Genomic DNA, 57,671 nt, shown 5'->3' on the forward strand with positions numbered 1-57,671 from the left:
GGAGTTCGGATTCTATCTGCTTCGGCTCGTGGGCAGGCGACTGCTCGAAAACGTAGATCAAGCCACGGGCGCAAAATAAATCGGTTCGCGTCGAACCGGTTTTAAAAGTCTAACCGGGGAACGGTTGCGTTTCCATGGCCAGTGATGCACTCTTTCTATCTTACCTCGTACTTGTGCGGGGCCAAATAGATCACCTAATTCAAGGGGGGAGAGTTATGGGGCTCTTTGACTATGCCGTGTCAGACCAGCTCCATACCGGCGCGGCAGATGGGGCACATGGCTACGTGTTCCTGGAAAACCTCTCTCCTTCCGACTGGAAAAAAATACTCGTGCATGCCGAAACCAAGCGTTTCGCAGCAGGTCAGGTGTTGATCCGAAACGGAGACGTGGACGATTCCTTTTACATCCTCTCGGAGGGAACGGTTGAAGTAATCCTTCCGGGCAAGGACGCGGCCTTTACCACAATCATAGAGGGCGCTGTATTCGGCGAAATGGCATTCTTCGACTGCCTGCCGCGCAGCGCCACCATTCGCGCCAAAACGGCAGGCACCGCCATCCGGCTTTCGCGCGACGGCTATACGCGGCTGAGTGGGTGGGAGCCCGCGCTCGCACGAACAATTGTGCTGGATCTTGGCAAGGTGCTCGCGCTCAGGCTGCGGGCGACCAATGCGCGTTTCCTCGTTTGAGCGGCGGGAAGGCGTTGTTGGCCCAGGCAGAAGCAAGCGAATTCACCCCTTACACCGAGGTTCCGACGCGCCTGCCGAAGGCGCTCTGGTGGGTATTGCGGATCGCGACCATGGCGGTCGTGCTGGGCACGGTGGCGGTCCTCTTCGTCAAGCCGCAGACCGGGCTCGACCTGTTCTGGAAGCTGCTGGTGCCGGTCCTTCCAATCGTCTTCGTGGTTGCTCCCGGATTCTGGAGGCAGGTTTGCCCGATGGCGCTGACAAACCAGATTCCCCGCATGGGCGGATTCGGGCTTGCGCGCACCCTTTCTGTGAAAATGAAGTCGGCTGCCTTTCTTGTTGCAGTGCTGATCTTCTTTGCCGCAGTTGTCATACGCCACGTTCTCTTCAACGCAAATGCGACTGCGCTCGCTGTATTGATTGTCGCGGCGCTCATCCTTCCCTTTCTGGGTGGACTGGTGTTCAAGGGGCGTAGTGGTTGGTGTGGAACCTTCTGTCCGCTCGCGCCGATCCAGAAGGCCTATGGGCAGGCCCCGTTGGTGATGGTCAGGAACGGCTATTGCCAGAGCTGCGTCGGCTGCCAGAAGAACTGCTATGATTTCAACCCGCGCGCCGCCATCCATGCCGATCTTGCCGATCCGGATCCGTGGTACGCTGGCCATCGCGCGCTTTTCGCTGCAGCACTTCCAGGGCTGATAGTCGGCTTCTTTACCGCCGCCAGCCCATTGGCTTCCGGATTTGGTTCTTACCTGCTCCACATGGCGTCGTCGATCGCGCTGGCGCTCGGTCTCTTCATGGCGCTGGCCAGCATCCTGCGCGTGTCGCGATACAAGCTGACATTGCTGTTCTCAACCGCCGCCTTCGTGCTGTTTTACTGGTTCGTTTCACCGTCGCTTGCCGAGGGAATCACGGAGTTCACAGGCCTGCCGTTTCCTGGCTATGTGGCCTATATCTTCTTCGCCATCGCCCTGGGTGTCGGCGTGCTGATGGTTCGGTCCGGATTGCGTAGCGAACGCCTCTACGAGCTGGCCAATGCGCCCGTCGCATCTGTCGTTGGCGTCAATGTGGGCGCATTGCGCGCTGCCGTTGAAACGGCGAGCGGCGCCGACCTTGTTGCCGACCGCGGTACCGGCATGAGCTTTGTGGCCGGGGCCGACCACTCTCTGCTGGAAGGGTTGGAGTCGGCCGGCGTCAAAATAGACTATGGCTGCCGTATGGGCATGTGTGGCGCTGACCCTATTGCCATTGTCGATGGCGAAGACAACCTCAGTGCACCGAGTGCGACCGAGCTTGAAACGCTCGAACGTCTGGGGCTCAAGGGACGCGCCCGCATGGCCTGTGTCTGCCGTGCGATGAAGGGGGGCGTGACCGTAGACACCTCGCTTGATCCGCGAAGCCTCCCCGAACCCGAGCCCGACGCTGCTCTCGTCGATCTCGGCGAGGAAACCGGCGTCCAGCGCGTCATCATCATCGGCAACGGGGCCGCCGGAATGTCGGCGGCGGACGAGGTTCGCAAGCTGTCGTCATCATGCTCCATCGAGATCGTCGCCCGCGAGCGGGAGGGGTTTTACAATCGAATGGCGATCGCCAGGCTGCTGCATGGCAGCACCGCGATGGGTGGTATCGGCCTGCAGGCGCCCGACTGGACCGAGAGGAAAAGCGTATCGGTACTGCTCAACACGACCGCCACCGCGATCGACAAAAGCGCACGACAGGTCATGCTGGGCACCGGTGAGACGCTCAATTACGACAAGCTCATCCTGGCGCAGGGAAGCAGCGCCGTCATGCCGCCTGTTCCCGGTCACGATCTTCCCGGCTGCTTCGTGTTGCGCGAGGCCGCCGACGCAATGAACATTCGCGCTTGGCGCCAAACCCATGAGTGCCACTCCGCAGTCGTGCTTGGCGGCGGGGTTCTGGGCATCGAGGCGGCAGATGCCCTACGCCAGCTCAATCTTTCCGTCAGCATCCTGCAGCGAGGGCCGCGGCTTATGGACCGTCAGCTCGATGAGCGCGGCAGCGAAATCCTCACCTCATATCTGAAAGAGTTGGGAGTAGCGGTCATCACCGACGCGAACGTCGCCGAAATCCGTGGCGACGGCCGTGTAAGCGGCGTTGTAATGGCCGACGGGCAGGTTATCGAGGCGGAAATCATTGTCGCCTGCGCCGGAATCCGGCCCAATGTGGACCTAGCGAAGGAAGCCGGCCTGGCGGTCGGCAGGGGCGTCAAGATCGACGGCGCAATGCGAACCTCGGACCCCGACATCTTCGCCGTTGGCGATCTGGCCGAACTGCCCGGATCGATCAGCGGCCTTTGGGCCGTGAGCACCACGCAGGGGCGGGTCGCAGCCGCTGCGATTTTCGGGTGCGAGATCGGCTATTCCGAACCCAATACCCTGGTGAGCCTGAAAATGGACGGGATCGATGTGAAGGGCTATGGGGCAATTGCCGCAGAAGGCCCAAATCAGGAAGCCATTGTCGCGCCATCGCAAGGCGAGAACGAACATCGGCTGCTGGTCGTCGAAGACGGCAAGATCGTCGGCGCCGTGTTCGTCGGACCTTCAGGCACGGGCAAGCACGTTACGGAACTGATCGACCAGCGCCCCGATCTTGGACCTGTGCTCGATGATTTGCGTCGCGGAGACTGGAGCGTGCTCGGCCGCGTGCTGGATTGATACCGATTAAGCGTTATAAAGGCCTTGTCACGGTAAGCATCGTTACCCGCACGAGACCGATGCGCACTCTTCGATCAAACGGCAGCCGCCGCTGACTGCCACGTAGCCATTGCCTCTCTGCGGAACTTTCGAAGTGTCTTGCGGGAGATGAGATGGCGTTGGACGTTGAAGGTATTGTATACGGCGGCGTGGGTTGAAAGAAATCTCTGTGCAGATCCAACCGACTTGAAGCGCTGCATTCGTCGCTCCCTCAACCTGACCGGCAGGAGTGAATTTTCCGCTCGGTTGTTGCTGCGCCAGACAGTGATGTGTTTCGCCTTCGCTGTCGACGGCGCGCCACAGGTACATGCGCTTGCCATTGATCAAGACGAAAACCTCGTCGAGATGCCAGCACGTATCGGGCGTTGGCCGTGCACGTCTGAGTTTGGCGGCGTAAACCTGCCCGAACTTCAAGGACCAGAGCCGGACGGTCTCATAGGAAATGTCAATGCCGCGCTCTGCGAGCAGATCCTCCACATCGCGGAAGCTCAGCGGAAATCGGAAGTACAGCCAGACGGCAAGTTGAATGATTTCGGGCGGAAACCGATGGCGGCGATAGCTGGGTTGTTTCATTCTTTCAGACTACCGTCTGTCAGGGGAAAGGGCAGCTAGTTTTTATGTGACAATGCCCATCATTATGTTCCGTAGCGCTCGTTATGCGATCCGGCGCTGCAGGCATTTTCTCCGACGTACTGGAGTGACTGAAACGGGGCCGGAGGCAGTCTGTCGGCTATGAGCCAATTGATGGCGATAGCAGACGTCAATAGGCTTTTGGGATTGCGATAACCGGGGCACCATAGGGCGTGCGTCCCGGGCGAAACATGAAGGGGGAAAATCAACGCGCCGCCGGAGTCGAGCCTGCGTTCTGTTGATAAATACGAGTTCCTACATCCGATCGTTTGCATGTTTCATGCACTAGTATAGGTTGCGGGCTGCCGCTATTGTAGCAGAACACCTTCAAGTAAAGCTTTAAACATGCACCAAGCTGCCCCGCCGAAAACTGTGCTTCAAACGATACTGGATTGGTCGCAACGGCGTCCGATGTGGCAGCGAGATGCACTGCGGCGTATTGTAACGGGCGGTACACTTGATGCTGCGGCCATCAACGAAGTTCTGGACCTCTGTAAGAAAGAGCACGGCGCGCCCGATATCTCCCTGACGGCCGCGGCGCTGGAAGCGGTCCACTTGCCGGCGAATCCCGGTAACGGCGCGACCATCGCCTTGGTCTCCCTTGGCGATGTCGTCGGCGTGAACCAATTGGCTCCGAAGCAGACCCTTGTGTTCGAGCAACAGGGCCTGACAGTTATTTACGGACCAAACGGAGCCGGCAAATCGGGATATGGGCGGGTGTTGAAGCGCGCCTGTAGGGCACGCAAGGCCGGTGAAATCATGCCCGACGCATTTTCCTTAGCGATCGGCGGCAAGGCCACGGCCAGTTTTACAATCTCGTAGGACGGTGTGCAGCAGCCTGTGCTGCCATGGGGGGACAACGCGAATCCTGATCCGGTGCTTTCCGCCGTCAGCGTATTCGACCGCGAATGCGGCGCCGTCCACATCCAGGACAAGACAGAGGTTGCCTTCCGGCCGTTCGGGCTCGACATTCCCGACGACCTCGCGGCGGTCTGCACGCAGATCAAGGTGCGGCTGCAGGCCGAAGAGACCCAGTTCAAGGCGCTCCGCGATCCCGTGTTCGACAAGCCTACTTGGCGGGCGACCACGGCGGTCGGGCGTATCATGTCCGGTCTCAAGCACAATACGAAGCTGGAGCCGCTGGCGACCCTCGCAGTCATGACCGATGCAGAACGGGCACGCCTCCAGCAACTCACCGAAGACCTCGCCAAAAATCCGGTCGAAGCGGCCGCCGAGCAGCTCCAGTTCGCCGATGGTATCGCGAGGATTCTGCGCTATTTCAAGAAGGTTGAGGAATGCTATTCCGACGACACCCTCAACACACTGAAATCGCTTGCAGACGATGCCAGAACCAAACGGGTTGCCGCGACGATCGCCGCAGGAAGCGCCTTCAAGGACGCCACCTTCCCCGGCGTTGGCGCGGAAGTATGGCGGGAGCTATGGGAGGCGGCGCGGCACTATTCGAAGCATGTTGAACGGCGGTTCCCGGCGGCGGAGGGTGAAAAATGCGTGCTGTGCCATCAGCCGCTGAGCGCCGAGGCCGGTGCGCGGCTGGGCGGCTTCGAGGGTTTCATCCGCGACGATACGGAAAAGCAGGCTGACGCGGCCGAAAAGGTCTACACGAAGACTTTCAAGGAGTTCCGAACGCGTCAACCGGATATTCGACTAATCGCGGACATACGGAGGCGAATTGCCATCCAGCACGCTGATTTGGCTGCCGACGTGCTGCGCTTTATGGCCACCGCCGATCTGCGCAGATTACAGTGTCTGCGAGATATCGAGCACAGCGGTGTTATGACCCTGTCGCCGATGTCGGCAATCCCGGAAACAGAGCTGCTGGCACTTGAAGGTGACACCCGCACCTATGCCGGTCAGTTGGAGGCGGCAGCCGACGTCGAAGGCCGCCAGATCCTGCAGGCCGAGCACGACGAGCTAGAAGACCGAGCTGCAGCTACCGCTCTTCACGAGGTCGCCACGAAAGAGGTCGAGCGGCTGGCAAAGCTCGAGCGCATTGCCAAGTGCCTGGCGCAGACCGCGACCACCACTATCACGAAACTTGGCAACGAACTTGCCGATGACATCATCACTCCCCGGATGCGTGACCGCTTCCAGAGAGAGATCGTGAGGCTTGCGGCGGAAAAGGTGCGTGTTGAGGTGGTGCGTTCCGGCGGCCAGTACGGCTCGCCAAACTACCAGATTCGTCTGTTCGCAAATCCCAAGACCAAGGTGCATCTGGTGCTGAGCGAAGGCGAGCAAACCTGCGTAGCACTGGCGGCTTTCCTGACCGAGCTCGCGACAGCCACACACAAGTCCGCACTCATCTTCGACGATCCTGTGACATCGCTCGACCACCGGTGGCGCAGGAAGGTCGCACAAAGACTCGTGGAAGAGGCGACGGAACGTCAGATCATTGTTTTCACCCACGACCTGGTGTTTGTGAACGACCTGAATGATAGCGCTCGCGGCCAAGGCATTCCCGCCAGGCTTGCAAACCTTTCACGCGGCCCGGAAGGTGCTGGTATCGTGGGGGATGGATTGCCGTGGGATCATGCTGGCGTCAAGGCGCGCTTGGACCGGCTTGAGAAAGACCAACGGGCTGCGAAGGCTCTTTATGATGCCAACGACGAGGACGGCTACCGCAGCTCCGCCGTCAGACTTTACGGTTTTCTGCGGGCCACGTGGGAGCGGGCGCTCGAGGAGATCGTTTTCGCGGGTGTGCTGATAAGGCACCGGGATTACATTGATACCAAGCATTTGAAGAAGGTCACCGCGCTGTTGGAGACGGATACGGAAGCGTTCCGAACAGCGTTTAAGAAATGCAGCGACATCATCGAAGCGCATGATCCGTCGCGCGTTCGTAATGAGGAGCCACCACCACCTTCGGAGATCTCGGACGATATTAAGGCCCTAAAGGACTGGGCCGACGCTCTTCGTATTCGGCAGAATGCCGTAGCATAATCATTCAGATATCGCCTGGATATCTTGCGGTTACCGACATGGCTCGCAAAATCGCGCTGGCGTGATTAAGCGTCAGGAATCACGGGAACGTCGTGCTTGAACCTGACGAGCGCCATCGCCGGCTCTTAGAAGGTCGCCGTCGGAATCCGCGAAGGGGTCGGCGTGATTTAACGCGAGTGCGCTTTATGAATTGTCGGCTAATGGGCAATTAAGATGTAAGGCTGAAAGGCCGGAGTCGGGGGCGCATTCCGGTCCGGCTTGTTTGGAGCCGGGAGCGGACTGGCAGCTTGTGGGAACGAAGCCGGTTAAACAGACATTCGCCTTTGACTGTCGACGTCGCGTCAGGCCGATTGCGGACTTCCATTCTCTTTGCGGCAAAGGTTCGCGGGTGTCCGAAGTGTCAGATGTTGTTTAGTCCGAGGTCGAGTACCCCATAGGATGCGGCGTTCTGGCAACCGAAACGCTATCGGCTGAGCGTCGCGTATGCCAAGGCCGCATTGAGAACCGGATAGCCGCAATAAACCACAATCAATTCCTGGATGCGCCAAGCTGCAAAGGTGAGAAGGACGCATTCCACTGCCGCTGCCAACCAATTCCCGATGTGGATTGGTGCGTCCCTCAGCTCTGGCGGTGGCTGGCCTTGCTCATCGTTAGACAGCCAGATTGCCGATACCGGCAAGAAGGTCTGACTAAACAGGACATCAAAGAAGAAAACCTGAAGATCCAATTGGTTCCCGTCTGCCATTGCATGGCCAGACGCGACGCAAGTGCAGGCAGAAGCAGAGCGGCGAATGCCTGCACACTCCAAATCATTGGACTGCTTGTGGCCTCAAACATGAAATGGGCAATCGGAACGACTGGCCCGAATGTGAGAGGCAATGCCGCCAGAGACGCAATTGCGATTGCGGGGCGCCGCCTCAAGAGGCTCACGTTTGTGGCAAACGCCAAGTGACGCGCCAGGAGGCCGACAAATCAGCAGAAACAATCAAAGCTCACCGAGCCACCTGAGCACGTCCATTGGGCTGGCATGATCGCAATTACTTGAACACGAAGTTACCCTGTTTGCGGAGATGCTTTTGGTTCTGCCTCAGAGGGATCCTGGGCCGACAAATCCGTGAGACCGGAGTATGTCCTGATATGCAGGTCGCGCTGCGGGAATGGTATCTCGATGCCGGCCTTGTCCAGTTCCCGGTAGACGCCCGCGAGCAGATCGGACCGGACAGTCAGCCCAAGCCCAACATTGGAAATGAAGCAGCGAAGCTCGAAATCAAGAGCGCTGTCGCCGAGACCCTTGAACAAGACTGCCGGCGCCGGTTCTCGTAGGACATCCGGATGTGCCAACATGATGTCGACAAATATCCCTTCCGCCTTCTCTATGTCGCTTCCGTACGCGATGCCGACAGGGACGATCACGCGCCCGGTGATCGTGCTCAGGGTCATGTTCTTTACCGTTCCGGTGATCAGATCCGTATTAGGCACGATGACATCGTCGCGATCGAAGGTTTCCAGCCGGGTAAAGCGCACGGCGATCTTGCGAACGATGCCGCTGTAGCCTGAAACCTCGATCCAGTCGCCTTCCTTGAAAGGGCGCTCTATCAGCAGGATGATGCCGCAGATGAAGTTCGAGACGACGGCCTGAAGACCGAAACCGAGCCCGACGGAGAGCGCGCCGAAGACGATGGCAAGGCTGGACAGATCGATGCCAGCGAAGCCAACGGCCAGCATGAACGACACCGTGGCTCCAAGATAGCCAATCCCGGTCCGCAATGCCGATTGCGCGCCGCTGTCGAGGTGGGTGCGCGGCAGCACTGCGGATCCGAGGAACCGTTGCAGCCAGCGCGACGCCACCAGTCCGACAAGAAGTGTGAAGGCGAAGACAAGCACCACGGTGGCTGACAATCGCGTTCCGCCGACAACCACCCCTTCGGTCATCAAACGCCAGAACTCGGAGATATCTGCCGGACGGGCACCCCAGATGAGGGCGATCACCGGCAGGGCGGCGATGCTCATCGTCAGTCCGATGGCAATGGACAGAAAACTCTGCCGCGTTTCGCCATATTGCCGTCCGGATACCCCCGCGGCCAGTCCCAGCACGGAAACAATCAGTCTGTCGATCACCAGCAGAATGCCGATGACGCCAAGCGACAGCGCACAGCCCGAAAGCACGAACCGCGCCAGCGCGGTAAAGCCGGAGAGCGCCAGCACCACAATGGCTATGGCCAACACCTGCAGTGTCCGCGCCAGCAACTGCACCAGCGCTGCTGTGTAACTTGGGTGCTCGAGGTTGTCGCTCCCAGTTTGCGCCTTGGTGGAACGTTGTGCCATCGAGCCGAATACCCACAGCAGGAACGCACCTGGCAGCAGCGCAAACACACTGGCCACGGCATGAGTGCCCGGAAGAAAGGTCATGTCCTTTTCGGATGCTTCAATGGCGAGTTCGACGACGAGAACCAAGCCGACGCCTATGACGATCCAGAAGCCCGTTCGGGCTTGATGATCCGGCAGTTTCATAAGCCGGCGCTCGGGCGCATCCGGAGCAAAGATGACGTAGCCAAGCCAGTAGCTGATGACCAGAAATGCCCCGACGGCCGGTACCACCCGGATCAGTGAGCGGGCGGCGGTGGAGGAAATGTCCAGCGTGCTGTAGGCCGAATAGGCGAGGATGCCTGCCAGCGAAGCAAGCACCAGCCGTGCAAGCACCGCCAGCAATCCCCAACCCGAGTGGGTTGTCTTGACGTCGACACGCTTGGCCTTGGCATTCATCGAGCGGAGAGTGACGGGCAGGATAATGAACACTACCGCGAGCGAAAGGACCAGCAGGAGGCCGGAAGCAATCAGGCGGATCTTGAGGGGGGTCGCCTTCGACGGGTTGGCAATGCTTGTTTCGAACTCGACCAGAACACGCCCTAGATAGTCCTGCATCTCAGCAAAGGCGCCGGCCCAGTTAAATGGGTTGAGCGGCGTGGGCAGCAAGGTGGTAAGCTTGACGCTCTCACGCGCCCTGATGACGCGATCAATTTCGCTGATCAGAACATTTGCGCGGTTAAAGGCCTCCCGGGCCGCTATTACAGGTGCATCCGCAGCCGCAAGGGATTCGTTGAGCTCGGCACGGCGGGCAGCGATGTCCGCTCGTTCGCTGCTGTCACCGTCCGGTGCAGCACCGAGCGCGTCAATCTGTGCCTGAACCGATTTGGACAGAATGCTGCCGCTTTCGGCAATGGCCAATGCCTGGTCACGCTCGTCAGCCAGTTTCTGCCGCAAGACTTCGAAGGCGGAGCTGGAGGCTTTTCCGCTACCCAGGGCCTCTAGCGCACGTACCGCGGTCTCATTCCATTCAACAGCAGGATCGATGACTTCCGAATTGCTGTCCGTTTGCGGACTCTCTTGCGCCGGGCTTTCGGCGGGTGCGCCGGTGAGCAAAGGCAGCATCAACGCCAAGATCATTACTGTCGCTGAAACCCATGATCTTGTTCGGTTCCTCATCTCAGATTCCATTGCGCCCTGTTCCCCGCTCCACTCCGGGCTAAGCCCTGCCGGAGGCCGCCAATTTGATCAATGCACGTCCTTGCAGCCTCTGCATGAGGCCTTTGTGACAATGATTATGGATGAGAGACAGGCCGGATTCAAATTCCTGACCGCATTCTCGATCACGGCGTGGCCAAACAGGACCCGGAAGGTACGACGGTTGCCCACCAATGGGCCGCAGCGTGCACAATGGAGCCGCATCTGTTATTCTGACGGCAGTACAAAGCGATCACATCTCTGAATAACGAGGGCTCGCTTTGAGCCAGAAGCGAGTTTTATTTCGTGTGTGCGGGCTAGACCGTTTGAATAGGCCTGGTGGGAGCCGGTCACTGTAGAAGACAGGAGCGCATTGCAATGAAAGAGGGAAAGATAACCCGCAGAAGGCTTCTTGCAACCGGTGGTGTCGCAGCACTCATCGCAGCCAATGGCGGCAGCTTCGCGCAAACCGAGAAGCCCGTCACAGACCTCAAGCCGGGGGAGTGGTCCTGGTATCCGGAGCGGGCACTGGACGGTCCGGTGGCAGTGCTGGTGTCGCTGGCTGATCAACTTGCCTTTGTCTACCGAAACGGCATCCGAATCGGGGTGTCGACGGTGTCGACGGGGCGAAAGGGTTACAAGACGCCGACCGGCGTGTTTTCAGTGCTTCGAAAGGAAAAACTGCATCATTCCAAAGCCTACAATAACGCAGCTATGCCCGATAGTCAGTTCTTCTTCGGCGGCTGCGCGTTGCATGCCGGCGGGCTGCCGGGCTATCCCAGTTCCCATGGCTGCGTGCATCTTCCCAAAGCCTTTGCCGATCTGGTTTTCGGTGTGACCCACAACGGCACCCCGGTCATCGTTACCAATTCACGCTCGGGAATCGGCAGTCTCAGTCATGCCGGGCTGGTGCTGACCAACTCAGACCTCCAGGCGGTGGAAACCATGACGGGCAACGTCGCCGGCAAGAACCTGCCTCGGGACAAGGATGGTGAAAGGGACGACGCCTTCGCCATAATCGTCAGCAGCGCCGACCGCCGGTTAATCGCGCTCAAGAACGGCAAGGAGTTTATCAGTGCCGATATCGGCATAGAGCACCCGCGCCTGCCGCTTGGCACGCATGTATACCTGCTTCAAGGGGTCAATCCGGCAACCCATGTCTATGACTGGATCGCGATCGGCCTTGGAACCGGGCGCGAAACGGCGGTGGATGTGCAGCGCGAAATCGCAGTGACGGCACGACTGGTGATCCCGCCGGATGTCTACGGACAGATTGCCCGCGAGCTGCATCCGGGTGCGACCATGATGCTGACAGATCTTCCCGCCCATCCAGAAACCCGCTCTGCCACCGATTTCGTGATCATGCGGAATTCATAAGGGCCACATTGGAAGACCGCTATTGCTAGTCGGATTTTCGAAGGAGCTTGAAGTCAAGTCGCAGCGGTCACCCGAAAGTGCTATCCAAAAACCGCGTACCCCTCCGACAGGCGAAACAAGACGCCAAGGAGAATGAATCCGAGTGCGAAAAGCAGGATGGAGGAGCCAATGCAAAGCCATCGGCCCAGGCGCCTGACTTCACAGGAGCCATTGAGTTCCTGAGAAACGGGTCGATAGGCATGGCCTATCTTGTGCAAAACCAGGCCAATGAGGAGAAAAATAGCGCCAACGACAAAGCTGACAATGATGGTCGGGCCCTTCATCGTCCAGATGCCACTGCCGGAAATGAGCAGCGCGATAACGAAGCTGGTCCACCCCGCGACGGCGGTGATCGCGCCCAGTAGTCTTGCCATGTTCAAGCGATCGCCCATTAATCTCGATGCTCCTCCGACAGCGCCTCTTGATCGCGCAACAGGTTCCATGACAAGCGGAGCCCGAATGCCAGCCGCTTGATCAGCGCATTGAAACGATACCTCATTTCGGGGGGAAGGCACGGGCAATTTGCGGTTTCTTTGATCTGCCTGGCATCAATACAGTCCCAGTCTAACGATCTGTGAACAGGTGCTGGCAGGATTAGCACTGCAGCATCAGCCCAGTTGGCGGAGCAGCTGGCATAAACCTGCTGACAAAACTGCTGTCTCTGTTATCGTTCAATTAGAGAAAGCAAATTCTGGCGGCTCCACCATGCTGAACTACGCTTCAAAGCACTGGGATGAAAACGAGAGCCGCAGCTCCGATTACAGATCCTTGCTGTTCAGCGCACCCGATCAGTTCAACATGACACGGGACAGGAACCGCTGCTTGCGGGTCTCATCCGCGCAATTTCCGGTGATTGGCGTCAGTCTCTTGAGCGTTGTCTCTTCAGGTCATGAAATCGATCTGGCCGACGACGCTTTTCTGACGGTCATGCTGCCGACCAGGGGCCTAACCAAGGTGCGCATGGATCGTCGGGAGCAGGTTATCGGTGAAGGAACCGCTCTCGCACTCGGCCCCTCTGAAAGATGGACACGGGTGGACAGGCTCGCACACCGCGACTTCAGAGCCAATCTGGCCAAGATCTCTCTGAAGAAACAACAAAGGTTGGGGGTTCTTCCCAAACTTGGCGAAGATCCTGTTGTTCCCATCGCCTCGACGGCCTTGGCAGGGCTTCGCGGGCTGATGGATTATCTCTTTGCTGACCTCAAGTCCTCGGCGCCGACCCTGGTCCATAGGCCGGCATCCGATCTTTTTGCGGCGCTGGTGCTTGAACATATCCGGTGCCTTTTTGCGGTGGCTACCGACACCCTGCCGATGCGAAGTCCACACCACGGGCTTGTCGGAAGCGCGATTGATTACATCGTAGCCCATTCGAGCGAACCCCTGACTGTACCCATCATTGCCAGAGCTGTTGGCGTCTCAGTCCGCCAGTTGCAGGACGCGTTCCGGCTCACCTTGGGGCAGACACCATGGGAGCGCCTCACCGCGCACCGGCTGGAGAATGCGCGAGCGCAACTGCTGTCGGGTGGCACCGGATCGGTTACCAGCGTCGCGCTGGGCTGCGGTTTTTCGCATCTGGGTCGTTTTGCAACGACTTACCGGTCAACATACGGAGAGCCCCCATCAGCAACGCTTGCCCGCGCACGCGGGTCCTCGTCCGCAATCCGGATAGCCCCAACGCAGAACGGATAGCCCGCATCCAGGTTGCTCGATAGTCTCGGATCGTGCCGGCCATGGTCGGTGCAAAAGAAGGGCCCGGAGCATTCGGGTTGCTTCCAGAACCATCGAGGTCGCAGCCATGCCACAAAACGACAACAAGGCCGGCGGTGCCGAATTTTTCTTTTTTGAGCGGGCCAATACTGATTTTCCCTACTACCGCGGCGTACCGGTCGGCCTCAGCCCGGTCGGTTGGATAATCGTCCTTGTTGCTGTCGCCGCTGCCTACTGGGTCTTCACCTCGACACAGTTACGGCTTCACAGCGGATTGGCAGGATTCATCCCGCCATTTCTGTTGGTCTTGATCCCACTGGGCGCGCTTGCAATCGTTGCGGGGTCAAGGGCTCCGCTGGCTCTCTTCCGAAAACCAACGGCGCGCGACTTTGGCTTGATGATCGCATTTTTCGTCTTGAACGCGGTCGTGACGATCATCGTGGGAAACCTGTTGGTCAAGTTTTTCCATACTGTGGGCAATCCGATCGGCGACATGGTTGCTTCGGCCGCGGCACCAGAAGCCGTTCTGATCTTTGCCTGGAGTGCCGTGCAGTTGCTCGGTGAAGAGATCTTCACCATCCTTCCGTTTCTGGCAATTCTGACGCTGCTGGACCGTTTCGTGCCGCGCAAGCTGGCAGTCTGCCTCGCCGCGCTGGTCGCCGCCATTCCCTTTGCGGCAATTCACTTGCCGACCTACCAGTGGAACGTGGCGCAGGCGTTTATCGGACTTGTGCCTGTCCGGATCATCCTGCTGATGCCCTTCATCATCACGCGCAACATCTGGGCCTCCACGGGTACGCATATCCTCAATGATTGGGCGATCTTTGCCCTGGCCGCGGGTGCCGGAATGGATGCTGCATGAACCCAAACTCAGGAGATAACTCCATGACACTGAGAACCATTTCAATTCTTGCCTGTCTGGTCATGTGTCCCGCCGCCGCTCAGGCGCAGGACGGCCCCACCTTTGACTGCGCCAAGGCCGAGAGTTCCGCCGAAAAACTGATCTGCGACGAGCCCGAACTGGCCGCGCTCGACCGGCGTCTGGCCGACCGCTTCGCTGCAGCCGTCAGCGTCGCCGAAGGCCTGGATGTCGACGCAGAGGCAACCACCAAGACCCTTCGCGCCATGCAGCGCGGTTGGATATCAGGCCGGGACGAGTGCTGGAAAGAGCCGGAGCTGAGGGCCTGCGTCGAAACCGAATACCTGCGCCGCGAGGCGGAACTGGTTGCAGAGTTCATGCTTGAGCCGCCATCGGAAACCGTCGAGCTGATTTGCGGCCCGCGCGCGCTCACCGTGGAGACCTTTCCGACTGCTCTGCCCGGGGTTCGTGTCGAGGAAGGTGACAGCGTCTATATCGGCGCACAACTCGCGCCCGACGCTCCTGAAACCTACTACCTGCGAAGCGCCGGCGGTTTGGTGATGGGGGACGGCGCCATAAGCGTCAGCGATGCCTATGGTGAAGAACACGCATGCCAGGCTCGATGACGCCGCGACGGCTTCGTTGCGCAATCTAGATCTTGTGGAGGTAAGACAATGATGTTTCGCACCTATTCTGTTACGCCGCGTCTGAAGCTGGCACTCGCGGGCGTCGCCTTGGCGCTGACTGCGGGGCTGACACTCCTGCCCGGCAGCGCCAGTGCCCAGATGGGCCCCGACTACTGGCAGGTCACTGGCGTGGCCTCGAACGATACGCTGAATCTCCGCTCTGGACCGAGTACGTCCAATCATGTGGTTGCGCGGGCACCCAATGGTGCTGTCTTTCGCAATCTCGGGTGCCGCGGAACCGGCAAAGCCCGGTGGTGTCATCTCGAGACGCCAAACGGCCAGATTTCGGGATGGGCAGCGGGCCGGTTCCTGCGCGAGAGCGGCGCGCCCACCCACGGCACAATAGCAGGCCGGCCCGACATCCCGGAATTGCACGCCCGAAACACCGGGGAGATGGAAGTCCGGTTTGCGAGTGGCTGCACGGTGTTGTTCAACCCGATCGGGCGGGCGATCAACGCCGGCAGTTCCTGCTCGCGCTCACAACGTTCCAGGGCCCACGATGCGGTTGAAAGCTATCTGCGTGAAAACAGCCCCGGTGCAAATCACAGTGGTTCGGCCTCCGCCAGCAACATCAGCGTTTCGGGTTCGGGAATGGTTTACGGAGGTGGTTCGCTGAATGGCCAGATTTTCGGTCACAGGGAAGGCGCTTATGCCTTGACCATCAACGGCGGCGGACTGACCTGCACGGGCCTCTTTCGCCATGCACCGGGTGTGGTTGGAAGCGAGAGCACGACGGTCCATTGCGTCGATGGCGCGCATGGCACGGCGGTGCTTGCCAGGAACCGCAGTGGAAACGGCAGTACGCTGACCATGATGCTGACCAATGGAACAGGCGGGTACGTCATTTTCTGACTGCTTCGAAATCGGTCCGCCTCGTCCGAGATGGCGCAGGTGGCCTCATTCTCGCAAACTCCGGTGGCGTCTCTTCGCGACGGCACCGGTCAGCTGGCCAAAAGAACAGCGCAGTGTTGATGGAGCCGAACAATGTCGCCAGACCAGATCCTTCCAATTCTCATTGCTCTGCTCACGGCAGCAACGGAACCGGCTTTCGACAAGCTGAAGGAGGGTGGACACGATGATCGCTATCCGGTCACGGTCGAGGCCTGCCCGCGTCCGCTCGGCCCGCTGGAGGTCGAGGGCAAGACAGTAATCTGCGGACGTGTCGAGGTGCCGGAGGATCACGATGCGGCAGGCGGCCCGACGATCCCTCTGGCTTTCGCTGTGCTGAAGTCACACTCGACCGCCCCGGCGCCGGATCCGGTCATCTATCTGCACGGAGGTCCCGGCGGATTTACCGTGCAGACGATCCCGATGAATGCGACCCTCTTTGAATTCCTGCGTGACCGTCGGGACGTAGTTTTGTTCGACCAGCGCGGTGCAGGCATCTCGGACCGCACCATTGCCTGCTACAATGAGGTGGCGGCCGATTTCCCGCAATTCGCCGAGGCCGACGAGGAAAAGCTGTTTGGCCCGGACGATCCGCTGGCGAAATGTCTGACCGAAACGGTTGCCTCCGGTATCGACCTCTCTCTCTACAACACGACGCAGAGCGCCCGAGACGTGCGCGCGATCATGGATGCGCTCGGCTATCCCGACTACAACGCCTTTGGTATCTCCTACGGCACAAAGTTGGGGCAGGAACTCCTTCGCACCGCGCCTGAAGGCCTGAGAAGCCTCGTTATCGACAGCATCAGCCGTGTCGACAGCCCCGCCTACGACGCCAATGGCGTTTCCCCCGATCAGGCGCTGGGGTGGGTGGTGGATTACTGCATGGCAGACAAGGCCTGTGCTGCGGCCTATCCGGATCTGGAAGAGACGGTGCACGCGGCCGGTCGCCGGTTGGCTGAGGAGCCAAAGCTGACGCTCGCGGGTGAAGCCATAGACCAGGAAATGCTCATGCAAATCCTCGACGCAAGCAACGGTCGCGCCATGCCCTTTACCGCTTACCTGCCGCAGGTTTTCACGGAAATGGCCGCCGGGGAAACGGCGACGCTGGAAAAGCTGATGGCCGGCGGGTTCAATTTCATTCCCACCACCGGCGCGGTTCTCGCTCGATACGGTGCGGGCCTCGGCGCTCTCGACAGGACGATCGCCGAGATTGCCCTGATGGAGATCGACCAGATGCGCAGCGCCGAAGCGGCAGTCGCCAAGCTATTGTCGACGCTCTCGGACGACCTTGCCTCGTCTGGCGCGCTGAATACAGAGGCGCTTCTCGACGATGCCTTGTCCGGGGTCGCCAGGACCATGGACGCGAATACCTTGCTGGCCTTGCTGCGGGACTACGCGATGTTCATCGGTCAGACGCCTGACCGCGCAGCCATCAAGACATTGATCGAAACCCATGTGCCCGACATCGAGAAACCCCGCCTTCTTGGCCTCGTCGCAGCGATGTCCGATGAAGATGTCGAGGCTTTCTACCAGCGGGCGCGGACCGATGCGGCCAACCTGACCGCCCGGTCGCGGATGATGTTCACGCTCGGCATCATTGCATGTCAGGAGGACTTTCCCTTCAACACGCGCGAGGGCTACGCCGCGATGGCGGCCAAGTACCGTTTCCCGGCCATCGACGCGGGCGTGAGCAAGTCGACCCTGCCTCTGTACGGCTTCTGCGAGCTGTTCGACAAACACCCGCGCGCGGGCTTCCACGATCCGGTGGTCAGCGACATCCCGGTGCTGGCGATGTCGGGCACCAAGGACACGCAAACCGATCCCGACGCCGCCGAGAAGGTCGTGCGAACCCTGTCGAACGGACAGGCTGTCCTGTTCCCCGAGGCAGGTCACGCGGTCATCCAGTTCTCGCAATGCGCCAAGGACGTGGCCGAAGGCTTCATCGAAGATCCGTCCGCGCCTGTGAACGCGGCATGCACCGCCGGCCTGAAACCCGCATTCCACATTCCGCCAAAGGCGCAGTGACCAGACCGCAAGGAGCCAACCATGACGCCTGAGCAAATCTTCGCCCTGATCGCCGCCTTGATCGCCGAACCCGACCCCGAGGCTTTCTCCACACTGAAAGCCGGTGGCGCGGACCCGGCATACCCGGTCACGGTCGCCCCCTGTGCGCGCCCCGTCGCGCCCACCGAGATCGACGGCAAGACCGTAATATGCGGCACCGTCGAAGTGCCGTTCGATCACCGCGCGCCGGACGGTCCGAAGATCAACATCGCCTTCAACCTCTACAAGGCGCATTCGCTGACGCCCGCACCGGACCCCGTGATCTACCTGCACGGGGGCCCGGGCAGCGGCACGGTCCGCAACGTCGCCAAGACGATCAGCTATTTCGAGCACCTTCGCGGACGGCGCGACGTCATCGCCATCGACGAGCGCGGCGTGGATTCAAGCGCTCCCGAGATGGACTGCTATTCGTCCCTGGGCGCACAATTGGGGCCGGTGATCGACTCTCGCATCAAGGGGCTCGACGTTCCAAACCTTGAGAAGGACTTCGTGAAGAGCTGCCTTGACGAGCTTGAGGCGAAGGGGATTGACTATTCGCTCATCAACACCGAGCAGAACGCGATGGATGTCCCCTCCGTCATGTCGGCGCTCGGCTATGACAGCTACAATATCTACGGCGTCTCCTATGGCACCAAGCTGACGATGGAGATTCTGCGTCAGAACCCGCCCGGCATCCGGTCGGCGGTGATCGACGGCAACGCGCCGCCCTGGCTGCCGCTCTACTCGATGTTCTGGCAGTCGCATTCGGCGCCGATCCAGCTCAGTCTCGCGCCCTGCGAACGCGACCCGGTCTGTGCTGCGGCCTATCCCGACATCGTCGCGCGAACGTTCAAATTGTTCGAAACGCTTGGAGCGAACCCGATCCAGGGCCCGAACGGAGAGGTTGGTGTGGATGCCCTGCTTGAGGTGATCGACGACCGCGTCAATATCACAGGCAAATACAACGCCACGACGCCGTATATCCCCCTGATGGTCACCCAGCTGGAAAAGGGCGATACCACGCTGATGGACCAGCTGCGGTCGGGCGCGCTTCCGCCCAAGCCCGCATCCTCGAGCGCCGAGGCCGCACGCGCCGCAGCCCAGGCAGCGAAGCTGAGCGAGGCGGAGATGGCACAAGTGGAGGCAATGCTCTCCGCCGCCGCTCACATGAAGATCTCCGAAGAGACGGTCGCCCGCGCGGCGGCGCTGCTGGAAGGCGACATCGACGACGATGCCCGCAGCGCCGACCTGGCCGAGATATTCGATGACCGCCTCGCTGCCGCGATCCGCGCCATCCCAGATCCCTCCGCGCGGCTCGCGGTCGGTCGCGACTACCTCGACCTGCGGTTCAGGGAGCCCTCGGCACAGTTGCTGATCAAGCTGATCGAAACCCACATGGACCCGGACACCGCTGCTGATCTGTCGGGCCTCGCCCGGCAACTCTCGCCGGCAGAGGTCGCGCGCGCCTTTGCGCTGATCCGGGAGGACAACGAAGGCACGGTGAAGGACGTGGAAGGCGATCTCCAGCTCTACCTCTACGCCTGTCAGGAGGATTATGCGGACGGCTGGAACTCGAGCGAGAAGTTTGCCGCACTGATGAAGGAAGAGGGGTCCTGGGGCCCGCTGATGCAGGAGGGCCTTGTCGAAATGGTCGCGCCTTTTGACACGAACTGTCCCCTGTTCGAAAAGCATCCGCGCGAAAACTGGACCACCGTCGGATCAAGCGACCGGCCGGTCCTGTCGATGAATGGTGAACTCGACACCCAGACCGCCGGGGTCTGGGGAGAGCTGGCGGTTCAGAACTACAGCAACGCGCAAGTGGTTCTGGTGCCCGAATCCGGACATGGCACCATCCGCTACAGCCAGTGCGCCAAGGACATCACCGCGGCCTTCATAGAAAACCCTGACGCCGAGCTGGACACGTCATGCGTCAAGGACCTGCGCTTGCCGGTCATGCTGCCGGATGGGACCATGCACCCGCTGCCATACTGATCGGCTGCCCAATCCAGTTCGAGAGCTACGGGTGGCACGTCGGAAGGGAATGCTGCCCCACACGGAGGCTTGGCGATGTGCGTGAGGCGCTGTCGATAATGAGCAAGGCGGATGTTCTAGCGCGGGCAATTCATGACCATTCTCGGCCCGCTTGAGACCTTTTGCATGGGGTAACAAAGCGAACGGCGGCTTTTGGGATAAACACCGTAAGTGCTGTACGACCGGAATTGGGGCGCATAGCGGTCGCTCTGAAAGCGATGGCCACCCTTGCGTTCTACGCTCTGCAACGTCTCCGAACTCCCGCTGGACTTCCACGTCAAAGCAAGCATTCCTTATGTCGGGTCAGCGAAATCGTGTCGCTGCTGATCCTGCCCGCGTCGCGGGCTTCACTCAGTGCGGGGCCGGATGTTCCGGTCCTGGAACCTGAGTGGAGATCACGAGGAATACGCAGAAGATCGAGAATGACGCACACCAGAATGCGCTCGAGGGCGCCGCGAAAGCGAATGCGTCGAAAAGGAAGCGTGGGGCCACTTCAGCGAAGTCGGGCAACAAAGGCGCCAAGAGCAAGCAAGATCAGTTGGTGGCCCTGCTGTCGAAGCCGAATGGCGTGCGGGTCTCGGTGATCTCGGACAGGCTGGGATGGCAGGCCCATACCGTGCGGGCAGCAATCTCGGGTCTGCGCAAACGTGGGCATGAGGTCTCGACGTCGAAGTCTCCAAAGACCGGCGAGATGGTCTACGCGATCAATGCCAACTCGAAGGAGAATGAAGCCGATGCCGCCGAGGCGTCGTCATGAATCGGGCGGCAAGGGCAGAGGAGTTTGTCAAGATCGCTCGCTTCGAAACAATGACTCGCGAGGACTGCATCGACGAATGGCGGCGTACGATGGGAGGTCAGTCGCTGAACTATGTCTCTGTGCAGTTCATGCGCAGCGCGCTGGCATATGAAGCACAGATGAAAACCCATGGTGGCCCTTCAACGGCGGTTCGAAAGGCCCTCAAAGCCGTTTTGAAGGCCGATCAAAGAACATCCGAAGGGGGAGGTCGTCCTAGACCGGCTCTCCAATTCACGCTCAGACCCGGAACCCATCTGGTCCGTGAGTGGAACGGCAGGACCTATCAGATTGAGGTTCTGGACGATGGCTTCCAGATGGATGGCAAACGGTATCGGTCGCTCAGCGCCATCGCCAGGAAGATTACGGGCGCTCATTGGTCGGGTCCGCGCTTCTTCGGATTGGGGTAGACCATGAAGAAGATCCGCTGTGCCATCTACACACGGAAATCATCGGAGGAGGGGTTGGACCAGGAGTTCAACTCCCTCCATGCCCAGCGGGAAGCCTGTGCTGCCTACATCGCCAGTCAGAAGCACGAGGGCTGGGTTGCTCTACCGGAGCACTATGATGATGGCGGTATCTCCGGCGGCACGCTGGAAAGGGCAGGGCTCAAGAAACTCCTCCAGCATGTGGATGAAGGGCTGGTCGACCAGATCGTTGTCTACAAGATTGATCGGCTCACCCGGTCGCTGGCTGACTTCGCCAAGCTGGTTGACCGCCTGGATGCAGCCGATGCGTCGTTTGTCTCTGTGACATAATCCTTCAATACCGCGACCAGCATGGGGCGGTTGACGCTCAACGTGCTTCTCTCGTTCGCCCAGTTCGAACGCGAAGTCACCGCGGAGCGGATCAGGGACAAGATCGCCGCTTCCAAGAAGAAGGGGTTGTGGATGGGGGGCACCATTCCCTTGGGCTATGAGCCGGATGGGCGGACATTGAAGATTGTACCGGAGGAAGCTGAGACGGTGAGAACGCTCTATGATCTCTACCTTGAGCATCGTTCGATCCTCGCGGTCGTGGATCATGCCAAGCGGTTGGGGCTGCAGAGTAAGACAAAGGTGAGGAAACGGAAGGAAAGCGATAAGCAGGTGAAGGAGCTGCGAGCCCCAGATAGCATACCCTCAAGCGGCCCGGATGCTTGTGGCGTCCCCTTCGAACGCGCAGCACTCCACTACCTGCTGACCAATCCGGTCTATGCTGGTCGGATCAGGCATAAGAAGACAATCCACGAAGGGCAGCATCCGGCAATTATCGATCCCGATGTATGGGATCAGGTCCAGGAGCATCTACAGGAAAGAGCTGCTCGAAAGCGGGGTGGGGGCAAGGATGGAGTCATCATAAGTCCGCTTGCTGGCAAGCTTGTTGATGAGACCGGCGATAAACTCGTATCCACCCATGCCAGCAGGAAGGGCAAGCGCTATCGCTATTATGTGTCGAACCGCCTGCTCAACAATGCCGGAAAGAGCGACAGCAACAGGAAGACCGGCAGCTGGAGGCTACCTGCCAAGCCGGTTGAGGACCAGATTGCCAACGCAACCCTGTCCCATATGCGCAACCGGCTTCCCGTCGATCTGCTGATCAATCCTGGAGCTGATGCAATTTCAAAGATTGGCAACCACCTCGATCTGCTTGATGTGCAGTCGCGTGCAAAAGGTCCGAACACCATCCTGTCCTGCATCGAAAACGGAATGATCAGGCCCGGCGCAATGGAGATCAGACTTGATCCCGAAAATCTCGCTGACACACTCGAGATCTCGGAAGACGAACTTAACCCGGATGCTTTGATGTTTACGCTGCCGTTCCAGTTCAGAAAGCGTGGTGTCGAGACAAAGCTCAAGATCGGAACTGACCATGCGAAACCGATCGACATCACCCTGATCCGCAGCATCGCCAAGGCGCATCAGTACTACGATGCGATCAAGAACGGGCAGACATTCGAGGAGATTGCGGAGAGCGAAAACCTCTCCAAGCGTCGGATCATGCAGGTGATTGACCTGACTTTCCTGGCCCCGCACATCCTCAAGCTGATCGTCCAAGGCGATCAACCCTTAGGCCTCACCGCAAAATGGCTCGGCATCAATCCAATGCCATCGGACTGGCAGGCACAGCGCCGCATTGTTGCGGCTCTCTGAAAAAGTCAAAATCCCGAACAGCCGGACTCAGGCGGATGGCCCGATGATGCCCTTTCGACAAACTGTCAGTCCCGAAATGGGCGACTGAGACTTCTGGCGATTACGGGCCCAGAAAAGAGCCATCATCCGGTCTCAGTATTATGGAGGCGCTTGCATATCATTGAAACTTCGCACCAATCTGAGCGAAGAAGCAGGTCGTGTCGATATCTGAGAAAGAGTGGCTGGGCATTCTTGTTTCGAATTCGGACTTGCTGCTGCGAACCAGTCTCTGTTCCCGCAATTCGGTGGCATCCAACAAGAATTTGCCGATGCAATGCAGATGGTCATTTGGCAAACTGTCAGCCCCGAATTGGCAGAAAGAGACTTTCAGCGATTCCGGGCCGAAAATAGGGCAGAAATCCCGTCTCTGCTTACGACGAGGCCTCGCAAGCCATTGAATTGTCGCCACTACATGAGCGATAAAAACCATATAAAACAATATCTTAGAGTGATGGCTGGGGAACCTGGATTCGAACCAGGACTAACGGAGTCAGAGTGCGCTGCTGGCGCTGAACATAGGTAACCATGCAAGAACAAGAAAGATAGAAAAAACAATTGATTAGGTGCGAGCTCTTTGTTATAGATGAACATGAAATAACAGTCCTACGCACTAAATTTGCGTGCCTAACGCGTGCCTAAGATGCCCAAAGCGAAGCTAACAGATTTGACCATCCGCAACCTGCAAGCCCCCGCATTTGGGCAGGAGACCTATTGGGATGAAAACCTCCCCGGGTTTGGTTGTCGTGTATCGCAAGGCGGGCAGAAAACATTCGTCGTCATGTATGGACCGCGCGAGATTCGCCGGCGCAAAATCGTCGGCAGATACCCTCACCAAAGTCTGAAGGAAGCGCGTGATCAGGCAAAAAGAATACAAGCAGAAATAGCGCTTGGGATTATTAGTGAACCGAAGAAGGCGTCTCAATCAGTTACGTTCGATGAAGCGGTTGACCGGTTCCTGAATGCTGCCAGACAGCGATCAAGGCCGCGCACAGTTAGCGATTATGATCGCTTGCTCAGTCGCCACTTCGCATTTGGACGAAAGCGAGTTGCGGACATCGACAAACAAGATCTGCAAAAATGCCTGGCCAAGCTAGATAGGGTTCCGTCGGAGCGGAAGCATGCCGACACAGTAATTCGCATTTTTTTTAATTGGGCCTATCGCGAAGAATTGGTAGATGAAAATCCCGTTGCGCGATTGCAAAGGCTTGCCAATGTTGCCGCCCGGGAGCGTGTACTCAGCGCTCGCGATCTTGGTGAGGTGTTTGCAAAAGCGAAATGCTTTCCCTGGCCGTTCGGGCCGATCGTTTGCCTGTGTATTCTAACTGGACAGAGACGCAGTGAAATCGGCGGGTTGAAATGGGATTGGATTGACCTTGGCGAGCGCCTTATTTCGTTCCCCGGAGAACATGTTAAAAATGGACGGACGCATACGTTCCCGATCGGGCCAGCGACTGCTCAAATGATTGCGGAACTGCCACGCATTGACGGTTTCGTCTTCTCGGGACGGAACCAAAAGAATGAAACGTTCAATGGCTGGTCTAAATCAAAAAGGGAGTTCGACAAAACCCTCATTGGGGTAGAGCGCTACACGCTGCATGATCTGCGCCGCACCTTCAGCACCATGCATGCAAAAATAGGCACACCAATTCACATTACTGAGCGTCTACTGAACCACGCATCCGGATCGATCTCCGGTGTAGCGGCCATATACAACAGGCATACCTATTTCGCAGAAATGCGAAAGGCGGTGATGGCATATGAGATGCATCTGGCACAGATGCCGATGAGTACGGATTGACGCCGGTGCCAGAAGAGGACTCACATGTTGAGCGCAAACATATGAAATCAATGAGGTGCACCATTCCAATTATCCCAATATACCCATGTTCGTACTCCAGGACCACTTCCCCTTAAAGGGTTCGAGTCCCAAGGCGATGTGCGCGGTTCACACCGTAAGTGCTCTCCGCCGATTTGGCCCTCCAGCTCTTCTGCCTCAACCCATCAAAACCAGCTGTACTTGCTCGGTAAACTGTCCTGCCGCCTGTCGACGATCCCATCACAATTTGAAGGTAGTTGCGGAAAATACGCCGCTCTGTGCTCCCTTAATCATGAGCTTCATGAAGCACCGGTAGTTTGGCAATTCGGCGAGATGAGCGGCGTTTATGTGTGCGGGGCGTGATGATGGTTGCCCCAGTTGCTTGGAAAGGATCGGTGCGTCTTTGGCTCCCACTCGAAAGACGATCAGAGTTCCAACGTTTCCCAGGATGCTCTCAAAAATCTGGGGTTCCAACTGCGTGGTGAATTGATGGGCTAACACTAATCCTAGGCTATATTTGCGAAGTTGGGAGAGCATCCCTGCAAATGCATGAGTAGTGAACGAATGGAATTCGTCGGCATAGAGGAAAAACGGTCGGCGGTCTTCCTCGTCTATTTCAGCCCGAGTAAAAGCCGCGCTCGTTAGCATCGACACGATCAGACCACCTAGAACATTGGAAATATCGTTTCCCAATGACCCTTTGGAGAGGTTCACAATCATCGGTGTCCCATTGTCTAGGACGGTGCGGAACCGGATGGGTCGTACGGGATCAGTCAACGCCTTCCGCACGTGGTGATGTGAGAGGAAGGCACCAAGTTTGTTTGCTATCGGCGCCACGCCATCAAAGGCATTTTTGTAGTTCATGTTAGGAAATTCATCTTTCCAGAATTTCAAAACCTCCGTGTCTGTGACATGAGATAAAACTTGGGCGCGGAAACTCTTTGTGGTGAACATCGGTACGATATCAGAGATTGTTGAGCTTGGACGCTCCAGCAAGGCGAGCAAGGTGAAACGCAGGAGGTGCTCCATTCGCACTCCCCAAGCATCGCTCCATTGCTGTTTTAGTGTGTCGATTATGCTTGAGGCGACCAATGGGCGATAGCGAGCTGCTACATAGGTCAGAGGGTTGTATCCGTAGTTGCAGTCAGGGTCGGACGGCTCCCAGTATATCCCACGGTCACCTAGCAGTTTTGCGGCTTCCTTTGCCAAATCTCCATGAGGATCTAAAAGACAGAACCCACGGCCATGTTCTATATCCTGACGCAGCATGTTCAGGAGCAAGTTTGATTTTCCGGTTCCTGTTTGACCGACAATATATGTGTGGAAGAGGCGATCGTTTTGGTGTATTCCAAAAACACGCGGTCGGTATCGCCCGACTGTTCTTCCGAGAACGGTGAGAGATTGGACAATGAAGGGATTCGTCATCCCTTCATTGTCCTGATTAAAAATACTTTCAATAGACTGCTTGGGTTTCATGGACTCACGATCCAAAGACGGAGAGCACGTTAAAATCTAAGCGGGGCTAGCTGGACACCCGCATTGACCTCGCCACTCTCAAGAGCGCTCATGATTTGTCGTGAACGCCTCGGAATCGGAACGAGAAGAAACAAAAAACCAAACAGGCCGATAAGCAAGAGGTCCGTGGCAGGATATGGGTTAATGCGGATGTCCCGCTTATGAACGCGGACAATCCGGGGAGCACGTCACAACCATTCTTCGCCGGTTCAGCACCAGTCGGCAAACCTTCATGTAGGTTCGGGAGCAGGCCTGAAGTTATGTCTCCTCACGTACCGTAGTCGGGATAGACCTAAAATCTAGGTTGGTTTTCCCTCAGTGACGAGGGAAATAACCCGCCAATCTTCTTGGAGTATGAAGTCGGGGACGAGCGAAGGGCCGATGACTTCGCCGGCTGATGGCACACTAATGCCGGCGATCTTCCTCAACAGCGAATAGCGGTCGACACCACTTGCCTTCAAAGAGTCATAAGGCGTTGCCGCGTGAGCTTCTGAAACCCCCAACACGTCAAATAACGTATCGCATGCAGTAAACAACGTGCTCGCCAGAGTTCTGGGGGCGCACATGACGCTGCCCAGCAAAGTATTGTATCCACTAACTGTAGATTTTAGCGAGCGGACGGGCAATATACTGGGCTCAGCAATGGCGAGGATGTCGATTACAACGCCTCGCTCTGCGGCAAGCTGCGCGGCGGCGACGGCCTCGATGAAACAGACGTCTCCACAAGCTATGATCAGGTGTCTGGCGCTGGAAGCGTCGGGGTGCCGATAGATGAAAACAGACCCGCCAGGGTCGTACAGATCGGGCAGAGGATACTTCGTTATGAAAAAGACTGTGGCGCTTCCGTCTCGCCGCTGAAGCGCTGATGAGAGCCTTTGCGCTGCCGAGGTCGCACCGATGGGGCAGCAAACCGTGCAGGCCGTTGGGGACCGGTTCAGAGCGATGTCCCAAATGTCGGTGTTTTGATGTGTCGGACAATTGGCCCAAGCCAAGCTGGTGCAAATCAACACCAATGGCGGGCGGTTCGAAAAGTGCTGGGCGTTCACAAGCTTCGAGTATTGCGCCAGCTGTGATCCGACGAGCGGCGCGAAGGCTTCATATGTTACGAATGCCGAAGACCGGCCCGCTGCAATCGCGCCGATGGTCCAGCAGAAGAGAACCTCTTCTGCGAGTACCTCGACGATGGCGTTGTTCCTTACAACAGATTTCAGATGGTTCGAGTTTGCCTCGTCCGGCGAAAAAACCATCACCCCGGCTCGGTCAAGTTCTCGGTCAATCGCGGCCATGGGAGAGCGTAGGGCGTTGGAAACGCTATCGCGTACGAGCGGGTTTACTGCGGGAGCCGATGCGATCTCCTGCACAGCAAAAGATATCTTTGAGGCTAGCTCGACGCGCTCCGGATCGGGCAGGCCGCTGATGTTAGCCTGCCGTTGCGTGGACATGCTAAAGGCGTCAAATGCTTCGACGGCAGCTTGGCTTTGGATGATACTGGTAATCTTATGCGCCGCATGGCCTGTGAACGACGTCTCGGCTAAGCTTTCCGGGGCTGGCCAGCCTTTTTCCGTGACCGACAGCCAAATGGTAGGTTGGTTTTCGCTTGCGCTTCGTAGCGCTTGGGCGGCGGCCTCGGCCGCTTCGTCTGCCTGGGTGTCTGAGGTGAAAACCCTATAACCTAAGCCTGACAACAAATTGCGCAGTCTGGAGTGGCTCATGCTGGTTTTTCCGCCCATGCGATGACCATTGCAGTTTACGGCGATCAACAAACGCTGCTCTCCGAGCTTGTTGAGTTCGTTGCGATGTACAAAGGCCGCGATGGTCGCGGGCGTCTCACATTCACCGTCCCCTATAATGCAGAGCACTAGACGGTCTTGCAGGCTGGCCAAGGTTTGAGATACTGCGACGGCAGAACCGAGCTCACCAAAAAGGTGCGGCAGGTTACTGGGAAAGGTCAGATACTCGGTCGGGTCTCCTCCTGGCTCACCGTATCGGGAGATCATGGCGTTGGCCACCGACCACTCCGGAGAGGGCTGAGACGCCAAGAAATGTGCGAATTGAAATCCGGCGGCGTGTCCTGTACCGAGCACGCCGAGGATTGGATCCGGTCCAGACCATTGTGCCGACGCGTGGGCGCATATCCAGGCGATGCCCGGGTTTGCTCCCCAATGCCCTCTCGGCTTGCGCAGACGCACGGGTGGTCCTTCCAAGGGCAGTTGCAACCCCCCCCGCGTGCGCTGCCGCCCATGCGGTGAGTTGCCGCCAATAGGTAACGGCGGTTTCGGCTGTGGTCCGCATGCTGCCCGTTTTAACGTCCATCACCGGAGCTTCCTACCGAACTGTCTTTATCCGGCAATTGCGGAAGTAGCTCGATGATGGCTTTCAATCTCTCTTCTAGTATCTCTTCGGAGGCGGCCTCGATCAGGAGCGAAAGATAGTGTCGGTGCTCATGGTCGACCAATCCTTTAAAGGTGCGGCCTCTGGCGGCGATTTTCTCTTCGATATGCCGGGGTAGGTTGGTCATCCGCCGATCACGCTCGAATTTGATCCAACCGAACAAGCTTTCCGGCAACACCGTCTTTGTCACAAATAGCGCCGATCGTTCGTCCGATGCACGCACAACCTCGCCGTGAATGCGGGCACCGCTAGTGAAAATCACTGCGCGGCTTCTGGTTCTATCCACGACCCAGTTCGCTAAATGTCCGCACTCGACCACAGAATAGCCGGTGATCCTATTGACTGGTCCAGCGATGAAACCGTCGAGCTCCGCAGGTGACGGGTCAGCGGTTGTAAGGGTACCCGCGAGCGCCGCAAAGTCCCAACCCTCCTCGCCGATATGGATGCCTGCAATACCGACTTGGTTTGCCGGGCGAACATCGTTTTCGATAGAATCGCCGACGGATAAACAGGTTTGGGCGTCTAACCCGTGTGCTTCGAGCACCGTGCGCCAGAATTGCGGATCTCTCTTGGAGATACCCAAGGAAGAGGAACTGACGTACGCTGCGTCTTCCATTAGCTCCACTGGCAACGCCGGAGCCCAGGAAACAGCGTTCGTCACATAGATGATTTTTATGTCTTTCTCCCGACAGGCTGCGATTAGGTCCAGCGCACCGGGAATGAATTGGGCTTCGCCCTCCGGTTCGCGCAGGGCAGCCTCGACGCCATTCGCTGTCTCTTGGGATAGACTAAAGTGGCGCGTCAACCGCTTCACCGCAGCGTCTCTTGATCCAGCCGTTAATGTGATGTCGGCGGCCTCCTGGCTCTCTTGTCTCGAGATTGCGAGATGATCCCGCAATACATCTATAACCCGCTGTTTTGGGCCCGGCTTTGAGCGCGTGAGAATTGTGCCACCTATATCCACTAATATAGCCTTCATCGCTCACTCCAAGATTTTTACCGTTTCGCACATGTCACCAAGCCACCCTGGTTGGTGCGGTGCATGCACTGTCGCACTCTTGTCCGGAATGATTTTGTGTTGCCATAGAACCTGTCTTTTCGCCTCCAAGCCGAAATGAAACTCCAAAACCGGCGCATTGGTGGTTATTCCAGCGACATGAAGGGCAGGGATCAACCCATTGCCGTGCGGGTAGAAATCGCCATGGCGGCTTAATGATGAAGCGATGCGGATGTAATGGTCAAGCCCGCCGGAGAACACGGGATCGGGTTGAAAGATCGAGACGCCGTGCTCTCGTGCCGAAGAAAACTCAAAAACACTGTAGAAGTGCTCTCCCGCAGCGATCGGATGACGGGCTTGCAGTAACGCCAGCAGGTCGATTTCGTGTGGCGGCAATGGTTCTTCTACCCAGGCAAGACCATCCGGCAACCGGTGGAGCATGCTGCGGGCGTCATCAAGACCGTATTGCGCTTTGAAGTCTATCGCCCAGGAAGAGAGCTCAGTTCCAGTTGCATCAGCCAGCCTCTTCAGCGCTATGTCCTTGTCGGCGCCGATTTTTTTAACGTTGGCCTCCAGCGCGTGGGCGGACACCAACTCAGAAACAGTGGCGTCAGCGTTCTCCAGTCCGAAGAATGTCGCGTAAATCCCGCATGGCGGCGGCGCACTCTCAGAGAGCAGACGCCAGACCGGTACGCTCCGCTGTTTGGCCGCAAAATCCCAGGCTGCGTATTCCAGCGCCGTCGCCGCGACTAAGGCCAAGCCCGCATGGGCGTGCCTGTGATGATTCAGTATATGTCTCACCACGCCTCGAACTGGCACGGCCGGAGACCATGGTGTCGTCTCGGCCAAGTGGGCCGCCATTACTGCTATATCGTGAGAGATTGGTCCCCAAAACCCGCCTCCGCCGTTCGATGCGCAAAGAACCACATGCCCTGTTATTGCCGTGTCCCCAGCGTCAATGGATGCCTTGCCGGGGAGGTGGGCGGTGAATTCCCTTATTTTGAACAGGTCCGACCGGGCCGGCAGATAAAGGTTGCTCTTCGACAGCTCACACCCGGGGTCCAACGGTCAGTTCCTCGTTGTAGCTTGTTGACCAGAGGGGCCGGTAGTTTTCCCAGTACACAGGCTTCAAACCGCGCTCTGCAAGTTGGGGTTCCAACATTTTTCTTAGTCTGAGATAGTACGGCAACGTGGAGGCTTCCGGATGGATGTACTTCTTCATCATCGGGTTGTGGGCTTGGAAGACCTGAATACGCGGAAAGGTCGTTACATGGGCGTTCAGTTGCGCGAGCCCTTCGGACGCGGCGTCGAACGAATCAAGGCCTGCGACATAGGTGTAGTCTCCAATCGCGCCGCATTCATTCAGAGTGTCTATCGCTTGGCAAGTTTGATCAATGGTCAAAGACGCCTTGGTGTTCTTCAGAAGAACATCCCGCCGTTCGAAGCACTCTATGGTAAAGGTGATGTGCGATGCACCGGCGGCGTCAACGAACGCCTTGAGATCGTCGTCTTCGCGTATGACGGAGGACAGCAGGTGCAGTCGTCCGTTGAAGCCCAGTTGTTCCGCAGCCTGCCTTAAATGGGCCATATGGCGAGTGGCGGCACCTGGTGTTCGGAAGCAGCCTGAGCATACCGTAATGACATCGCTGTGCGACAAGTCACTCCAGTTGTTTTCATAGCAAAGCCATTCAAGCACTTGAGACAGCCCGTCTTTATCGACGATCGTGCCATCGGCCGCGTCTTCGATGATGTTAGGGCAAAACACGCAACCGATGCAGTTTGACCGTGAATTTGTGTTCAGTGTGATCGACCGACCGCCCGCGCGCAAATATGTCAGGACAACATCATCGTTCTCCCGCTCAACTATAGTTGCGACGGGATTCCCTTCGAGGATGATGGTGTCTTCTTCAATCAGAAACGAAGACTGTTTGTTTTCCAAAGGAAGGATCACCTTCCAATGGTCCGGTGAACCATCGAAACGAAGCACCATTCGGGACCGGGGGACGGGCGCGTGGCAAAAAGCGCCATGCATGTTCAACGATATCATCAGCCCATCGATGAATGGGATGTCGAATTCCAAGCACGCTGTTTGGATGGACTCCACGGTGATGGGAACGATTTTGTTCATGGCTTTCCCGAGCATGTTATAACAAATCCCTCATCTTCGATTTTCGTTCTTTTTGACTTTGCTTCAAAAAGCGTACGGTCAACGCGGGAAACCCACGCCCTATAGGCGGCCTCGGGATTGTCGTGGTTGGTTCCTGTAGGGCTGTATTCTGAGCCAGCGAAACTGCACGGCCTCGGACAGGTGCGGGCAATGTCGCAGCTAAGTTCGCGTACCCGGTTGATGAAGTCGCTGTAGTGTCCGCCTTGGGAGAAAATGATAACTTCGTCGCCTCCGAAAGTTCCGGAAAGCCAAACGGATGCCGGGTCTTGACGCGCTTGCCATTCTGCAACCGTTTTGCCGACCAACTTCATACAGTGATTGCCAGCCAAGTGTCCGAACATGTCATTCGAAGCATTGTTGCAGCTGCTGACATATTCCCGCAGCCCATCAACATCACCGATTGCCAAAAAGCATGGATCAAGATCTTTTCGCGATAATCTCCTTTTGATGAAATTAGCCATACTATCGTAGCTTACGAGTTGTGTGAGAGGGTCGACAAGAAGTGTCTCTCGCGCAATCTTTTCTAGATCAACGACAATTGATTTGGAGATGTCACCGTTATCAGTGACGTCCATTGTGATGTAAGCTCGTGTCACATAAAGACTCCGCTTCGCATTGCGCGGAAACTGCATTATTCAACTATAGGGGTAACAAACCATCTAATTTCAATTTTTACAATACGTATTTCGGAGAAGGTGTACCAGCCGCCAGCAACAATAATGTGTAACTCCAATTCATCAGATTCATTGGCGATGAACTCGAATTGGACGAGGCCAAGACAATTCTAAAGGAACTTAAGGAGTTCTACCCTTGAGATTTGCACTATCAACGAAGCCGAAATGGCTCTACTCACATTTCCCGCCCCATAAATGTATGGAGGAAAACAACCGAGCCTGTTCTATGGCGTCGATTAAACCGTTATGAGTTCCGGCCCGCTCCACTAGCAACTCTGGTGGCAGACACTGAGCAGTTGGTGTGTAAAACATACTTTGCGACTTGACCACCAGCATTGTGCGGACATCGCAAACCCGGGTAAAACTCACCGGGAGCGCCCCTCCGAGAAACCTATGAAAATAGTAGGATAAAAAAGTCCAATCGAAGGTGGACGGGTAAGCCACCAGGACAGGATTGAGATCTTCCGCGCATCCTAAAATCCAGTCAGACAGTCGTTTCATTGCATCGTGTGGAGAGACTCCATGCACGCGGAGATGTTCCCTGTTCAATTTGTTGACGGACATTGCGGCTTCCACAAAATCTTCCGAAATCGGTTGCATTTCGAGGTACATCGTCTTTTCTTCCGGATCCGCTTCCACGTAACTTCCGGCCACAGTACGCCCGGCAACGCAAATGCCGATGCTCAACATGGAGTACAGGCCGGGGACGGGCCCATCGGCCTCGATGTCAAAGGAGAAGTAGATTTCATCTTTCATAGCGATAACGCTCCTTGGTCGAACGTTAGCAGAGCGTCGGACATCATGCGGAGTGAAATCGTCGTTTGGCCAGGTTCCGGCTGCATAAGTGATGGTATGTAGACCGCTACCTTTGCCTCGAGAAGAAGCATTACGGATCGTTTCCAGGACTCCCCAAACTTTTTGTGCTGGATGTCCGGAGGAACTGGACAAACGACGTCCTTTATCCCGCTCAATATAATAGCCCGCGCACAATGGTGGCATGGAAATAAGGTGACGTGCATCGTGCACCCATCTAGCGAGACACCTTCACGGGCAGCTCGGTAAACGGCGATTCGCTCAGCATGTTCACTCCAATACTCTTTTTCAGCGCTTCCAGGCAGGGTTCTGCTCTCATCTGGATTCAGAATACCGGGCGGCAACTGGTTCGCGCCGCAGGCGACGAGGCCCCTGTCTGGATGTATGATCACCGCACCCACCCCGGCTGGTCCGTCGATGGAGTCTGATAACTGCTCATAGGCAAGTTTCAGAAAGTACCCTTCGTTCCCAGATATGCTGTACTGTCCCTCTGTCACTGCTTCAAGGACTGCAATTTGAGGACTCCTCCAAAATTTAACCTTTTCTGAAAAATGAAAATATGTAAAATAATGTGTATAATATTATTAAGTTCCGTGATGAAAAGCAAATGACAAACACAAGACCGATGCTATTTAATGAATATCGTACTGAATGGCCTATCGCGTTCGAAAAAGAGAAGAAAGCGTTGGTGGCGGAGTTTGGTGATGTTGCGTTGGAGATCCACCACATCGGTTCCACGTCGGTTCCTGGTATGCCGGGTAAAGGAATCATCGATATTCTGGTGATTGTAAGCAGTCTGATGCCTTCCGAAGCCTATGACAAACCGCTCAGGCGGCTTGGCTATATCAACCGTCCGGTTCCGGACAGGCCGGAATCCCCATTCTACACCAAACCGTCCGTGAAGCCGCGAACACACAATGTACATATCGCTGTTCAAAACGGGGAGATTGCGCGAAATCACATTATGTTCCGCGATTATCTCAGAGCCGACCGAGGCGCCTTTGATCGGTATGCTGCCTATAAACGCGGTCAAATTGAAACAACCCCCGACGAATGGGACAAATATAGCCGCAACAAACTGGAAGTTGCTGCCCAAATCCTGAAGGAGGCTCGTGAGAAGTATGACGGTTAGTTCGGAGCAGCGAATGCAGGATCAAATCAATAGTTTTTCCGCGCAGCTCTCGCTTATTTATCCAGTACCTGTGCCTATTCGTGAAGATCAGTTAAGGGATTTTCAGAATAACGGATTTGTAACCGTTAAGGGGTTGTTTTCAAAGGAAGAAGTTTCAAGTATTTCCGAGGCTTCGGAAAGGGTTGTTTCTGAGGGGTGGGCCCCGACTGAGCATTATGGGAGAACCTTCAGGTCTTGGCGCGCAATCACCACCCAATCAGAGGAATTAGCCGGGGTCGCCTGCGATCCCCGAATGGTAACGGTTGCTATGCAATGTCTTGGCGCGCGGATTAAGCTCGTCGGAAGCCAGTTGATCCATCGGCTCACGCTTGATGGCACCGAGACGTCAAGGACACCGAATGCGCCTGGGTGGCATCGGGATGTTTTTGGGATGGATCGTGATCTGGGCGGAGAATCCCCCCTTTGCGCTGTAAAAGCGACGGTCTGGCTGAGTTCGGCGACGAAGGTGGAGAACGGCGCGACTTTGTTTGTTGCCGGTAGTCAAAAGGATCGGAAATTACCTGAGATACCGTCCGGAAAAGCCGATCCGAAAACTTTCTCCCGCACCCAGCCCGATATCGGAGATGTTACGTTCTTTGAGAATCGCGTTGCCCATGCCGGCGGATACAACGTATCGCCGCAGACACTGAAATTCGCGTTGTTCCAGTATGGATACCGATGGCTGCAACCTGTTGCAGGACAATATCACAGCGCCGGATTGCTGGACTTGTGCTCGGACTTCTGCCGTGAGCTTTTGCAGCCGATCGAGCTCGATGAGAACAATTGTTATAGGCCGGAAAACAGATTGCCGAGCCTCGAAAATTGGTTCGAGTCTAGCAGAATTGTTAAATAGTGATCGAAGGTGTTTGTAAGAGCCGATTGGCTTGGATTAAAGCAACGGGGCGCGGCGAAGTTTGGACATCGTCGCTTCGAGCCAGCGTATCGTACGGTACGCCGATCGGCCATGAGTCGCCAAAGCTGGCTCAGTTAAGCCGTTTTGTTGATGCCTGCCCGCAGGTCTATGCGATCGACAATGGCGTTTTCTATACTGATACCCCGTATCACTTCAGTGAAGACGGCATCGTGTTTCTAGATACAGTTGAGAGATATGCTATTTCCTACGCCCAGTCCGATGTCTGGCATCTCGCTGCTAAACGGCGGATTAAGTATTCTGGAACGACCGCGCACATAGCCTGTCACGGCTATTTCAACCTGTCTCACTTCCTATCGGACTTTCTGCCCCGCTATTGGCTAATCAAGCAGTCGCCGTTCAAAGTCGATCGTTGGCTAGTACCGAGCACCCTTCCGGATTGGGGATTGGACTTGCTACGTCTGGCCGGAATGCGCGACACCGAGATGCTCATTGGCGCGCCAGATACCCAAATCATCGCTGAACGGGCGGTGACAGCGGATGCAACCGGAGCGGCGACATGGCCTGCGCGATGGGTTCGGACGGCAATCTCTGAGCTGTTTCCTGTTTTCGATGAGGAGACGCGGGCCAAACCGATCTGGCTGTGGATTTCCAGAAGCGAAACCACGCGGCGGCGATGGATCCAAGAAGGAGCGACTATCAATGAGATTCGGGCGGCCGGATTCGATGTTGTGCGTATGGAGCAACTTGCCGTAGAGGAACAGATTCGTTTGGCGCAGAACAGCGAAGTCATTGCTGGCCCCCATGGTGCGGGACTGAGTTGGGTCTTATTAACGGCCCGCACGCGTGGACTGCTCTTCGAAGTAGTGGATGATACAGTGGTCCAAAACTCATTTAGGGCACTGGCTGGACTAGTGGGCTGGCGATATGCAAGAACTGGTGCCAGCATTCTTGAGGCCGGGGAAGGAAACAGCGTCTATGAGGACATCACACGTGAATCGTCTGTAGTCATGGAGACGTTGCACGAAGTGCTTCGACCATGGAAAACAGATTATTAGGTGGTGTGTATCGATTTGATCAATATGAATGTTTCTATGACTGTGATGAAGGCGTGAATGTTCCCAGCAATATTATCGCAACCACAGAAATATTATTGACCTCTTAAGCTTTCCAACGGTCTACTCAATGCGGATGCGTCGCCTGTGTATCTTCAATACTTTTTATGAGTCAATTCGTCCACACCGCCTAGCAACGAAAAATACAGAACCATAAGGAGGTTGATTGTCCGATGTCGCCAGCGCCGAAAGAATACGATGCAACGCTTTTTGCGGGGACGGCAAAATACTACTCAAAATACAGAATTGGCTATCCCGGCGACTTGTTTGATGCTCTGTATCGCCATAGCTCGTTTGAGTCAGCCAACCCGGTTTTGGATCTTGGGTGCGGGACTGGCCATGTAGCCATTGGTCTTGCTGAGAAAGGGATTATCGTTTACGCCGTTGATCCCGACCCAGAGATGGTGGCAGAGGGCGTCCGGGCAGCATCGCAGCGTAACTTGACGACGATTCGTTGGATGCTTGGGACCGATAGACAGATCGGCGACATGAAGCTACCGGCACTGTCTGTCTGCACTATGGGGGCGAGCTTTCACTGGATGGACCGGTCGCGGGTGCTTAAACAGCTTGACGGTATGATCGTCTCGGATGGATGCGTTGCTTTATTCAGTGGACGGTTTGACTTGGAACATGCCGAAACTGCGTTGTGGAACCAGTTGGCATCCGAAGTAATCCAGAAATTCCTCGGACCCGAACGCCGTGCCGGGAAAGGTACTTACTCCCATTCTTCGACAAGGCATGGGGAGATCTTGGCTGAATCGCCGTTCGGAAAGCTGCAAACGCTCTACTTCAAAAAGCGGATACTATTGACAGTAGAACAGATCGTGGGGCTCCAACTCAGCATGTCTTTTGCATCCCCAGCCCAGCTGGGAAGCGCAAAGAAGGAATTCGAGTCGGTGCTAACGGAGCAGCTGACTAAAGCGACTGACAAACCTGCATTCGAGTCAGTCGTGCAGTATGAGTTGATCATAGGGAAGAGGTGATGCGGATCGGAATGATTGCGCCCCCGTTTTTCGCGGTGCCTCCCCTGGGATATGGCGGGGTCCAAACCCATGTCCATCACCTAGTGACCGGTCTTCAGCAAGCAGGGCATGATGTCTACTTGTTCTCTTCAGGTGATTCCGTCTGCCATGCCACGCATGGCGCCCATTTTTATAAAGTGGCCACCGACACACCTTCGGGCAAGACCGTCCCGGAATTGGTACAGGTCCTGGAGGGTATCGGTCGATGGCGGGGCTCGGTGTTTGTCTCGATGTAATTCAGGACCACACCTTCATCGGCCCGCACATGTCTGCAGTCCTCACCCGGACCCCAGTGGTCACGACGTTCCACGACGTGGGTGATCGTCAACGTCAAATCATTTATGGGGGGTTGCGGGAGGCTGTAGGCACCATCAGCGTTTCCGATCATCAAAAATCGACCCTCATTGGCGTGCGGACCGACAAGCGGATTTATCCTGGTTTGCCGGCGTCGCTATACGAAATGTCTGAAAACAAGGGATACCTCTTGTTTGTAGGTCGCTTCTCTCCGGAGAAAGGTGCGGAGACCGCCATCGAAGCGGCTCGAAGGGCGAAACTGCCGATAATTCTTGCGGGGCGTATAGTGCGCGGGCAGGAAGGATATTTCGAGAATTGTGTAAAGCCACTTATTTCAGATGATGTTAAGTATATTGGGGAAATATCTCCTAAAGAAAAAGCAAAACTCATATCTAATTCTTTTGCGCTGATAAATACTGTAAAGTATGATGAGCCTTTTGGGCTAATAAATGCAGAGGCGCTATTGTCTGGTGTTCCTGTAATTTCATATCGTATTGGCGCGTTCCCGGAGATTATTGACCACGGGCGCAACGGCTTCTTGTGCGACAACATCGATGATGTAATTAGTGCTGTGGAAGCTCTTGACACGTTAGACACTGGCGGCATTAGACGAGATGCGGTTCAACGCTTTTCCCTAGAACGCATGGTGTCCGAACACGTTGAATTTTACGAGGAGATGAAAAGTCGCGCCTGATAAGAGTCGCCACTTCCCGACGTGCTATCGAACTCACCGCATACATGTCGCGACTTATATTTGCAGGGCTCGTTGAATAGATGGGATGGTCGCCGCTCTACCCACGCGACAGTTCCGATTTAAGAACGTGGTGTTTACGGTCACGGAATGGGAAGGACGGCAATCATGACGACGGACAAAGTAATCGCGATTGACTTGGCGAAAAATGTTTTCCAGATGTACGGAATGTCCCTGACAGGGTAGGCGAAATTTCGCGGGAATTCATCGCTGTTGATGTCCGTCGATGAAAATATTTCTGATGGCGACTTAAAAAAATATCAAAAACACATCCTGAAGGCCCCACGATACACGCTGGGTCTTCAGTGATTACAGCATAACTGAATGTATTCCACCAAGTATTGATCCATTTCATTCTTATCGCTCATCCGTAAAATGTACCGCGCTCAGTCAGGGCGATAAGGTTATTCCGCCTCATCAAGCACACGAACTGCGTCCAAAGCTTGTTTGACTGCTTCAGTTGGATCTAATTCAGTTGGGAGTTGATGGTGGGCTACGGGGCAATTCTGCTGGGCGATGGGGGCACCAAATACTGATCTTCCCAACTCTATACCGCTTCGAGGATTGGTACGGTCTGGGGCACCAACCAGGCCGCAAAATCGCGTCTACCAAAAAACCCCTTCAGAGAGGGGTTTTTTGGTGTTTGAAAAGTTCGAGAAAATAGACCCCACTCAGGACATCAAACCCTCGCGATTAAGAATTAGTGATCCGGTCGATCACACCTTCGAGCGTTGGGAATGTTTTTCCTTGTGCCCAAGCTTCGCTCATAACCGTGGCTACGTACATTGGAGACTTTTTGCAGCTTTTCAAATTTCCGGTAGCGTGGCGGCCTGCCTGTTTGATTTTCTCTCCATGTTCACCAAACTCCGCGTCCATCATTCCCTCAATATTATTCAGCCAACCGATTAGATTAGGATGAACGATGTCATCCTCTGGAAACTCGGTCATTTGGGCATGGCCAGCCAGAGATAGGATTGCATTATTATCTCTCAGGTGCTCGCTCTTATGAACGTCATCACAGTCACTGTCACAATCGAAAACGACGTGAAAAGGAATACCAAACTCTTTTGCAATTATTAGCATTATCGCCAATGAGCTTTTGCCTTCGCAAACAACAATTGCTGATCCTGATCTTTGAAAATCTTGATTTTTTCCAGACAACCTGATGTACGCTTCAAGACAGGCTTGATCTGATATCCCTTCAACTAAAATAACTTTTTCAGCAAAAAAGACCTCGTTGTATTTTGGTAGCATCTGTACCGATAGCTTCGCTTTTATTTGACTGTCATTATTGAGCGGTTTGTTGAAGGTTGTGTTGTATGTCTGGAGTACAGTCGCAAAATTTGATGCTGTGATTAGAGCACCATTTCCAGCGTTTCTGAACATCTTGATCCCGTCATAAAACTCAACATCGATAAAATATGGGCTATGTGTGGAAATGAATATTTGGGCATCACCACGCGACATTTCCATCAAGATAGAAGCTAGGTGTCTAGCTTGAGGTGGATGCTGATAGAGTTCAGGTTCCTCACAACCAAGGATTAGTGTAGGGCTCACATCGCTATCAGAGGCAACTAATTCTTGTAAGATAATCATTAGAAACGACCTTTGGAGCCCGTGACCAAAGCTATCTACGTCTCCGGAAAATCCACGGTCTGTTAGGCTAATTCTTGCAGTTGGATCGGCAACCGAAACGGATTTTTCATCTCGTTTCCAACTCAACCCTAAATCTGCGTCTGATGTAACGCTTTCTCTCAATCTAGTGGAAAGTCTCTCCTCAAGCGATTCAAGATATTGTTGCTGTTCGTTGAGAAGGTTGTCGTAGGCACCGAGCGCAGATTCTCGAATTTGATTAAGGCTGTCCTCGTAATCCATCCCAGATTTGACTGTGTGCTGGATCAATTTGCCAAGATAGGAGGTTTTGCCTTCTTCGGACTCGCCCGTGGCGTCCTTAACAGCAGGAACATAGACCCAGTGCACGTGCTTGCGGACGCGATTGGTGCCCTTACTGATCCCAAAAAACTCCTCACCACTTTCAACGAGTTCTTTTTGGTCTTCGCTCAAATTCTCTTCGTAGACTCGGAGAGCAGCTTCACGGCTAGGTCCATTGCTCGCGCTCTCAATTTCCGGGTAAGATTCTCTCAGTGAGTCAAATATGGGCTTGGCCTCTGTAGCTGTCTTTGCCTCAAAAAATGCTTGAAATGGTTTGAACACTAATCGCTGTCCACGCACGACTTTGGAAATAGTGCCATCCTCAGCGCACGAAAGTTGCGCGCTTATAACCAGTTCACCATTACGCACATAGTGGGTAAATGTTTCAGCTGCGCTCTCATCCAGATCGTGGAAGGTAACTTGGATTATGGCTTTTTGGTCGGTTTTGCGTTTGAAAAAATCAGTTTCAGAAAACGTATTTCTATCACCAAAGAAGACATTGAGAGCGTCTAAAACGGTCGATTTGCCGGATCCATTTGGCCCAACAAAACTATTGTATCCAACGCAGTCTATCGAGCATTTTTCTATGGCGCGAAAATTTTCAATGTAGATGGATTTAATTTTCATGACGAATATTTCTTATATGGATCATAATTCGATGATAGCATATCAGTAAATCTGCAGAGATGCGCCTTCACTATTTTGTAGCTATGAAAACTCACATTTTCTACAATGTCATTTGATGCTGCCGGGAGTCCGTTGTGTGAGCACCGCTTACAATTCAAGGCAGTCAAAGAGATTTTGGACGGTCTCAGTTATCTGATCTGACAATTCGGTACCGCTTCGAGGATTGGTACGGTCTGGGGCACCAACCAGGCCGCATAGCAAATTGTGGGTCTGCAGAACCCAATTCCGTGGCTCCAGTTCTAGGTTTTTGCCATTTACAAACCGGTTCGAGAACACTGTTTTGACAAAAGAGCGTTTTTCGTCTGGCTCGGCCAAAGAATGGGTCAAACAAAGGCTTTTCAGCAGTTCGAGGAATTTTTCGGTGTTGCGCTGATTTCGGATCGGTGAGACCTGCTTTCGCTTTCTTTCGGCTATTTGACATTCCTGAAGCAGCAACCGGTTGAGACGTTCCTGATAGGTGGCTTTGTCAATCAACTCATCCAGCAAAGCATCAGTCAGTTTGTCTTTTCGGGAGGCGATCTGGGCCAGTTCCATGCCAGTTGAATCGCGGGTTGCCGTTCTCATCTTGCAACGTACCCATTGACGCATCGCCTTGCCGAGTTCTTCAATCGCTTCACTGGTAAAATGCAATGCTGTCATTTTGCTGAAGAGTTGCTGTTCGATCTCGCTTTCCCGGATTGTCTTGGTGGGGCAGGCTGGGGTCTGACATCGGTAGTAGACATGTCCTTTTTGCCGTTCCGGGATCATTGAGCGGCGACAGTCGGCACATCGAAAAAGCCCGCGATAGGTGAACTTGTGGCGGGTCTTTCGCTTTATATGACGGCCTGACTTTAGATCCTGAGCGGTCTCAAACAGATTGACGCTGATCAATGGCTCATGCGCACCCTTGAAGGTCTCATTGCGGCTGTTGAGATAGATGAGGCCGATGTAAAACGGATTGCGCAGGATTCGTTCGATCCCTGTCTTTGTCACGGCACCGCCGGTGTCAGTGCTCAGCCCGCACTGTTTCATTTTCTCGACCAGCATTCTGATCGAAAACTCTCCAGTGCCATAGAGCTCGAACAGTTTCCGAACGAGTGGGCCGCGCACGGGATCAATGGTCTTGACCTTGCCTCCGCCGTTGTCGAGATAGCCGATCGGGGCTTTGAAGGGATAGAGGCCTTGTTTGAGCCGTCCGTTTATCCCCTTGATGGTTTCTTCGCGCAGATTGCGAATATAGTCGGCTGCGATCACCGCCTGGATGTCAGCGGTAAGCCGTCCACCGCGTGAGCGAAAATCGAGGCTTTCTGCCGCGAAGTGAACATCGATGCCGGAATCCGACAGCTCTCCAATTTTGGCCCAGTCTGCGATGTTGCGGGCCGAGCGGTCGATCTTATGGATGATGACACCGCCGGCAAGGCCTTTGTGAAGTTGCTTGAGCATAGTCGAAAACACCGGGCGCCCGGACTTGGCGGCCGTTTCCTTCTCTTCAAACCATTGGGTGATCGTCAGCCCGCTTCGATCGGCAAAGCCCTGTATGGCTTCTTTTTGGGCCTCCAGGGACACTCCTTCACCCTGTTTGATCGTCGAGACTCGAATGTAGGCGAAACACTCATTGTGAGCCGTTTTCATTGGTGGTGTTGTTAGTTGGTAATTCTTCGGTCCAAGGCCATGTGCCGTCGCGTTCCATGCGTTCGTATATCCGCTGGCACAGGCGCAGATATTCTTCCAAATGTTTATCCATCCCGAGATCCTATCACCCGGGGCTGGGACCGGTAGCGGTCGCCGATTGCTGATCTCAGAATGCCGGGATCCGGTTAGCGCCACATCCGGTTTGCCATCTCGCGCTCTTCGTCGCCGACGATCTGCCAGTAGATGGCAGTGGTTTTCATGTCGGTGTGACCCATCCATTTCTGGGCCAGGGTGATGGGTATGTTGTTGAGCGCAGCTGAAGTGCCGAATGAATGGCGCAGCCCCTTGGCCGTCGCCTGTTCACCGTGGATTTCAGCCATATCCATAATAGCTTTGATCCACCGCCATGCCGAAGACCGGTTAACGGTCCAGAACCTGTGTCCGCGGTTCAGGGCTCGCAGCTGTTCGACAAAATGGGGTGGAACCGGAACCTCGCGAATATGGATCTTGTTGCGCTTCTTCAGGCTTCGGATGGCGATGATCCCATCATTCCAGTGAACGTTTTCAGAACGCAGAGCAATGGCTTCGGAAATCCGGCATCCGGTGTAAAGCAGACACAGGGCGAACAATCTCTTTTCGAGCGGAACGGTCTGAAGGGCTTGAGAAAACCGCTCGCGCTCGCTTGCGGTCAGATAGAGGCGTTTGCCGTCCGTGGAATACAGACGCATGGCAGATTGCTGGTTACTCATGGAATGGATTGTCGAGCCTTTTTCTCAGTCCCGGCGCAACAGAATTGTCCATAGTGTTGCGTGGGAATAAGACGGCGAAACCATAAGGGGTTCCGCTGGCTGACAATCGAATCCTACCATCTGAAATGGCGAATGCAAGGCGCAAGAACCCTTGCTCATCAAGGGCGCGAAACAGAATGGACAATAGTGTTGCATCCGACCATCCCCGTCGAACCAATTCAATGACCGGTTCGCACAATCGAGTGGAGCTTCCCGTGACTCTCAATCACCGTATTAAGACACTTGGCCTGTGCCTCGCTTCCGTATTTATCGGCACAACCAATCTCAGCGCTGAACCTATCTCCACGCAGGAGGAGTTCAAAGCCATCATCCAAAAAGACTTTCTGGATAAAGGATTTAAATCCTACGTCTACATCCGCACGCCACTAACAACTGACTTCCTGCCGACTGGCTGGAAATGCACCCCAGACCTACTTCATCGGGTAGCCGGACTGTACCAGGCACTTTACAATATTGGAGCCATCAGGGTTGATGGACCATTGGAGCAGACCGAGGTTGGCTTCTTGAAATCGTACTGCGAGTTCACGGTGACTCATATCGATAGAGGAAAGATCGGCGGTGACCTTGTTGAAATCTCTGACACACTGCTCGCCATCAAGCTGGTCAATCAAGAGTTGCTGGGTTTCAATAGCTTTGAGAGAGGCCGCCGAACGGACGAGCATACCTGCGGGATGTTTGCGAATGTGTTGATTGAGAACACCGAATTGACGGAGTTTGCGAAGAAGTACAAGTCGGAGATCAAGAAATCCTGGCCCTACGAGAAAATTTATCAGGACACCGTTGAAGGCCAGTTCTGCGGCACGCCGCTCGAAAACGGCAATATGAAATGGCTCGAGGTCAATCGGCTTCGCCGCTAGGTTATCAGGGTGGTTGACCACCGGCTGACTGGCCATTGCTGTCAGAAGGTATGTGCCGCATTGGGGCTGGTGTCGGTCACAGCGCGAGGAGGGCAGCGGAATATCCGACGTTAGCGTGCCTTGGGGCAGCAATGAAAGGATGGAAATCGAATGAGCGAAACCTTCGGAAGAACCGCCGCAATGGCCATGGCGGTTGTGTCGCTTTCCACTGTGAACGCGTCCGCTGAGGAGTTCAATGCAGTCTGCGCGGTGTTCAACGGCGATCGCCTCATTGAACAAAACCGGTGCGATCGAGAGACCATTGCCAGTCGGAGTGAAGGTGCGGATTACAACGTCAATGTGTACCGCTGGGCAACTGGCGGCAAAACCGTAACTTCGAATGTCGAGGAGTTCTTCACCATTAACGGCAAGGACGGAGAGATGGTTTTCACCAAGGATGGTTATGATTTGTGCGTGAAGAACCTTTCCTCCGGCAACACATTTTGCAGCGCCTGGAATTGAACCCGGCCCTGTCAATGGTGCCGCAGGCACTCGCGAAGCCATTGACAGCTCACGCATTTGAACACTGATTGCGGCCTGTCAGGCGCACCTCGCCTTACAGGCCATCCCAACCTGTTTTCCATCAAGAGATTTTGCACAAGAACTGCCAGCTTGTTCCCGCATCAGCGATCGTTACCCGCATGGGCCGAAACCGCTAATGCGGGTTCGGTCGAGCCGTGGCGAGATAGAGCGCGTCCGATGCCCGTGCAATGCGGTTTCACAAACGCAGCAATCGCAAAGGTCTAGGAAGGGTATTTCGGGGTGATAGGATACTGTTTCAGGGGGAGTAGGGGACAAGGATTTCGATTGCCTGTAGCATCGACGGATTGGCTTGCCAATCCGCTGAGAAAATTTCCGTCGATGCTCTATGAGCAATTGGAACATGCATGGAGAGCGCCGAGTTTCAGTTTTCCGCAAGTGAGTGCCTCTGCTGAAATTATCGATCCGATATATACTGGTTTTGCCTGTACGTGTTCGCTTGAGGCGGTCGCGTGCGGGCACATTATCAGACGCGAATACGCGACTATCATAGATGTATATGCGGAAAGAAATCAGGGTCGATCTCAAGGTCGGCCGAAAACAAAGCGGCCTTTCCAATGAGGATGTTGCGCATCTCCTGGGCGTCAACAAATCGCGCATTTCCAAACTGGAAAACGGGCACGCCACCCCCAGACCCGAGGAAATATGTGCGCTGTGCCTGATCTACGGGCGCGCTGTCGATTCTCTGTTTATCCTGACCACGCACTGCCTGATTGGAGAGCTAAGACGGCGTCTAACGACCATGCCAGAAGAACCGACGGCGTGGGAGCGTAAGCATAATGCAAGGCTCGATACGCTCAATGGGCTGCAATGCCGGCTCGGTGAGTTAAGCAGCAGAAGCGGATGATCTCCAAGCCGTTCGCAGCGCTCTCGATCGCTGTGGGAACGGGCAAGATCGGCTATGTGTTCATGGTCGATGGTGATCTGATGGATTGGGGGCTGTCTCTCGCCGCGGCGAAGAGCCAGGATAAAGCCGCCACCAAGGTGGCCGAGTGGATCAAGTTCTATATGCCGTCAGTCATCGTCACGGAGCGGCTAACCCTGCACATTCGAAAGTCCGGGCAGACGCTTCGCAATATTGAGGCGATCGAAAAGCTGGTGCAAGATTCTGGCATCCATCATGTCGATGTCGAGCGGGTGCAGTTTTATGCGAACAAGTACGAGGAAATCCAGGCTCTGACAAAACGCTATCCTCAGATAACGAACTGGGCGCCCAGGAAACGACGATTGTGGGAGTCAGAGCATCCAAACACGGTGCTGTTTGAAGCTCTGAGTCTGGTGGAGGAGGTCAAATAGTAAAAGGGCGGCGAAGAGCCGCCTTTCTATTTCCCAACTCGGGCATAAGCACTTTCGGCCAAGGCTTTGTGAAAACTCGAGCGTGACGACCGGGATTTCGCGATTAAGCGGGACCGGGAGAATTTTGCGCTTGTCGTAGGCTGGGAGGCGGCAGAGACGGTCTTGGTAATTGAGTGGCCGTGTTCTGGGGCAGAAGGCGTATTAAGCAGCTCTCTTAAGCTATTATCGCCAGACATGACTCCAGGAGAAATATTCTTTACTATTATTTCAGAAGCGCCTCTATTTGCGAAATATTCTCTGATGACAGTAAGGAAAAGACGACGGCGTCGCCGCACCGAAGATTGCTTCGCGCCATTCTAGAGACGACAGCAACCAGCACAAAGCTCGGGCCCGAGTCTTTTTCGCTTTTTACGAACATCGCGCCGCCGCTGTCACCTGAGCAGGGGCCGACCCCGCCGGTGCGAGTGTCGCGACTGACAATCTCTCGTCCTTCGACACAATCGTACCTGTTTCCGTCGCAGGTCACATCCACAATAGGCGACACAAGATAATTCTTTACGCCGATCCTGAATGAACGTGATCTTGGATTAGTGCTGCGTCGTCCGTACCCTGCGATGACGGCTGTGGTGCCTTGTTCAATGTTTGCGATGTCTGCCGCGTTTGGGAGGGCTGCGGGAGATTTGAGATACAGTTCTCCAACATCTTGATTCAATTCAACAACTGCCAGATCTGACCCGCCTATGGTGCGCCGTAAGCTGACGTAGTTGGAGCAGTCCATGTCTTGTGCGCCTTCAACCAGTCGAAAGCTTGTTCCGAAGGCCCTGGTGAAGCCGCCGCTGGTATCGTCACCGAACGCAATTGTCACAGGCTGCGAGGATCCGCAAAAGCAATGGGCTGCAGTAAGAAAATGTCTTCGGCTAATCGCGGTCGCTGAACATACGGGCCGGTTGTTCCTAAGAAGAAGGGCGGCGACCTGTGTGAGCTGCCCGGGCCGGACACGATTTCCACCTATGCTGCGGATCCGTACCGATGAATCTTGAGCGTCAGCATCGCCGCTATCCAAAGTTATTGTCTGGATTGGCTTGACGGTCGCCACCCAGTTCTGAAAGACCGGATCACCGTCGATATAAAGCGGGGTGTCTGTGTCGAGCGTCGCTTTGTCTGCCACCATCCTCTGTCCGGACTTTTCAGAGCCATCCCGCATCTTTTCCTGCCGTAAAAGCATTGTCTCCTTGGCAGAGGGGCCCTCGCCCTCGGCAAATTTGTCTTGAGTGATCGCCGGCGAAACACTAGAGAGGAAAAGCGCTATTAGCGCGGATAAGAAGAGCCCTTTCATCCGCCTAATCCAGACGGTAAACTGTCGCCTGTCGAAGGTGTCTCCTCCTTACACTCCTCGGGATTTCGAGTGCAGTGGAGTTTCTCAAATGCTTCGATTTCGGCAATTGTCGCCTCCGCCGCCGCTTTCCGGGCGTTTGCGCGGGCAGCTTCCGCATTCGCAAAGGCTGACTCAGCATTTATGGCACTCGCTCGATCTCCTGTCCCGCTTGCAATTCCCTCGAACACGGCCGCGACAACTGCACCGGGAACCTTGACGATGTCCAACGCCTCGCTTGTCCCGTTAAAAACGACGGTCTCGGGGACGCCATCTGAGAACGTGATATTGTCTACCACCTCACCAAAGGCTGATCCCCGAACCGGGAACGATACCAAGTTGGGTGAGTTAAATGTCTCAATTGTTCGAAATGTAAGCATGTTCATGGGAAAAGCGTAGGATCCCTTTTGGCAATCGCCTTTGCAGAACCCCAACTTCAATACCGCAGGTGTCCGGTAATAGATCACTGCATCCGCTGCGGCCGGCGGTTGGGCGGAAACATCGGTGCAGCCTTCTAAGCAAATGATACCGAATCCGGTTCTACGACGGAACTCCGAAGCTGCTGCGGCGAATTCCACGCGATCCCCAACTCGGAAGCTTGCAATAGTCTGATCCGCTACCGTGTCGGCATTGTCGGAAAGAAATCCTGCTCCGCGAAGTCGACCGATACTCCGCGCAGCCTCTACAATAACTTCGTCCAGCTTTCCGTCAACAGTGCTATTTATAGATTTCAGCAAGCTTGATTGACTGTCTACATTGATAGTCAGTGTTTCTTTGGAGACCGGGTTTGACTGGATCCGAACCGCAACTTGCGCATTCCGATCCGCCACAGTGCGCGAAGCCAAGCTGATATTCCGATAGTTCACCCCGCCGGTCACATCAGACAAATTAATGTCCACAATGGAATCCTGGAGCGCATATACTATAGATCCTTTGCCAATCGCGCCTTGTGACACACTTTTGGAATAAACATAGCTACAGCCCGAAAGGCCGAAGCTAGTGCAAACGATAAGTGAGATTTTCCAAATTGACATTATCCCCCCCCACACAGCTAGTTTATGTTTTCGGCTAGCCACTGCTGAACCTTGTCATTGAAGAGGTTGACGTATACGCCGCCTCTACCACAGCGTAGGCTGCCACCCACGATACCCCTGGCGATCACGCCCACAAGAATAAAGTGGGAGGGATTTAGCGGATTGCTGATGATGAACGGCCCACCACTGTCGCCATTGCAAGTATCAGTTTGGAGAGAAATTGGAACATCCAATACTGTCGATACGAATTCTATGCCCGGTTGGCACCCAAAACTAGAGCTATTCTTGTCTGTGCAGGGCTCCACCGTATTCTGAATGACCACGTTGTTCACTCCGCCACGGTCGCTGATATCAGTATCCCCGAACCCCGCAGAAAGAAAAAATGTACGTGGATCTGCGAACAAATCTTCCACTTCGGCTCTCTCAATACTGGTGTTCAGTTCGATTCTTCGAAAGCCTGACGCAATCAAAAACGGCCGACGCACTTTAAGAATAGCGAGATCGACGAGTTTGTTCGACAAGATGTCTCCGCCAGAACGATAGGTTGCACAAAAACTGTCACCGTCATCGTTGTCGTCGTAATATTTGGCGCCGCTGGTGAGTACACGCTTCTGCGTCGGAGAATCGCGACTAATAGAATCAATATTTCGGCCGAGAAACGCCATCTCAAGTGTTGGTTCGCATGCACAATGGGCCGCAGTCAGTAAAGTGTTGTCATTAACTAAGAAGGCAGAACATAGCAGCCTGCCGCTCCCGTCAAGCAATGCGACAGTCTCCCCATAATGGTGTTGGACGAAAACGGCCTTGTCGTAGGGCTGGAAATATCCGTATCGATTCACCCGCCCCACCTGACCGGGAAAGGAGAGCGTCTGGGGAAAACTCGGCACAGCCTGCTCCGGGAACATGTCACAGGCTGGAGGACGACTTTCGGCGTGTTCAAACCTGTCGCATGTCCACGCCTCATTTGGGGCTTTAAGCAAATCCGACACCGCTGTACTGAAGTCCATGTCGCTTATCAGGGCGCTAAAGGTCTTAGATCTTTGCGATTTTTCTAGCGCAGACGCGCCCAGGCCGAACCTTTTGATCGCCCTTCTGATTTCGTAGAGGAACACGCTAGTTGTGTAGAAGGGGTCCTGCTCTGCCGTTTCGGGTATTTGGTTTAGGAGTTTTAAAAACAGTTTCTCGTTATTATCTGCTCTTGCGGTCGTTCCAAATAAAGAAACACAATAGAGCAAGCCTAATATAAAAATATTGAGTCTTAAGAGAAGCATCACAAATGTCCCTCTATATAATTTGTTATCCAGGGAATGTAGGGAAATACCGCGGTGTAGAGTCCGTAAGCTTCAGTCGAACCACATCCTATTCCCCAAGTTACCGAACCCACGAATATCGGATTGCTAGTCCATGAAAAGCGGCTCGGATTTTTTGGTGGACGGTAGAAAATCGCGCCACCGCTGTCTCCTTGGCAGGAGTCTTGGCTACCTGCTAAAAAGCCCGCACAGAATGTACCCATTGGGACTGTGTGGCCGAAACGCTCGAAGATCTCTTCGCAATTGGCTTTGTCTGCCCTGGGTATCGTTACTTCGAGGAGGTCATTGGATACAGCGCCTCCCTCGGCGATCCGCCCCCACCCCGCAACGACATAGGGCACATTCGGGCGATTGAGCCAGACGCTTTCCTGCATGAGAGGAAGCCGGATACTCGCACGTTGACGGGGTAGGAATGGTCTTGTTGGCCTTGAAAGGCGGACGATTGCGATGTCATTCACAATCAGGAAGTCGTCGTATTCCGGGTGTATCTCAAAGTTCTGGATCGACTGGTATTCACCTGCATCGGAATCGATTTTGTGAGCCCCGGAGAAGACACGCAGGTCATCGGATCTTATGAAATTCCCGGAACTATCCACCAAACAATGGGCAGCGGTAATCATCCATTCCGGCATGCTGTCATCTGAGTTCCAGCCGATTATTGCGGTCTGAGCCCGGTTCAAAATCGGGGAAATCAGGGTTCCGCCGCATCTATGGCTGTTTTTATATTGAAGCGAGACTGACCAAGGGGCATCGCCTGCATCCACCAGGTGACCGTCGACTATTCTGTCTGACGAACGGGCGTACTCTCCAATGTTCTGAGACAGGGCTGGTTGAGTTAGCAAAATTAGTATCATCCAAAACCTGAATGCCAAATTTATGCGTTTCATTTATGGCCCCCTCCAAATCTAAATCAATCAAGCAAAAGTATCCGTAAGTGTTTGCCGGAAGAAAACTATTTATTCGTCTTCGATTTTGATTATAGGCCCACATTGGTTCTTGTTCATAATTGGGCTTGCCGTGCCGCAGTCCTGCGGTATCGTCGGTATTGGCAACCCCGGGCCATCAATTGGAAGAACAGGCCCGCATTGCCCTTCTTCTCCGCAATCAGAAACATCACCAAATTTAGCAAGATACTCAGAGTAAGTACCATCATTTCCAAAGAAAATAATATTTCCACTTGGAGCATATCTGTAACCCTGATGTGCCATGAACATTTCCATTTTCATATCATGAGTGATAGCGGGCGCGTCTTGCGAATGCGCTGCAGAAAATCCCAAGCTCCCCAAGGAAAAAAGCAAGGCCAGTGTTCGTCTGAAATGCATAAGACACATCATCACTTTGCCCTTTCGAAAAATGAGTTGTCATCTCTCGATTACTACCATTGGTATAATATTCATAAACTGTTAAACTCGTCAACACATGCGAATATTCCGCCAGCTTTCACATTGATCGGCAGGCCTAGTGCATGGTCCATTGTTATCGGTGTGATGTTTCAACTGAATTGAGCGATGTAACATCTGCGCGCGGATCCTAGGTCCATTCGAATGAAGCTAGAAAGCCCACACAGGGCCCACAAGGAGTACACTTTGGTCAAACATGGCGCCGTAGACCCGGAATATGATCCCGGCAAGCCTGCTACTTGAGTGCTTTTGCTGTGAACGCGACGAACTGCGCTGCGAAATGCAACCCGCGACAACCGAAACTTTCTTCTTTAGGGCCAAAGTACGACGCATCTCCAATAGCGAACCTCTGAGGGAAAGTGGTCGGCTTCTTATGAACCGACATTACGACTTCGCGCGGGCAGCAAATGCCCGCTTTCCGCCCAAATTTTCAATTGAGACCCAAGTGTTTCCGGCCCAAAGCCACTTTCTTTCAGTGTTTGGATCAACGACCAGTTTCTGGATCATATCGAAAGCGTCTGGTAAGCTCGCTCGATGAAATATAGAAACTGTTTAAGCCTGATATTCACTTGAGCCGTCGCAATTTGCTCGTCATTCTAAGCGGTGCTCGTGACAACATTGACCCAAAAGCCAAATGACTGATTAATTGGAAATGGTAGGACCGGACTATGACAGAAGTAACCAATGACAACGGCGCGGACCTTCTCATCGAATTGACCGCCGAGATTGTCGCAGCCTATGTGAGCAACAATTCTGTCGCAGCAAATGATTTGCCCAATGTGATTTCCCAGGTGCATGCAGCGCTCGGCGGCACAACAATGGTCGTCGACGAGGTCGTGGAAAAGCAAAAGCCTGCAGTTACGGTGCGGCGTTCTATCCAGAACGACCATTTGGTCTGTCTTGAAGACGGCCAGAAGTACAAGTCACTCAAGCGCCATCTGATGACCCATCACGGACTGACGCCTGAGCAGTATCGTGAAAAGTGGGAACTGCCCGCCGACTACCCGATGGTTGCACCGGCCTATGCCGAAGCGCGCTCGAAGCTCGCTAAGGAAATGGGCTTGGGCCAGAAGCGCAAGCGCGGCGCAAGCCGGTAGTCGGTGAGTTGGGTCATCGCCCCCTGGAAGAGACCAGATGCAATTTCAGGTTTGGGATCCCCCAGTGCGACCGATAGGTTCGTGCTTCGATCAGGGCATCATAGGCGGCACGCTTCAATGCGGTACTGGACGCGTCTGACCGTGACCGCCAGGCAGGTGAGGTCCGTTCGCATTCAAGCGCCCAGAACCGGTATCGCTTTTCACCGTCTTTATCATATTCGATGCCGTAGAGCGCATCGGGGATCAGCATGGTCTGACGGCGCTTGCGAATGACGCCATGCTTGGGATTGGGTTCAAGCGTGACGGGAACCGCCAACGGATTGGGCGTTTGGCGGATGTGTTGCGGGGTTCGGGCAAGGATTTCATCGACGGGAACAAAACGCTGTCCCGGTGTTTCCTGAGTAATCTTTTCAATGGCAAGCAGGGTCTCGATGATCATCATGGTGTGAAGGAATTGCGGGCTGTATGAGCGGGAAGACCTCTGCGAGAAGGTGACGGCACGATGCGGCAGCGCACCATTTGAGGCGAGGCATTCAATTCCCGAAGCGGTGATCTCGTAGAGCATTGGTGACGACCGTGCATCAAACTGAGGCGGCCGAATGGACGGACGGTTAATCAGCCCGGTTTCATGGAAAAGGTCACCCAGCCGTTCTGTGAAGCGTTTTGGCGAAACCGGCTGTAGTAGCGCTTGCAGATGTGTCTGGCGCAGATACCGATAGCGATAAAGCCACTGCAGAATTTCCAGATCGCGTTGACCCAGTATCAGTCGCTTTTCCGTGCGTTGGCGAACAAAGCGCGAGCGCCGTCCAAGCGCATCGCGTGATCTACCCGCTTCTGTTTTTGCTGCCATCATGTGCGCAGGCAAGCAGGTACAATGCTGATTGTCACCGTTCGCTATCATCGACTATGGCGCGCAATGGACCGGTATCATGTGCAATACGCAACGATCACTTTTTCAGGCGACAGGAAAAAACACCGCCGAGGGGCGGCGGTGTTTCAATACAGGCGCATTTGCGCGTCATCCGGATCGGCAATTGCGTAGATTTGCCGTGCCATGGCGATTGTCCGCTTGCCGGCGAACAGCGGCTTGTCGCGAACCGAGTTTACTGTTTTCCAACTGCCCCAGATTCTGAGGCCGGTGCCGGCAAAGGCAATGGACGGTTGATCCGGCCCACCCGATCCGCCGAAGATGCCGAGCACGGATTCGAGCGCGGTTTTGAGGTCAGCATCCGACATGCCGTTTTCGATCTCCTCTTTGAATCTGAGAGGAAAGCCGGATGTCGCCTTGCGAAAGATCATCTCTTTGTCGGCCTCGCTCAGAGGCCGGGTGACGGGATCGGCCATCAATATTCCTCTGCCAGCATGATGGTGAGAATACGGATGGTCTGCGCGATATCGGCCGGGTCTTCGGAACCGTGCTGCATGTCCGGTGCGTAGTAATCGAGTTTCCAGAAGAGCTTTTCTCCCAGAAACTCGAATGCCCCGAAATCATGCTCGCCATGCGGATCATTGTCCGCATTGAACGTGTCGAACTGGCGAACCGCGGCGAGGACGCGGTTGGTGTCCTCGTCTTCAGGGCCGGCAACAAGGGCTTGTACGCCCCGCGTGACCATGACTTGACCGGGGATGGTCGTATCGCCCCTGCGGAACCGGTCATTGAGGTCGCGGATAGTGTGTGATGAGCGTGCCATCTTCTTTTCCTTTCCCTTTGGCACATCCGACCATTCGGATGCGCGGTAGGGGAAAGGAACGCTGGTCCTCGTCTCAGTATATCATGGAATGCGATCGGCGCTGCTTGATGCCACTCACCATTTCATCGGTTCGCCGGTATCTTCATTATCGTCCGTCTTCGTGGGGGACGGGTCTTCGCCGTTTGGGGAGGGGGCGGTGGTAGGGAAGAGCTCAGAATAATGGACTGCGTATGTCTGGCGCATGATGTCCCGTACTGCCGCACGTTCATCATCATTCATGCGGTCGCGCACCTCCATGCGGCCCGGCGTGATTGCGACGGGTACCGCCCGCTCATGCTGGCCCTTGATCATGGCCGCGAAAGAAAGCCTGGGTTGGCCTTCGATGAAGCTCGCCTCGGTTCGCAATTCGCCAGCCAAGGCACGCGCATCCTTGGCCGATACGCCACCAGCGAATTTGATCGCGGTATTGGCTGCGATCGCCTCATGCAGCTTCGGATCAAGCTGGCCCAGATACTGGTGCGCCAGGGTCATGCCGACCTTGTATTTGCGCGCCTGGCTGAGGATGATGCCGATATTGCGGTCGAAATAATCGTTGGCCTCGTCGATATAAACGAAGGTCGGCAGCCGGTCGCCGGGTGCCAGCACGGCGCGTTCCTGGGCGGCCTGGGTGATCATCGCGATGAAGAACCGGCCGAAAATCTCTGTGCCGCTTTCCTTGAGCAGATCCTTGGCCGTGTTGATCAGGATCACCTTGCCGGCATTCATCTCGGCGAACAGGTCAAGCTTGCTCTTGGGATGCGAAAACATCCGCTCAAACGTCTGGTTCTCCAGAATGCCGTAAAGGCGGCGCAGGACCTGGCGCTTGGTGGCGGCGAATTCCTTGCCGTTGAACTCATGCTCGAAAAAGGCTTTCGCAGAGCCTTGTAGTTTGTCGATGTGCTGACGGTAGTTATCATAACCGCCATCTTCGAGCAGTTCGCGCAGGGTGTGGATGGTGGCGCCGGGAATGTGCAGCAGCAGACGGGTGATGTATCGGAAAATGACATTCTGCTTTTGCGTCATCCCGGCATCGAGCAGTGTCCCGAGAACGAAGTCATAAAGTTCGAGAATGGAGTTGGTCAGCCGCTCGCGGTCGAGCGGCGAATATTGTTCCAGCCGGTCGAGGCCTGCGTCGAACAGGTTGAGCGCCACCGGCCATTCGATGTCTGTCGGGTCAATCAGCACCAGGCGGCCGTCCAGTGCAGCGCCCGGCGCGAAGATATCGAGCCCGGCGATTGTGTTGATCAGGTCACTCTGACTGTCGATGACAATGATCGAAGCTTCACTACGGGCCACAGTGTCAAGGTCGTGCAGGATCAGATGCTGAAGGGTCTGGGTTTTGCCGTGCCCGGAACCGGCGACAATATGGGTGTGTTCAAACCGCGTTTCTTGCGGCAGCGTGATGTCGAGGCGGTAATCGAGAAGATCAAGCAGTGGTGTGCCGTCGAGGTAGACGCCTGCTATTTTCTCGTCCGGGATTGCCGATTGCCGTGTCGGTAATTTGGGAGACCGCACACTGTCTGCATCACCGGGCGCACCGCCTGAGGCGATATGCAGATTGTACTCTAGACGTTCTCGAAGTCTTGGCGTCAATCGAAGGGATTCGAGATCGGGCGCAAACGGGATGTGCATCATATGCTCGACCAGCGCCGGCGCGTCGCTGATCAACAGACGCAGATCGGATGAGAAGGAAATGTCCACATTATTCGGACCTGTGTCGTGCAGCAGATGGGGCAGCTGTTCGACGATGGGCGTGACCAAAACAGTCAGCATGCGGACGGCAAGCTCACCGACCGGTTGCAGATTGTCGATGATGGTTTCGACCCGCTTGAGGTGATCCTCGAGCTCCCACAATTCGGAGCGAGTGAGTTCACTGAGAGATCCGAGAGCGGGCAGGGCGAACCATCCTTCATAGCTGATGAGATCGGCCATGAATTCGGTGATGTGTCGCGTGAACCGATGGTCAGGTTCGTCGACCCCGAAATTCATCATCGCTGTTCTGGAGACATGGAACGCGAATTCGATCCGGCCGGTATCGGTCGTGAGGCTCTTGGCTATCAGCCTGGCTTCGATTGATGCCGCCAGATCCATCGCTGCTTTCAGGTCTCGATTGAGACCGATACCGGCGAACCCGGTGCGGATTTTCTGAGACAATCGGCCGGGGAGGTTCCAGCCCTCATAGATGGGCCGAAAACTCATCTCAGCGTGACGTGCTCAGGACGGCGCGCTTGGCTTCTTCCTTGCTGAGTGGCGGAATCATCAGCACTTCGCGGTCGTGCCAGTTCTTGGCACTTTCCAGGATTTGTCTGAGATAGGCGCAGATATTCTCGATATAGGCCTCCTTCTGGATCAGGGCGACGATGCTGTCGCATCGAAACTTGCGCCCGTCCGCCATCAATTCACGGACGAGGATCTGTTCGCGCAATGTCTTGAAGTAGACTCCGGTCATCACCAGCGTGACGATGATCGCCGGTCCGTATGCAATCCAGATCGATCCGATCAGCCAGACGGCAATGAAAGTCACGAGGCCGAGAATCAGGGCCGGACGGAAACTTTGTCTGAGATCGTCGATTGGATCGCTGACGACCAACGCGGCACTGGCAAAATTGTATTTCCAGATCAACGCCTCTTCTTCCTTGTCCAGCTCCAAGGAAGCATGAAGGGTGAAGGTGACACCGCTGCCAATCCTGAGCGGTATGAGCGAAAACACACTTGAACTGTTCTGGTCTCGATTAAGCAATAGGTTCATCATGTCCCCCCGATCACAAAGAAGGCATCGCTTCTTCGTGATTTCTGCATTTTTCCCACAAGAGAATGTACGTGTATATTGAGGTATGTGCAATGTTGGGGTTGTGTTAGCGGGGTCCGGGTGGGGGATACGGTATCCCCCTGGCTATCCCCCAACAAAAAAAGAGGACCGATGTTGCCACCAGTCCTCTTCGCTCTCACAAAAAGGAGAGTCAGTGTTGTCGGTCACGCGCTTCGATGCGTTCGCGAAGCCACTCCAGTACTTCGGCCTCAACCCATCCGACCCGGTTCTGGCCCAGCTGTACCCGCTTGGGGAATTGGCCTGCCGCCTCCAGGCGCGCAACGTGTTGGGGAGAGTAGAGAACCAGCTCCTTCACCTGACGCTTGCTCAACAGTCTCATCACGATACTCCTCATGTTGAGGAGCATCGCGATGCCCCGAGGGATAGTAGCCCTAGGGTTTGGCAAATATATCGCAAGAATGGTTGTATTCAAACAGGTTGAGGGATTGATATCTTAGAACGGACTTGAACGGA

General features: G+C 55.3%; 51 protein-coding genes and 2 pseudogenes (1 of these 53 only partly in view). 27 read left to right on the plus strand and 26 right to left on the minus strand.

Annotated features, from left to right (window positions below; genetic code table 11):
- The 3 genes from WNZ14_RS09130 to WNZ14_RS09140 all read left to right on the plus strand — a co-directional run.
- On the plus strand, positions 1-79 hold the 3' end of the coding sequence (locus WNZ14_RS09130; protein ID WP_342868249.1) for a cyclic nucleotide-binding domain-containing protein. The gene continues 524 nt to the left of window position 1, outside the view; only the last 79 of its 603 coding nucleotides appear in the window; its start codon lies beyond the left edge, outside the window; its stop codon occupies positions 77-79.
- Positions 80-215: 136 nt separating this feature from the next.
- Positions 216-686 carry a cyclic nucleotide-binding domain-containing protein gene (locus tag WNZ14_RS09135; protein WP_342868250.1) on the plus strand — a complete coding sequence of 157 codons (471 nt, stop codon included), beginning with the start codon at positions 216-218 and terminating at the stop codon, positions 684-686.
- Between the two features lie 17 nt (positions 687-703).
- Positions 704-3,355: an FAD-dependent oxidoreductase gene (locus tag WNZ14_RS09140; protein WP_342868251.1), complete on the plus strand. Its 2,652-nt coding sequence runs from the start codon at positions 704-706 to the stop codon at positions 3,353-3,355.
- Positions 3,356-3,429: 74 nt separating this feature from the next.
- Here the strand turns inward: WNZ14_RS09140 and WNZ14_RS09145 are convergent.
- A pseudogene (locus WNZ14_RS09145) lies at positions 3,430-3,967 on the minus strand (DDE-type integrase/transposase/recombinase).
- A gap of 402 nt (positions 3,968-4,369) precedes the next feature.
- Here WNZ14_RS09145 and WNZ14_RS09150 point away from each other — a divergent pair.
- Positions 4,370-4,846, plus strand: coding sequence for a hypothetical protein (locus tag WNZ14_RS09150; RefSeq protein WP_342868252.1), 477 nt, complete (start codon positions 4,370-4,372; stop codon positions 4,844-4,846).
- 6 nt (positions 4,847-4,852) lie between these two features.
- On the plus strand, positions 4,853-6,982 hold the full coding sequence (locus WNZ14_RS09155) for an AAA family ATPase (RefSeq protein WP_342868253.1): 2,130 nt from the start codon (positions 4,853-4,855) through the stop codon (positions 6,980-6,982).
- 463 nt (positions 6,983-7,445) lie between these two features.
- On the opposite strand, the gene WNZ14_RS09160 is transcribed toward WNZ14_RS09155, so the two are convergent.
- Together WNZ14_RS09160 and WNZ14_RS09165 are read right to left on the minus strand one after the other, a co-directional pair.
- Positions 7,446-7,709 carry a hypothetical protein gene (locus WNZ14_RS09160; RefSeq protein WP_342868254.1) on the minus strand — a complete coding sequence of 88 codons (264 nt, stop codon included), beginning with the start codon at positions 7,707-7,709 and terminating at the stop codon, positions 7,446-7,448.
- 326 nt (positions 7,710-8,035) lie between these two features.
- A complete protein-coding gene (locus WNZ14_RS09165) occupies positions 8,036-10,465 on the minus strand; it encodes a DUF3772 domain-containing protein (RefSeq protein ID WP_342868255.1) in 2,430 nt (809 codons plus the stop codon).
- A gap of 396 nt (positions 10,466-10,861) precedes the next feature.
- On the opposite strand from WNZ14_RS09165, the gene WNZ14_RS09170 reads away from it, so the two are divergent.
- Positions 10,862-11,860: a L,D-transpeptidase family protein gene (locus tag WNZ14_RS09170; protein ID WP_342868256.1), complete on the plus strand. Its 999-nt coding sequence runs from the start codon at positions 10,862-10,864 to the stop codon at positions 11,858-11,860.
- 80 nt (positions 11,861-11,940) lie between these two features.
- Here WNZ14_RS09170 and WNZ14_RS09175 read toward each other — a convergent pair whose 3' ends face one another.
- The gene (locus WNZ14_RS09175) at positions 11,941-12,291 is read right to left on the minus strand and encodes a hypothetical protein (protein WP_342868257.1); all 351 of its coding nucleotides are present in this window, start codon (positions 12,289-12,291) and stop codon (positions 11,941-11,943) included.
- A gap of 313 nt (positions 12,292-12,604) precedes the next feature.
- On the opposite strand from WNZ14_RS09175, the gene WNZ14_RS09180 reads away from it, so the two are divergent.
- The 11 genes and pseudogenes from WNZ14_RS09180 (at position 12,605) to WNZ14_RS09230 (ending at position 24,875) form a co-directional block, all read left to right on the plus strand.
- The gene (locus WNZ14_RS09180) at positions 12,605-13,588 is read left to right on the plus strand and encodes a helix-turn-helix transcriptional regulator (protein ID WP_342868258.1); all 984 of its coding nucleotides are present in this window, start codon (positions 12,605-12,607) and stop codon (positions 13,586-13,588) included.
- A gap of 106 nt (positions 13,589-13,694) precedes the next feature.
- Positions 13,695-14,468: a CPBP family glutamic-type intramembrane protease gene (locus WNZ14_RS09185; RefSeq protein ID WP_342868259.1), complete on the plus strand. Its 774-nt coding sequence runs from the start codon at positions 13,695-13,697 to the stop codon at positions 14,466-14,468.
- Between the two features lie 23 nt (positions 14,469-14,491).
- Positions 14,492-15,091: a lysozyme inhibitor LprI family protein gene (locus tag WNZ14_RS09190; protein WP_342868260.1), complete on the plus strand. Its 600-nt coding sequence runs from the start codon at positions 14,492-14,494 to the stop codon at positions 15,089-15,091.
- A 48-nt stretch (positions 15,092-15,139) separates the two neighbouring features.
- Positions 15,140-16,003 (plus strand): SH3 domain-containing protein, encoded by an 864-nt coding sequence (locus tag WNZ14_RS09195; protein WP_342868261.1) that lies wholly within the window; start codon positions 15,140-15,142, stop codon positions 16,001-16,003.
- Positions 16,004-16,135: 132 nt separating this feature from the next.
- Positions 16,136-18,064: an alpha/beta fold hydrolase gene (locus WNZ14_RS09200; protein WP_342868262.1), complete on the plus strand. Its 1,929-nt coding sequence runs from the start codon at positions 16,136-16,138 to the stop codon at positions 18,062-18,064.
- A 21-nt stretch (positions 18,065-18,085) separates the two neighbouring features.
- On the plus strand, positions 18,086-20,074 hold the full coding sequence (locus tag WNZ14_RS09205; RefSeq protein ID WP_342868263.1) for an alpha/beta hydrolase: 1,989 nt from the start codon (positions 18,086-18,088) through the stop codon (positions 20,072-20,074).
- A gap of 427 nt (positions 20,075-20,501) precedes the next feature.
- Positions 20,502-20,870: a DUF3489 domain-containing protein gene (locus WNZ14_RS09210; RefSeq protein ID WP_342868264.1), complete on the plus strand. Its 369-nt coding sequence runs from the start codon at positions 20,502-20,504 to the stop codon at positions 20,868-20,870.
- Positions 20,867-21,316 (plus strand): DUF2924 domain-containing protein, encoded by a 450-nt coding sequence (locus tag WNZ14_RS09215; RefSeq protein ID WP_342868265.1) that lies wholly within the window; start codon positions 20,867-20,869, stop codon positions 21,314-21,316. Before WNZ14_RS09210 ends, WNZ14_RS09215 begins: the two co-directional genes overlap by 4 nt.
- 3 nt (positions 21,317-21,319) lie before the next feature.
- A pseudogene (locus tag WNZ14_RS09220) lies at positions 21,320-21,781 on the plus strand (recombinase family protein); the annotation flags it as partial.
- A gap of 15 nt (positions 21,782-21,796) precedes the next feature.
- Positions 21,797-23,038, plus strand: coding sequence for a recombinase family protein (locus WNZ14_RS09225; RefSeq protein WP_342868555.1), 1,242 nt, complete (start codon positions 21,797-21,799; stop codon positions 23,036-23,038).
- A gap of 679 nt (positions 23,039-23,717) precedes the next feature.
- Entirely contained in the window at positions 23,718-24,875 is a 1,158-nt protein-coding gene (locus WNZ14_RS09230; RefSeq protein ID WP_342868266.1) for a site-specific integrase, read from the plus strand.
- Positions 24,876-25,133: 258 nt separating this feature from the next.
- Here WNZ14_RS09230 and WNZ14_RS09235 read toward each other — a convergent pair whose 3' ends face one another.
- The 7 genes from WNZ14_RS09235 to WNZ14_RS09265 form a co-directional block, all read right to left on the minus strand.
- Positions 25,134-26,369, minus strand: coding sequence for a type IV secretion system DNA-binding domain-containing protein (locus tag WNZ14_RS09235; RefSeq protein WP_342868267.1), 1,236 nt, complete (start codon positions 26,367-26,369; stop codon positions 25,134-25,136).
- A gap of 338 nt (positions 26,370-26,707) precedes the next feature.
- Complete coding sequence (locus WNZ14_RS09240) at positions 26,708-28,597, minus strand: hypothetical protein (protein ID WP_342868268.1); 1,890 nt, start codon at positions 28,595-28,597, stop codon at positions 26,708-26,710.
- A gap of 113 nt (positions 28,598-28,710) precedes the next feature.
- Entirely contained in the window at positions 28,711-29,778 is a 1,068-nt protein-coding gene (locus WNZ14_RS09245; protein ID WP_342868269.1) for an HAD family hydrolase, read from the minus strand.
- Positions 29,779-29,781: 3 nt separating this feature from the next.
- Positions 29,782-30,555 carry an enolase C-terminal domain-like protein gene (locus WNZ14_RS09250; protein ID WP_342868270.1) on the minus strand — a complete coding sequence of 258 codons (774 nt, stop codon included), beginning with the start codon at positions 30,553-30,555 and terminating at the stop codon, positions 29,782-29,784.
- Positions 30,556-30,844: 289 nt separating this feature from the next.
- Positions 30,845-31,924, minus strand: coding sequence for a hypothetical protein (locus WNZ14_RS09255; RefSeq protein WP_342868271.1), 1,080 nt, complete (start codon positions 31,922-31,924; stop codon positions 30,845-30,847).
- Complete coding sequence (locus WNZ14_RS09260) at positions 31,921-32,538, minus strand: diguanylate cyclase (RefSeq protein WP_342868272.1); 618 nt, start codon at positions 32,536-32,538, stop codon at positions 31,921-31,923. The genes WNZ14_RS09255 and WNZ14_RS09260 overlap by 4 nt, the downstream gene beginning before the upstream one ends.
- Before the next feature lie 270 nt (positions 32,539-32,808).
- Positions 32,809-33,393: a 3'-5' exoribonuclease gene (locus tag WNZ14_RS09265; RefSeq protein WP_342868273.1), complete on the minus strand. Its 585-nt coding sequence runs from the start codon at positions 33,391-33,393 to the stop codon at positions 32,809-32,811.
- Between the two features lie 664 nt (positions 33,394-34,057).
- Between WNZ14_RS09265 and WNZ14_RS09270 the strand changes: the two genes are divergently transcribed.
- The 5 genes from WNZ14_RS09270 to WNZ14_RS09290 all read left to right on the plus strand — a co-directional run bounded on the left by WNZ14_RS09270 (position 34,058) and on the right by WNZ14_RS09290 (position 38,617).
- Positions 34,058-34,582: a GrpB family protein gene (locus tag WNZ14_RS09270; protein WP_342868274.1), complete on the plus strand. Its 525-nt coding sequence runs from the start codon at positions 34,058-34,060 to the stop codon at positions 34,580-34,582.
- Between the two features lie 13 nt (positions 34,583-34,595).
- The gene (locus WNZ14_RS09275) at positions 34,596-35,474 is read left to right on the plus strand and encodes a phytanoyl-CoA dioxygenase family protein (RefSeq protein WP_342868275.1); all 879 of its coding nucleotides are present in this window, start codon (positions 34,596-34,598) and stop codon (positions 35,472-35,474) included.
- Positions 35,474-36,550 (plus strand): glycosyltransferase 61 family protein, encoded by a 1,077-nt coding sequence (locus tag WNZ14_RS09280; protein WP_342868276.1) that lies wholly within the window; start codon positions 35,474-35,476, stop codon positions 36,548-36,550. The genes WNZ14_RS09275 and WNZ14_RS09280 overlap by 1 nt, the downstream gene beginning before the upstream one ends.
- A gap of 230 nt (positions 36,551-36,780) precedes the next feature.
- Complete coding sequence (locus tag WNZ14_RS09285) at positions 36,781-37,590, plus strand: class I SAM-dependent methyltransferase (RefSeq protein ID WP_342868277.1); 810 nt, start codon at positions 36,781-36,783, stop codon at positions 37,588-37,590.
- Between the two features lie 244 nt (positions 37,591-37,834).
- Positions 37,835-38,617, plus strand: coding sequence for a glycosyltransferase (locus WNZ14_RS09290; RefSeq protein WP_342868278.1), 783 nt, complete (start codon positions 37,835-37,837; stop codon positions 38,615-38,617).
- A 750-nt stretch (positions 38,618-39,367) separates the two neighbouring features.
- Here the strand turns inward: WNZ14_RS09290 and WNZ14_RS09295 are convergent.
- The 4 genes from WNZ14_RS09295 to WNZ14_RS09310 form a co-directional block, all read right to left on the minus strand.
- A complete protein-coding gene (locus WNZ14_RS09295; protein ID WP_342868279.1) occupies positions 39,368-41,233 on the minus strand; it encodes an ATP-dependent endonuclease in 1,866 nt (621 codons plus the stop codon).
- Between the two features lie 147 nt (positions 41,234-41,380).
- Positions 41,381-42,904, minus strand: a complete 1,524-nt coding sequence (locus tag WNZ14_RS09300; protein WP_342868280.1) for a recombinase family protein — start codon at positions 42,902-42,904, stop codon at positions 41,381-41,383.
- Entirely contained in the window at positions 42,885-43,016 is a 132-nt protein-coding gene (locus WNZ14_RS09305; RefSeq protein WP_342868281.1) for a hypothetical protein, read from the minus strand. Before WNZ14_RS09305 ends, WNZ14_RS09300 begins: the two co-directional genes overlap by 20 nt.
- A gap of 73 nt (positions 43,017-43,089) precedes the next feature.
- The gene (locus WNZ14_RS09310) at positions 43,090-43,632 is read right to left on the minus strand and encodes a site-specific integrase (RefSeq protein WP_342868282.1); all 543 of its coding nucleotides are present in this window, start codon (positions 43,630-43,632) and stop codon (positions 43,090-43,092) included.
- A 242-nt stretch (positions 43,633-43,874) separates the two neighbouring features.
- On the opposite strand from WNZ14_RS09310, the gene WNZ14_RS09315 reads away from it, so the two are divergent.
- The 4 genes from WNZ14_RS09315 (at position 43,875) to WNZ14_RS09330 (ending at position 46,445) form a co-directional block, all read left to right on the plus strand.
- Positions 43,875-44,570 carry a hypothetical protein gene (locus tag WNZ14_RS09315; RefSeq protein WP_342868283.1) on the plus strand — a complete coding sequence of 232 codons (696 nt, stop codon included), beginning with the start codon at positions 43,875-43,877 and terminating at the stop codon, positions 44,568-44,570.
- Positions 44,571-44,720: 150 nt separating this feature from the next.
- Positions 44,721-45,071 carry a hypothetical protein gene (locus WNZ14_RS09320; RefSeq protein WP_342868284.1) on the plus strand — a complete coding sequence of 117 codons (351 nt, stop codon included), beginning with the start codon at positions 44,721-44,723 and terminating at the stop codon, positions 45,069-45,071.
- Positions 45,072-45,648: 577 nt separating this feature from the next.
- Positions 45,649-45,996 carry a helix-turn-helix transcriptional regulator gene (locus WNZ14_RS09325; protein ID WP_342868285.1) on the plus strand — a complete coding sequence of 116 codons (348 nt, stop codon included), beginning with the start codon at positions 45,649-45,651 and terminating at the stop codon, positions 45,994-45,996.
- Positions 45,993-46,445, plus strand: a complete 453-nt coding sequence (locus WNZ14_RS09330) for a hypothetical protein (RefSeq protein WP_342868286.1) — start codon at positions 45,993-45,995, stop codon at positions 46,443-46,445. Before WNZ14_RS09325 ends, WNZ14_RS09330 begins: the two co-directional genes overlap by 4 nt.
- Before the next feature lie 262 nt (positions 46,446-46,707).
- Here WNZ14_RS09330 and WNZ14_RS09335 read toward each other — a convergent pair whose 3' ends face one another.
- The 5 genes from WNZ14_RS09335 to WNZ14_RS09355 all read right to left on the minus strand — a co-directional run bounded on the left by WNZ14_RS09335 (position 46,708) and on the right by WNZ14_RS09355 (position 51,381).
- Positions 46,708-47,781 carry a trypsin-like serine protease gene (locus WNZ14_RS09335; RefSeq protein WP_342868287.1) on the minus strand — a complete coding sequence of 358 codons (1,074 nt, stop codon included), beginning with the start codon at positions 47,779-47,781 and terminating at the stop codon, positions 46,708-46,710.
- A complete protein-coding gene (locus WNZ14_RS09340; protein WP_342868288.1) occupies positions 47,778-48,851 on the minus strand; it encodes a hypothetical protein in 1,074 nt (357 codons plus the stop codon). The genes WNZ14_RS09335 and WNZ14_RS09340 overlap by 4 nt, the downstream gene beginning before the upstream one ends.
- Positions 48,852-48,868: 17 nt before the next feature.
- Positions 48,869-50,122, minus strand: coding sequence for a trypsin-like serine protease (locus WNZ14_RS09345; protein ID WP_342868289.1), 1,254 nt, complete (start codon positions 50,120-50,122; stop codon positions 48,869-48,871).
- Positions 50,122-51,048: a serine protease gene (locus WNZ14_RS09350; protein ID WP_342868290.1), complete on the minus strand. Its 927-nt coding sequence runs from the start codon at positions 51,046-51,048 to the stop codon at positions 50,122-50,124. The genes WNZ14_RS09345 and WNZ14_RS09350 overlap by 1 nt, the downstream gene beginning before the upstream one ends.
- Before the next feature lie 69 nt (positions 51,049-51,117).
- Positions 51,118-51,381, minus strand: coding sequence for a hypothetical protein (locus WNZ14_RS09355; protein ID WP_342868291.1), 264 nt, complete (start codon positions 51,379-51,381; stop codon positions 51,118-51,120).
- Between the two features lie 848 nt (positions 51,382-52,229).
- Here WNZ14_RS09355 and WNZ14_RS09360 point away from each other — a divergent pair.
- Positions 52,230-52,658, plus strand: a complete 429-nt coding sequence (locus WNZ14_RS09360) for a MucR family transcriptional regulator (RefSeq protein ID WP_342868292.1) — start codon at positions 52,230-52,232, stop codon at positions 52,656-52,658.
- Positions 52,659-52,671: 13 nt separating this feature from the next.
- Here the strand turns inward: WNZ14_RS09360 and WNZ14_RS09365 are convergent, their stop codons facing one another.
- The 6 genes from WNZ14_RS09365 to WNZ14_RS09390 form a co-directional block, all read right to left on the minus strand.
- A complete protein-coding gene (locus WNZ14_RS09365; RefSeq protein ID WP_342868293.1) occupies positions 52,672-53,508 on the minus strand; it encodes a replication-relaxation family protein in 837 nt (278 codons plus the stop codon).
- A 146-nt stretch (positions 53,509-53,654) separates the two neighbouring features.
- A complete protein-coding gene (locus WNZ14_RS09370; RefSeq protein WP_342868294.1) occupies positions 53,655-54,002 on the minus strand; it encodes a hypothetical protein in 348 nt (115 codons plus the stop codon).
- A complete protein-coding gene (locus tag WNZ14_RS09375; protein WP_342868295.1) occupies positions 54,002-54,349 on the minus strand; it encodes a DUF3768 domain-containing protein in 348 nt (115 codons plus the stop codon). The genes WNZ14_RS09370 and WNZ14_RS09375 overlap by 1 nt, the downstream gene beginning before the upstream one ends.
- Before the next feature lie 114 nt (positions 54,350-54,463).
- On the minus strand, positions 54,464-56,587 hold the full coding sequence (locus tag WNZ14_RS09380) for a type IV secretory system conjugative DNA transfer family protein (RefSeq protein WP_342868296.1): 2,124 nt from the start codon (positions 56,585-56,587) through the stop codon (positions 54,464-54,466).
- 1 nt (position 56,588) lies between these two features.
- Complete coding sequence (locus tag WNZ14_RS09385) at positions 56,589-57,137, minus strand: hypothetical protein (RefSeq protein ID WP_342868297.1); 549 nt, start codon at positions 57,135-57,137, stop codon at positions 56,589-56,591.
- A gap of 211 nt (positions 57,138-57,348) precedes the next feature.
- Complete coding sequence (locus WNZ14_RS09390; RefSeq protein WP_342868298.1) at positions 57,349-57,537, minus strand: AlpA family phage regulatory protein; 189 nt, start codon at positions 57,535-57,537, stop codon at positions 57,349-57,351.
- Between the last annotated feature and the right edge of the window lie 134 nt (positions 57,538-57,671).

It is taken from the genome of Hoeflea sp. AS60, assembly GCF_038900115.1.
Taxonomy (GTDB): Bacteria; Pseudomonadota; Alphaproteobacteria; order Rhizobiales; family Rhizobiaceae; genus Hoeflea.

What these genes read in the sequence shown, in the direction of transcription:
- WNZ14_RS09385 (WP_342868297.1), bottom strand. Translation starts at nt 57,137, where the DNA reads ATGAACCTATTGCTTAATCGAGACCAGAACAGTTCAAGTGTGTTTTCG.
- WNZ14_RS09270 (WP_342868274.1), top strand. Translation starts at nt 34,058, where the DNA reads ATGACAAACACAAGACCGATGCTATTTAATGAATATCGTACTGAATGG.
- WNZ14_RS09265 (WP_342868273.1), bottom strand. Translation starts at nt 33,393, where the DNA reads ATGAAAGATGAAATCTACTTCTCCTTTGACATCGAGGCCGATGGGCCC.
- WNZ14_RS09170 (WP_342868256.1), top strand. Translation starts at nt 10,862, where the DNA reads ATGAAAGAGGGAAAGATAACCCGCAGAAGGCTTCTTGCAACCGGTGGT.
- WNZ14_RS09295 (WP_342868279.1), bottom strand. Translation starts at nt 41,233, where the DNA reads ATGAAAATTAAATCCATCTACATTGAAAATTTTCGCGCCATAGAAAAA.
- WNZ14_RS09325 (WP_342868285.1), top strand. Translation starts at nt 45,649, where the DNA reads ATGCGGAAAGAAATCAGGGTCGATCTCAAGGTCGGCCGAAAACAAAGC.
- WNZ14_RS09345 (WP_342868289.1), bottom strand. Translation starts at nt 50,122, where the DNA reads ATGCTTCTCTTAAGACTCAATATTTTTATATTAGGCTTGCTCTATTGT.
- WNZ14_RS09200 (WP_342868262.1), top strand. Translation starts at nt 16,136, where the DNA reads ATGTCGCCAGACCAGATCCTTCCAATTCTCATTGCTCTGCTCACGGCA.
- WNZ14_RS09310 (WP_342868282.1), bottom strand. Translation starts at nt 43,632, where the DNA reads ATGCGTCTGTATTCCACGGACGGCAAACGCCTCTATCTGACCGCAAGC.
- WNZ14_RS09380 (WP_342868296.1), bottom strand. Translation starts at nt 56,587, where the DNA reads ATGAGTTTTCGGCCCATCTATGAGGGCTGGAACCTCCCCGGCCGATTG.
- WNZ14_RS09315 (WP_342868283.1), top strand. Translation starts at nt 43,875, where the DNA reads ATGACCGGTTCGCACAATCGAGTGGAGCTTCCCGTGACTCTCAATCAC.
- WNZ14_RS09225 (WP_342868555.1), top strand. Translation starts at nt 21,797, where the DNA reads ATGGGGGGCACCATTCCCTTGGGCTATGAGCCGGATGGGCGGACATTG.
- WNZ14_RS09255 (WP_342868271.1), bottom strand. Translation starts at nt 31,924, where the DNA reads ATGAACAAAATCGTTCCCATCACCGTGGAGTCCATCCAAACAGCGTGC.
- WNZ14_RS09390 (WP_342868298.1), bottom strand. Translation starts at nt 57,537, where the DNA reads ATGAGACTGTTGAGCAAGCGTCAGGTGAAGGAGCTGGTTCTCTACTCT.
- WNZ14_RS09215 (WP_342868265.1), top strand. Translation starts at nt 20,867, where the DNA reads ATGAATCGGGCGGCAAGGGCAGAGGAGTTTGTCAAGATCGCTCGCTTC.
- WNZ14_RS09375 (WP_342868295.1), bottom strand. Translation starts at nt 54,349, where the DNA reads ATGGCACGCTCATCACACACTATCCGCGACCTCAATGACCGGTTCCGC.
- WNZ14_RS09350 (WP_342868290.1), bottom strand. Translation starts at nt 51,048, where the DNA reads ATGAAACGCATAAATTTGGCATTCAGGTTTTGGATGATACTAATTTTG.
- WNZ14_RS09230 (WP_342868266.1), top strand. Translation starts at nt 23,718, where the DNA reads ATGCCCAAAGCGAAGCTAACAGATTTGACCATCCGCAACCTGCAAGCC.
- WNZ14_RS09205 (WP_342868263.1), top strand. Translation starts at nt 18,086, where the DNA reads ATGACGCCTGAGCAAATCTTCGCCCTGATCGCCGCCTTGATCGCCGAA.
- WNZ14_RS09330 (WP_342868286.1), top strand. Translation starts at nt 45,993, where the DNA reads ATGATCTCCAAGCCGTTCGCAGCGCTCTCGATCGCTGTGGGAACGGGC.
- WNZ14_RS09355 (WP_342868291.1), bottom strand. Translation starts at nt 51,381, where the DNA reads ATGGAAATGTTCATGGCACATCAGGGTTACAGATATGCTCCAAGTGGA.
- WNZ14_RS09365 (WP_342868293.1), bottom strand. Translation starts at nt 53,508, where the DNA reads ATGGCAGCAAAAACAGAAGCGGGTAGATCACGCGATGCGCTTGGACGG.
- WNZ14_RS09300 (WP_342868280.1), bottom strand. Translation starts at nt 42,904, where the DNA reads ATGAAAACGGCTCACAATGAGTGTTTCGCCTACATTCGAGTCTCGACG.
- WNZ14_RS09305 (WP_342868281.1), bottom strand. Translation starts at nt 43,016, where the DNA reads ATGGATAAACATTTGGAAGAATATCTGCGCCTGTGCCAGCGGATATAC.
- WNZ14_RS09275 (WP_342868275.1), top strand. Translation starts at nt 34,596, where the DNA reads ATGCAGGATCAAATCAATAGTTTTTCCGCGCAGCTCTCGCTTATTTAT.
- WNZ14_RS09185 (WP_342868259.1), top strand. Translation starts at nt 13,695, where the DNA reads ATGCCACAAAACGACAACAAGGCCGGCGGTGCCGAATTTTTCTTTTTT.
- WNZ14_RS09150 (WP_342868252.1), top strand. Translation starts at nt 4,370, where the DNA reads ATGCACCAAGCTGCCCCGCCGAAAACTGTGCTTCAAACGATACTGGAT.
- WNZ14_RS09370 (WP_342868294.1), bottom strand. Translation starts at nt 54,002, where the DNA reads ATGGCCGATCCCGTCACCCGGCCTCTGAGCGAGGCCGACAAAGAGATG.
- WNZ14_RS09135 (WP_342868250.1), top strand. Translation starts at nt 216, where the DNA reads ATGGGGCTCTTTGACTATGCCGTGTCAGACCAGCTCCATACCGGCGCG.
- WNZ14_RS09235 (WP_342868267.1), bottom strand. Translation starts at nt 26,369, where the DNA reads ATGAAACCCAAGCAGTCTATTGAAAGTATTTTTAATCAGGACAATGAA.
- WNZ14_RS09260 (WP_342868272.1), bottom strand. Translation starts at nt 32,538, where the DNA reads ATGGACGTCACTGATAACGGTGACATCTCCAAATCAATTGTCGTTGAT.
- WNZ14_RS09190 (WP_342868260.1), top strand. Translation starts at nt 14,492, where the DNA reads ATGACACTGAGAACCATTTCAATTCTTGCCTGTCTGGTCATGTGTCCC.
- WNZ14_RS09290 (WP_342868278.1), top strand. Translation starts at nt 37,835, where the DNA reads ATGGCGGGGCTCGGTGTTTGTCTCGATGTAATTCAGGACCACACCTTC.
- WNZ14_RS09195 (WP_342868261.1), top strand. Translation starts at nt 15,140, where the DNA reads ATGATGTTTCGCACCTATTCTGTTACGCCGCGTCTGAAGCTGGCACTC.
- WNZ14_RS09165 (WP_342868255.1), bottom strand. Translation starts at nt 10,465, where the DNA reads ATGAGGAACCGAACAAGATCATGGGTTTCAGCGACAGTAATGATCTTG.
- WNZ14_RS09180 (WP_342868258.1), top strand. Translation starts at nt 12,605, where the DNA reads ATGCTGAACTACGCTTCAAAGCACTGGGATGAAAACGAGAGCCGCAGC.
- WNZ14_RS09335 (WP_342868287.1), bottom strand. Translation starts at nt 47,781, where the DNA reads ATGAAAGGGCTCTTCTTATCCGCGCTAATAGCGCTTTTCCTCTCTAGT.
- WNZ14_RS09285 (WP_342868277.1), top strand. Translation starts at nt 36,781, where the DNA reads ATGTCGCCAGCGCCGAAAGAATACGATGCAACGCTTTTTGCGGGGACG.
- WNZ14_RS09175 (WP_342868257.1), bottom strand. Translation starts at nt 12,291, where the DNA reads ATGGGCGATCGCTTGAACATGGCAAGACTACTGGGCGCGATCACCGCC.
- WNZ14_RS09340 (WP_342868288.1), bottom strand. Translation starts at nt 48,851, where the DNA reads ATGTCAATTTGGAAAATCTCACTTATCGTTTGCACTAGCTTCGGCCTT.
- WNZ14_RS09320 (WP_342868284.1), top strand. Translation starts at nt 44,721, where the DNA reads ATGAGCGAAACCTTCGGAAGAACCGCCGCAATGGCCATGGCGGTTGTG.
- WNZ14_RS09360 (WP_342868292.1), top strand. Translation starts at nt 52,230, where the DNA reads ATGACAGAAGTAACCAATGACAACGGCGCGGACCTTCTCATCGAATTG.
- WNZ14_RS09245 (WP_342868269.1), bottom strand. Translation starts at nt 29,778, where the DNA reads ATGAAGGCTATATTAGTGGATATAGGTGGCACAATTCTCACGCGCTCA.